This is a genomic window from Sphingopyxis sp. GW821-FHT10B01 (genome assembly GCF_059415685.1).
The window spans coordinates 400,726-444,497 of sequence record NZ_JBWKNS010000005.1 but is presented as its reverse complement, the minus strand read 5'-3'; the positions used below and the strand labels follow the sequence as shown (position 1 = coordinate 444,497).

Annotated in this window: 42 protein-coding genes, 1 tRNA gene and 1 pseudogene (1 of these 44 running past the window's edge); 23 read left to right on the top strand and 21 right to left on the bottom strand. The window is 64.6% G+C overall.

The genetic code is table 11. From position 1 onward, the window contains the following. Positions 1-192: 192 nt before the first annotated feature. The gene (locus AC07NV_RS17450) at positions 193-594 is read right to left on the bottom strand and encodes a MerR family DNA-binding protein (protein ID WP_495167649.1); all 402 of its coding nucleotides are present in this window, start codon (positions 592-594) and stop codon (positions 193-195) included. A gap of 41 nt (positions 595-635) precedes the next feature. On the opposite strand from AC07NV_RS17450, the gene AC07NV_RS17445 reads away from it, so the two are divergent. The 3 genes from AC07NV_RS17445 (at position 636) to AC07NV_RS17435 (ending at position 4,463) form a co-directional block, all read left to right on the top strand. Further along, positions 636-1,382: a MauE/DoxX family redox-associated membrane protein gene (locus AC07NV_RS17445; RefSeq protein WP_495167648.1), complete on the top strand. Its 747-nt coding sequence runs from the start codon at positions 636-638 to the stop codon at positions 1,380-1,382. A gap of 275 nt (positions 1,383-1,657) precedes the next feature. Continuing rightward, positions 1,658-3,223 (top strand): alkaline phosphatase D family protein, encoded by a 1,566-nt coding sequence (locus AC07NV_RS17440; RefSeq protein ID WP_495167647.1) that lies wholly within the window; start codon positions 1,658-1,660, stop codon positions 3,221-3,223. 43 nt (positions 3,224-3,266) lie between these two features. After that, entirely contained in the window at positions 3,267-4,463 is a 1,197-nt protein-coding gene (locus AC07NV_RS17435; RefSeq protein WP_495167646.1) for an alkaline phosphatase family protein, read from the top strand. Here AC07NV_RS17435 and AC07NV_RS17430 read toward each other — a convergent pair whose 3' ends face one another. Both AC07NV_RS17430 and mutL read right to left on the bottom strand, forming a co-directional pair. Next, positions 4,464-4,994 carry a homogentisate 1,2-dioxygenase gene (locus tag AC07NV_RS17430; RefSeq protein ID WP_495167645.1) on the bottom strand — a complete coding sequence of 177 codons (531 nt, stop codon included), beginning with the start codon at positions 4,992-4,994 and terminating at the stop codon, positions 4,464-4,466. Position 4,995: 1 nt separating this feature from the next. Beyond that, a complete protein-coding gene (gene mutL / locus AC07NV_RS17425; protein WP_495167644.1) occupies positions 4,996-6,807 on the bottom strand; it encodes a DNA mismatch repair endonuclease MutL in 1,812 nt (603 codons plus the stop codon). 193 nt (positions 6,808-7,000) lie between these two features. On the opposite strand from mutL, the gene AC07NV_RS17420 reads away from it, so the two are divergent. The 6 genes from AC07NV_RS17420 to AC07NV_RS17395 all read left to right on the top strand — a co-directional run bounded on the left by AC07NV_RS17420 (position 7,001) and on the right by AC07NV_RS17395 (position 12,703). Next, the gene (locus AC07NV_RS17420) at positions 7,001-8,047 is read left to right on the top strand and encodes a rod shape-determining protein (protein ID WP_495167643.1); all 1,047 of its coding nucleotides are present in this window, start codon (positions 7,001-7,003) and stop codon (positions 8,045-8,047) included. A gap of 17 nt (positions 8,048-8,064) precedes the next feature. After that, positions 8,065-8,964, top strand: a complete 900-nt coding sequence (mreC, locus tag AC07NV_RS17415) for a rod shape-determining protein MreC (RefSeq protein ID WP_495167642.1) — start codon at positions 8,065-8,067, stop codon at positions 8,962-8,964. Then, a complete protein-coding gene (locus AC07NV_RS17410; protein ID WP_495167641.1) occupies positions 8,961-9,485 on the top strand; it encodes a rod shape-determining protein MreD in 525 nt (174 codons plus the stop codon). The genes mreC and AC07NV_RS17410 overlap by 4 nt, the downstream gene beginning before the upstream one ends. Before the next feature lie 6 nt (positions 9,486-9,491). Continuing rightward, positions 9,492-11,402, top strand: a complete 1,911-nt coding sequence (mrdA, locus tag AC07NV_RS17405) for a penicillin-binding protein 2 (RefSeq protein WP_495167640.1) — start codon at positions 9,492-9,494, stop codon at positions 11,400-11,402. Next, on the top strand, positions 11,399-12,505 hold the full coding sequence (gene rodA / locus AC07NV_RS17400) for a rod shape-determining protein RodA (RefSeq protein WP_495167639.1): 1,107 nt from the start codon (positions 11,399-11,401) through the stop codon (positions 12,503-12,505). Before mrdA ends, rodA begins: the two co-directional genes overlap by 4 nt. A 122-nt stretch (positions 12,506-12,627) precedes the next feature. Further along, positions 12,628-12,703: transfer RNA gene (locus tag AC07NV_RS17395), tRNA-Lys, on the top strand. A 382-nt stretch (positions 12,704-13,085) separates the two neighbouring features. On the opposite strand, the gene AC07NV_RS17390 is transcribed toward AC07NV_RS17395, so the two are convergent. Both AC07NV_RS17390 and AC07NV_RS17385 read right to left on the bottom strand, forming a co-directional pair. Next, a complete protein-coding gene (locus tag AC07NV_RS17390; RefSeq protein WP_495167638.1) occupies positions 13,086-13,328 on the bottom strand; it encodes a hypothetical protein in 243 nt (80 codons plus the stop codon). Between the two features lie 22 nt (positions 13,329-13,350). Continuing rightward, positions 13,351-14,107: pseudogene (locus AC07NV_RS17385) on the bottom strand (IS5 family transposase). Positions 14,108-14,393: 286 nt separating this feature from the next. Here AC07NV_RS17385 and fahA point away from each other — a divergent pair. Genes fahA through AC07NV_RS17370 form a run of 3 tightly spaced genes read left to right on the top strand, consistent with a single transcriptional unit; the run spans position 14,394 to position 16,513 of the window. Further along, positions 14,394-15,689, top strand: a complete 1,296-nt coding sequence (gene fahA / locus AC07NV_RS17380; RefSeq protein WP_495167637.1) for a fumarylacetoacetase — start codon at positions 14,394-14,396, stop codon at positions 15,687-15,689. A 42-nt stretch (positions 15,690-15,731) separates the two neighbouring features. Next, a complete protein-coding gene (locus AC07NV_RS17375; RefSeq protein ID WP_495167636.1) occupies positions 15,732-16,088 on the top strand; it encodes a Rieske (2Fe-2S) protein in 357 nt (118 codons plus the stop codon). After that, positions 16,085-16,513, top strand: a complete 429-nt coding sequence (locus tag AC07NV_RS17370) for a GlcG/HbpS family heme-binding protein (RefSeq protein ID WP_495167635.1) — start codon at positions 16,085-16,087, stop codon at positions 16,511-16,513. The genes AC07NV_RS17375 and AC07NV_RS17370 overlap by 4 nt, the downstream gene beginning before the upstream one ends. A 56-nt stretch (positions 16,514-16,569) precedes the next feature. Here AC07NV_RS17370 and AC07NV_RS17365 read toward each other — a convergent pair whose 3' ends face one another. Genes AC07NV_RS17365 through AC07NV_RS17355 form a run of 3 tightly spaced genes read right to left on the bottom strand, consistent with a single transcriptional unit; the run spans position 16,570 to position 19,548 of the window. Continuing rightward, positions 16,570-17,805: an MFS transporter gene (locus AC07NV_RS17365; protein WP_495167634.1), complete on the bottom strand. Its 1,236-nt coding sequence runs from the start codon at positions 17,803-17,805 to the stop codon at positions 16,570-16,572. Positions 17,806-17,818: 13 nt separating this feature from the next. After that, positions 17,819-18,700: an amidohydrolase family protein gene (locus tag AC07NV_RS17360; protein WP_495167633.1), complete on the bottom strand. Its 882-nt coding sequence runs from the start codon at positions 18,698-18,700 to the stop codon at positions 17,819-17,821. A 38-nt stretch (positions 18,701-18,738) separates the two neighbouring features. Then, positions 18,739-19,548, bottom strand: a complete 810-nt coding sequence (locus AC07NV_RS17355; RefSeq protein ID WP_495167632.1) for an HpcH/HpaI aldolase family protein — start codon at positions 19,546-19,548, stop codon at positions 18,739-18,741. Positions 19,549-19,721: 173 nt separating this feature from the next. On the opposite strand from AC07NV_RS17355, the gene AC07NV_RS17350 reads away from it, so the two are divergent. From AC07NV_RS17350 to AC07NV_RS17330, 5 genes are all read left to right on the top strand, one after another. Continuing rightward, positions 19,722-20,624, top strand: a complete 903-nt coding sequence (locus tag AC07NV_RS17350) for a LysR family transcriptional regulator (protein WP_495167631.1) — start codon at positions 19,722-19,724, stop codon at positions 20,622-20,624. Positions 20,625-20,794: 170 nt separating this feature from the next. Beyond that, positions 20,795-23,158: a TonB-dependent receptor gene (locus AC07NV_RS17345; RefSeq protein WP_495167630.1), complete on the top strand. Its 2,364-nt coding sequence runs from the start codon at positions 20,795-20,797 to the stop codon at positions 23,156-23,158. Between the two features lie 144 nt (positions 23,159-23,302). Then, the gene (locus tag AC07NV_RS17340; RefSeq protein ID WP_495167629.1) at positions 23,303-24,430 is read left to right on the top strand and encodes a hypothetical protein; all 1,128 of its coding nucleotides are present in this window, start codon (positions 23,303-23,305) and stop codon (positions 24,428-24,430) included. Positions 24,431-24,444: 14 nt separating this feature from the next. After that, positions 24,445-25,608 (top strand): DUF5624 domain-containing protein, encoded by a 1,164-nt coding sequence (locus tag AC07NV_RS17335; RefSeq protein WP_495167628.1) that lies wholly within the window; start codon positions 24,445-24,447, stop codon positions 25,606-25,608. 205 nt (positions 25,609-25,813) lie between these two features. Beyond that, entirely contained in the window at positions 25,814-27,991 is a 2,178-nt protein-coding gene (locus tag AC07NV_RS17330; RefSeq protein ID WP_495167627.1) for a TonB-dependent receptor, read from the top strand. Here the strand turns inward: AC07NV_RS17330 and AC07NV_RS17325 are convergent. After that, positions 27,988-28,179, bottom strand: coding sequence for a hypothetical protein (locus tag AC07NV_RS17325; RefSeq protein ID WP_495167626.1), 192 nt, complete (start codon positions 28,177-28,179; stop codon positions 27,988-27,990). The two genes, AC07NV_RS17330 and AC07NV_RS17325, sit on opposite strands and share 4 nt — an antisense overlap. On the opposite strand from AC07NV_RS17325, the gene AC07NV_RS17320 reads away from it, so the two are divergent. Together AC07NV_RS17320 and AC07NV_RS17315 are read left to right on the top strand one after the other, a co-directional pair. Further along, a complete protein-coding gene (locus tag AC07NV_RS17320) occupies positions 28,163-29,092 on the top strand; it encodes an alpha/beta hydrolase fold domain-containing protein (protein ID WP_495167625.1) in 930 nt (309 codons plus the stop codon). The two genes, AC07NV_RS17325 and AC07NV_RS17320, sit on opposite strands and share 17 nt — an antisense overlap. Next, a complete protein-coding gene (locus AC07NV_RS17315) occupies positions 28,992-29,534 on the top strand; it encodes a DoxX family protein (RefSeq protein ID WP_495167624.1) in 543 nt (180 codons plus the stop codon). Before AC07NV_RS17320 ends, AC07NV_RS17315 begins: the two co-directional genes overlap by 101 nt. Here AC07NV_RS17315 and AC07NV_RS17310 read toward each other — a convergent pair. The 8 genes from AC07NV_RS17310 to pobA are packed head-to-tail and all read right to left on the bottom strand — an operon-like array spanning position 29,519 to position 36,531. Then, positions 29,519-30,196, bottom strand: a complete 678-nt coding sequence (locus tag AC07NV_RS17310; RefSeq protein ID WP_495167623.1) for a TetR/AcrR family transcriptional regulator — start codon at positions 30,194-30,196, stop codon at positions 29,519-29,521. The two genes, AC07NV_RS17315 and AC07NV_RS17310, sit on opposite strands and share 16 nt — an antisense overlap. A gap of 54 nt (positions 30,197-30,250) precedes the next feature. Continuing rightward, positions 30,251-31,444 carry a bifunctional 3-oxoadipate enol-lactonase/4-carboxymuconolactone decarboxylase PcaDC gene (gene pcaDC, locus AC07NV_RS17305; RefSeq protein ID WP_495167622.1) on the bottom strand — a complete coding sequence of 398 codons (1,194 nt, stop codon included), beginning with the start codon at positions 31,442-31,444 and terminating at the stop codon, positions 30,251-30,253. 2 nt (positions 31,445-31,446) lie between these two features. Next, positions 31,447-32,592, bottom strand: coding sequence for a lyase family protein (locus AC07NV_RS17300; RefSeq protein ID WP_495167621.1), 1,146 nt, complete (start codon positions 32,590-32,592; stop codon positions 31,447-31,449). Continuing rightward, positions 32,589-33,287 carry a protocatechuate 3,4-dioxygenase subunit alpha gene (gene pcaG, locus AC07NV_RS17295; protein ID WP_495167620.1) on the bottom strand — a complete coding sequence of 233 codons (699 nt, stop codon included), beginning with the start codon at positions 33,285-33,287 and terminating at the stop codon, positions 32,589-32,591. Before pcaG ends, AC07NV_RS17300 begins: the two co-directional genes overlap by 4 nt. Then, complete coding sequence (pcaH, locus tag AC07NV_RS17290; RefSeq protein WP_495167619.1) at positions 33,277-33,990, bottom strand: protocatechuate 3,4-dioxygenase subunit beta; 714 nt, start codon at positions 33,988-33,990, stop codon at positions 33,277-33,279. Before pcaH ends, pcaG begins: the two co-directional genes overlap by 11 nt. After that, on the bottom strand, positions 33,987-34,643 hold the full coding sequence (locus tag AC07NV_RS17285) for a 3-oxoacid CoA-transferase subunit B (RefSeq protein ID WP_495167618.1): 657 nt from the start codon (positions 34,641-34,643) through the stop codon (positions 33,987-33,989). The genes pcaH and AC07NV_RS17285 overlap by 4 nt, the downstream gene beginning before the upstream one ends. Next, complete coding sequence (locus AC07NV_RS17280) at positions 34,643-35,353, bottom strand: CoA transferase subunit A (protein WP_495167617.1); 711 nt, start codon at positions 35,351-35,353, stop codon at positions 34,643-34,645. The genes AC07NV_RS17285 and AC07NV_RS17280 overlap by 1 nt, the downstream gene beginning before the upstream one ends. Next, positions 35,350-36,531, bottom strand: a complete 1,182-nt coding sequence (gene pobA, locus AC07NV_RS17275) for a 4-hydroxybenzoate 3-monooxygenase (RefSeq protein WP_495167616.1) — start codon at positions 36,529-36,531, stop codon at positions 35,350-35,352. The genes AC07NV_RS17280 and pobA overlap by 4 nt, the downstream gene beginning before the upstream one ends. Before the next feature lie 104 nt (positions 36,532-36,635). On the opposite strand from pobA, the gene AC07NV_RS17270 reads away from it, so the two are divergent. Beyond that, positions 36,636-37,514, top strand: a complete 879-nt coding sequence (locus AC07NV_RS17270) for a helix-turn-helix domain-containing protein (RefSeq protein ID WP_495167615.1) — start codon at positions 36,636-36,638, stop codon at positions 37,512-37,514. Here AC07NV_RS17270 and AC07NV_RS17265 read toward each other — a convergent pair. Genes AC07NV_RS17265 through paaG form a run of 4 tightly spaced genes read right to left on the bottom strand, consistent with a single transcriptional unit; the run spans position 37,511 to position 41,921 of the window. Next, on the bottom strand, positions 37,511-37,813 hold the full coding sequence (locus tag AC07NV_RS17265; protein WP_495167614.1) for an EthD family reductase: 303 nt from the start codon (positions 37,811-37,813) through the stop codon (positions 37,511-37,513). The genes AC07NV_RS17270 and AC07NV_RS17265 overlap by 4 nt on opposite strands. Continuing rightward, positions 37,810-39,096, bottom strand: a complete 1,287-nt coding sequence (paaK, locus tag AC07NV_RS17260; protein ID WP_495167613.1) for a phenylacetate--CoA ligase PaaK — start codon at positions 39,094-39,096, stop codon at positions 37,810-37,812. Before paaK ends, AC07NV_RS17265 begins: the two co-directional genes overlap by 4 nt. Before the next feature lie 4 nt (positions 39,097-39,100). Then, positions 39,101-41,110, bottom strand: a complete 2,010-nt coding sequence (gene paaZ, locus AC07NV_RS17255) for a phenylacetic acid degradation bifunctional protein PaaZ (RefSeq protein ID WP_495167612.1) — start codon at positions 41,108-41,110, stop codon at positions 39,101-39,103. 19 nt (positions 41,111-41,129) lie between these two features. Further along, positions 41,130-41,921, bottom strand: a complete 792-nt coding sequence (paaG, locus tag AC07NV_RS17250) for a 2-(1,2-epoxy-1,2-dihydrophenyl)acetyl-CoA isomerase PaaG (protein ID WP_495167611.1) — start codon at positions 41,919-41,921, stop codon at positions 41,130-41,132. Positions 41,922-42,045: 124 nt separating this feature from the next. Between paaG and paaA the strand changes: the two genes are divergently transcribed. The 3 genes in view from paaA to paaC are tightly spaced (at most 2 nt apart) and all read left to right on the top strand, a layout consistent with a single transcriptional unit that may run on beyond the window. Beyond that, positions 42,046-43,032 (top strand): 1,2-phenylacetyl-CoA epoxidase subunit PaaA, encoded by a 987-nt coding sequence (gene paaA / locus AC07NV_RS17245; protein ID WP_495167610.1) that lies wholly within the window; start codon positions 42,046-42,048, stop codon positions 43,030-43,032. A gap of 2 nt (positions 43,033-43,034) precedes the next feature. Next, positions 43,035-43,334: a 1,2-phenylacetyl-CoA epoxidase subunit PaaB gene (gene paaB / locus AC07NV_RS17240; protein ID WP_495167609.1), complete on the top strand. Its 300-nt coding sequence runs from the start codon at positions 43,035-43,037 to the stop codon at positions 43,332-43,334. After that, positions 43,334-43,772, top strand: the 5' portion of a protein-coding gene (gene paaC / locus AC07NV_RS17235; protein ID WP_495167608.1) for a 1,2-phenylacetyl-CoA epoxidase subunit PaaC. 320 nt of this gene lie beyond the right edge of the window; the window shows 439 of its 759 coding nt (coding positions 1-439); it begins with the start codon at positions 43,334-43,336; its stop codon lies beyond the right edge, outside the window. The genes paaB and paaC overlap by 1 nt, the downstream gene beginning before the upstream one ends.

Sequence of the window (43,772 nt, the reverse complement as noted above, 5' to 3'; positions counted from 1 at the left end):
TTGCGCCCTGGACCCCGGCCTTCGCCGGGGAACAGCAACTCTTGGTCCCATTCAGACCTTCGTCATCCCGGACTTGATCCGGGATCCATAGCTGCGCCGTCGTCGTGGATCCCGGATCAAGTCCGGGATGACGATGAATGGAGGGCAACTATTGGTCGTTTCCGGCCGTTCCCGGAACAGCTGCGACCGCCCCTACGGCTCGAACGCCGCCAGAATCGGGCACGCCCCCTTGTCGCTGGCCGCGCATTGGTCGGCGAGGCGCGCGAGCGCGGCGCGCGTTGCGGTCATCTGCGCGATCTTTTCGTCGAGCACGTCGATCCGTTGGCGCGCTAGCGTGCGCACGCGGACGCGGTCGTCGCTCGCCTCGAGCGCGAGCAGTTCGGAAATTTCGTCGAGCGTGAAGCCAGATGCCTGCGCCGAGCGGATGAATTTGAGGCGCCGCAGATCGTCGCCGTCATAGCGGCGTACATCGCCACCCCATCCGTCGCCGCCGCTGCGCGCAGGCGTCCCCATCAGGCCGCGGCGCTGATAATAGCGAATGGTTTCGACGCCGACGTCGCCGGCATGCGCCAATTTGCCGATGGTGAATTGCATCGCTTGACTCCGTACTATGGTACGGAGGCTATATGGGGTGCATGACAAGCCAAGCAACCCTCCATCGCATGGTCATGCCCGGCCATACCTGCCCCTATGGCCTCAAATCGAAACATCTGCTCGAAAGCCGCGGCTTCGCGGTCGACGACCGCTGGCTGACGACGCGCGAGGAAACCGATGCGTTCAAAGCCGAGCATGGCGTCACGACGACGCCGCAGACCTTCATCGATGGCGTCCGCATCGGCGGTCATGACGACCTGCGCCGCCATTTCGGGTTGAAGGTCGCCGATCCCGACGCGACGAGCTACACGCCGGTGATTGCGCTATTCGCGATGACCGCGCTGATGGCGCTCGCGGCCAGCTTTGCGGTCGAAGGAAACGCCTTCACCCTTCGTGCCGCCGAATGGTTCATCTCGTTCAGCATGATCGTGCTTGCGCTACTCAAGCTGCAAGACGTCGACAAGTTCGCGACGATGTTCCTAAACTATGACCTGCTCGCCAAACGCTGGGTGCCCTACGCCACAATCTATCCCTTTGCCGAGGGGCTGGCCGGGGTGCTGATGACCGCCCATGCCCTGCCGTGGCTATCCATTCCCATTGCGCTGTTCATCGGCGGCATTGGCGCGGTGTCGGTGTTCAAGGCGGTCTATATCGACAAGCGCGACATCAAATGCGCGTGCGTCGGCGGCAGCAGCAAGGTCCCGCTCGGCTTCGTTTCGCTCACCGAAAATGTGATGATGATCGCGATGGCGCTGTGGATGTCGTGGATGCTGTGGCAGCCGATGTGACAATGCCGACCGAAACGCTTCGGCAACGCATCAAAAGCGGCGCGCCCTGACGAACCCCGCTGAATTACCAGCCCCCCGCGCGGGCAATCCCCTCCCCGCCCGCGCCGCGCGTCGGCGCCGCAGACAAGATCTTCGGCGCCGACGCGATGGTGGACCTACGCACGGCATCCTGCGCGCCATCGCCGCGACGCCGTCCCCGATGCGTCTGCCGCATTGATGTAACCTGCCGCTCGTCTATCGAGGGTCCATCGATTCGCGCCCGCACGGAGCCAGCCATGTACAATCGCCGCCATTTCATCGCCGGGGCGACCCTCGCCGGCCTCGCCGCGCCGGCGATCGTCCGGTCGCAGGGCATCTTGCGCGATTTCCCGTTCAAGCTTGGCGTCGCAGCCGGCGACCCGGCAAGCGACGGCTTCGTCATCTGGACGCGGCTTGCCCCCGAGCCGATGGAGCGCCACGGCGGTATGCCGCTGACCAATGTCCCGGTCGAATGGGAAGTCGCGAGCGACAGCGGCTTTCGCGATGTCGTGGCCAAGGGCACCGAGCTTGCGCGTCCTGAACTCGCACACAGCGTCCATGTCGAGGTCGCGGGGCTGCAGGCAGACCGGCCCTATTATTACCGCTTTACCGCGGGCGGCGAGCGCAGCCTGCGCGGACGCGCGCGCACCCTGCCCGCGCCGGGCGCGAAACCCGACGGTCTGAAATTCGGGGTCGCCGGATGCCAGCATTTCGAGGCGGGCTTTTTCGGCGCCTATCGCCATCTCGCGCGCGAGGACCTCGCCTTCGTCTATCATTATGGCGACTTCATCTATGAATATAGCGAGGAATATCTGTTCAACACCGGGCTGCCGACGCGCCCGGTGCGCAAGCATGCTTTCCGCGCGCTCATCGATCTCGACGATTTCCGTACCGCCTATTCGCAGCAGCTCGGCGATATCGATCTGCAGGCGGCGCGCTCGGTCCACGCCTTTCTGTCGAGCTTCGACGATCATGAAATCCGCAACGACTGGGTGTCGGATATCGACAATTGGAAGATGGGGCTCGACGTCAACGATCCCGACGCGGCGCCACCCGAAGTCTTCATGCTGAAGAAACAGGCCGCGATGCAGGCGTGGTACGAGCATATGCCGGTGCGCAAGGCGTTGCTGCCGCGCGGCGGCATGGTCGCGATGAACCGCGAGTTTCGGTACGGCGACCTGATGGCGATGCAATTGCTCGACACGCGGCAATATCGCGACGACCAGCCGTGCGACGACGGGTTCAAGCCCGCCTGCCCCGGTGTGTTCGACAAAAATGCCCAGGTGCTGGGCAAGGCGCAGGAAGACTGGCTGGGCCGCAACCTGTCGAAGGGCGGCGCGACTTGGAACGCCTTTGCGCAGCAGATCACGATGATGTCGCTCGACCGGCGGCGCAAGCTCGACGAGCCGAACAAGATCCTGAACCTCGACAGCTGGGCGGGCTATGAAGCCCCGCGCGAACGCATATTGTCGCGTATGGCCGGGCTGAAGAACAATGTCGTGCTGACCGGCGACGAGCATCAGAATTTCTGTGGCGACCTGGTGTTGAAGGACAAGGTCGTCGGCGCCGAATTCGTCGCGACCTCGATTTCGAGCGGCGGCGACGGGAGCGACAAGCGCAACGGCACCGACGAGTTTTTGAAGCTGAATCCCGAACTTAAATTCGCCAACGACCAGCGCGGCTATATCGTGTGCGACGTCAATCGCGAAGCATGGCAGACGCATTTCATGGTCGTCGACAAGGTGACGACGCCGGTGAACACGCTGTCGAAACGCGCGACGGGGGTTGTCGAGCGCGACGTCGCGGGGATCAGGATGGCGTGATCCTGTCGCGGGGCGGTCACATAAACGCCATAGCGGAGCGCGCATGAACCGCCTCTTCTCGCTGCTGCTTGCCCTCATTCTTCCCCTTGCCGCGCAAGCGCAGGACAGAAGCGACCGCAAGCCCGTGACGATCCTGATCTCGATCGACGGCTTTCGCGCCGATTATCTCGACCGCGGCATCACGCCCAATCTGTCGCGCCTCGCCGCCGGGGGCGCGCGCGGCAAGCTGCGGCCGTCCTTTCCGACCAAGACCTTTCCCAATCATTATGCGATCGTCACGGGCAAGCGGCCCGACACCAACGGCATCGTGGGCAACAATATGATCGATCCGCGGCGCCCCGATGTGCGGTTCAGCCTCGGCGATCCCAAGCAGTCGCTCGACCCGTTCTGGTGGGACGAGGCCGAGCCCGTGTGGGTCACCGCCGGCAAGGCGGGCGTTCGCAGCGCGACGATGTTCTGGCCGGGCAGCGAGGTCGCGATTCACGAGAGCCGACCACCCGACTGGCTGCGCTATGATGCGAATGTCGGCTATGCGCAGCGCGCCAACACCATCCTCGACTGGATGCGCCGGCCCGCCGAGATCCGTCCCGCCTTCGTCACCCTTTATTTCGAGGCCGTCGACGATGCCGGGCATAAATTCGGCCCCGACAGCGCCGAAGTGAATGCCGCCATCACCGATGTCGATGCGCGGGTCGGTGAACTGGTCGCGGGTCTTGCGGCGATGGGACAGCCCGCGCAGATGATCGTCGTCGCCGACCATGGTATGCGCGCGATCGACGAAAGCCGCGTCGTCCAGCTCGCCGACCTGATCGACCTCCCGAGCATCATTGCGGTCGAGACCGGTCCCTATGCTGCAATCGAACCCGCGGCCGGGACCGACAACCGTGTGTACGAGGCGTTGCTGAAACCGCACGACCATATGGCGTGCAACCGCCGCGAAGACCTGCCGAAACGGCTCCACTACGGCCAGAACCCGCGCGTCGCCGCAATCATCTGTATCGCCGATCCCGGCTGGTCGATCATCGCGGGCACACCCAATTGGCCCATCAAGGGCGGCGCCCACGGCTATGACAATCAGGACCCCGAGATGCTCGCGCTGTTCGTTGCGAGCGGTACGGGTCTGAAAGGCGATATTGGCATCGTCGACAATATCGAAGTCTATCCGCTGCTGATGCGGCTGATCGGCGTTGCGCCGCTGCCGAGCGACGCGACCGGGGTGCTGGCGAAGCGCCTGCCTTGATCAGTCGCGCAGCACCGCCATCGCGTGGATCGATGCCGTCGGCGCGTTGACGATCTGCAGCAGATAGCGCCCCTGCGTCGCGTCGAACTCGACCATCTTGCGAATGCCCGAACAGGCGGGGCCGTGGCCATGCGTGACCGATTTCACGACCTTACCGTCGCGGACGAGGTCGATCCATGCGCCCGCGTCGAGCGCGACGACCAGCCGCCCCGGCTTTTTTACGTCGATCGGGATCATGCCGCCGAACTTGTAGACGTCGGGCTTGCGGTCGGGCGCGATCCCGTAGCGCAGACTTTCGAACTTGTGCAGCGGCAACAAGGTGCGCGCGGCGCCGAGCGGTGACCAGTCGGCGCCGAGGTCGTCGCCATAGGCGTAGATCGTCTTGCTTGTCGCACCCCGCGCCCAGTCCGCAAGTTCGGACGGCAGGACGGGGGCCGCGGGACAGGATGCCGTATCCTTCCCCGGGGGAGCCGCGGCAGCGGCCGCAGGGACGGCCGCGGCCAGCAACATGGCGATGATCCGAAATTCCATCCTATTTCCTCCCGAACAATTTCTCGACATCGTCCATCGCGAGCTTCACCCAGGTCGGACGACCGTGGTTGCACTGGCCCGAATGCGGCGTCACTTCCATCGTGCGGAGCAACGCATTCATCTCGGCAACACTCAGTGTGCGCCCGGCGCGGACCGAGCCGTGACAGGCCATCGTCGCCGCGACCAGTTCGAGACGTTCGCTGAGCCCCAGCGCGGCGTCATAACCCGCCAGATCGTCGGCGATGTCGGTGACGAGTTTCCGGCAATCGATCGCACCGAGCATCGCCGGCGTCGAACGAACCATGACTGCGGCGGGGCCGAAGCGTTCGAGCTCGACGCCGAGTGCCGCAAGCTGCGGTGCTGCAGCTTCCAGCCGGTCGCACGCTGGTTCGTCGAGTTCGACCACCTCGGGCAACAGCAGCCCTTGCGAGGGCACCGTCTGCCCGCTCATGCCGCGGCGCAATTGTTCGAGCACCAGGCGTTCGTGCGCCGCATGCTGGTCGACGATGACCAGGCCGTCCTCGGCTTCAGCGACGATATATGTTTTTGCAATCTGACCCCGCGCGATGCCGAGCGGGTGCGCCTCGACCTCGGGCGGCGGCGCAAACGCAACCTCGGCGCGGCCGGCGATCGGCGCGGCCGACGCGAAGGGCGTGATACGGTCATAGACTCGCGCGACATCCTCGCCCGCCGGCGTGATGTCGGCGCCGAACAGGTGCACTGCAGGTTCGGTGCGGTGGCCGAACAGGAAACCCGTCGCCGGTTGCGGGACAACCGGTTCCTGCTGCCACGCAGCAAGCGCGGCTTCTGCGGGACGCTGGACGCTGCGGAAGCCATGCTCGTCGAGCGCGCGGCGCAGCCCGCCGACAATCATCCCGCGAATAAGCTGCGGGTCGCGAAAGCGCACCTCGGTCTTGGCCGGATGGACGTTCACATCGACTTCGCTCGTCGGCACGTCGAGGAACAGCGCCACAACCGGATGCCGGTCGCGCGCGAGCAGATCGGCATAGGCACCACGCAAGGCGCCGACGAGCAACCGGTCCTTCACCGGGCGGCCGTTGACGAACAGATATTGATGATCGGCGATGCCGCGATTGTAGGTCGGCAGGCTAATCACGCCGCCCAGATGCACGTCAGCGCGGTCGATATCGACCCCGATGCTGTTCGCGGCCAGATCGCGCTGGGTCAGCGCCGCCACGCGCGTGAGTTGGTCCTGATCGCCCTGCACGTCGAGCACGCGGCGTCCGTCATGCTCGACGGTGAAACCGATATCGGGCCGCGCCATCGCGAGCCGTTTCACAACATCGATGCAGGCCGCATATTCGCTGCGCCCGCTGCGCAGAAACTTGCGCCGCGCGGGAACGCGCGCGAACAGATCCTCGACGACAACGCGCGTGCCCTTCGCGAGCGCCGCAGGCCCTTCGGCGGCCACCGTGCCATTGTCGACGACGCGCTTCCAGCCGTCGCCGCCCGCGACCCGGCTTTCGAGCGTCAGCCGCGCAACGCTGGCGATCGAGGGCAGCGCCTCGCCGCGGAAACCGAGCGTCGTCACATCCTCGATCGCGTCGTCGGGCAGTTTCGACGTGGCATGGCGTTCGAGGGCAAGCGCCATGTCGGACGCGGTCATTCCGCAGCCGTCATCCTCGACCTCGAGCCGCGAAATCCCGCCCTCGGCGATTCGCACCGAAATGCGAGTCGCACCGGCGTCTATGGCGTTTTCAACCAGTTCCTTGAGCGCTGCGGCGGGTCTTTCGACCACTTCACCGGCTGCGATCCGATTTACGAGCTTTTCCGGCAGGCGACGTATTGACATGGGGCCTCTCCTAGCGCAGTCGAACGCAAATCGCGACCCACCCGCACAGCCTGATCGTTTTGTCCAGCCAGCCCTTTACGGACGAGCCGGAATTTCCCCCTGATTGGTCCTGTTGCCGGCCGGGCACGCGGGTATAATCACGACAGGGGCGCGCCCATCAGGGGCGCGGCTTCGATGACAGGAAGCAGTATCGATGTCCTTCTTTTCCCGTTGGTTCAAATTCAATTCCCAAGACATGGCTATCGACCTCGGCACCGCCAACACGGTCGTCTATGTGCGTGGCAAGGGCATCGTGCTCAACGAACCTTCGGTGGTCGCAGTCGAGACACTGAACGGCATCAAGCGGGTGAAGGCCGTCGGCGACGACGCAAAGCTGATGATGGGCAAGACCCCCGACAGCATTGAGGCGATCCGCCCGCTGCGTGACGGTGTGATCGCCGACATCGACGTCGCCGAACAGATGATCAAGCATTTCATCACCAAGGTGCATGGCGGCAAGCCCAACGCGTTCCGCAGCCCCGAAATCGTGATCTGCGTGCCCTCGGGATCGACCAGCGTCGAACGCCGCGCGATCCGCGATGCCGCATCGAACGCCGGCGCGAGCGAAGTGTGGCTGATCGAGGAGCCGATGGCGGCGGCAATCGGCGCCGACATGCCCGTCACCGAACCGATCGGCTCGATGGTCGTCGACATCGGCGGCGGCACGACCGAAGTCGCGGTGCTTTCGCTCCGCGGCCTTGCCTACACCACTTCGGTCCGTGCCGGCGGCGACAAGATGGACGAAGCGATCGTCTCCTATGTCCGCCGACACCATAATCTTCTGATCGGCGAAGCGACCGCCGAGCGGATCAAGAAAGATTTCGGAATTGCGCGCATTCCCGCCGACGGCGTCGGGCTGACGATCCACATCAAGGGCCGCGATCTTGTGAACGGCGTGCCCAAGGAAATCTCGATCAATCAGGCACAGATCGCCGAAGCGCTGTCCGAACCGATCGGCACGATCGTCGAGGGTGTGCGAATCGCGCTGGAAAACACCGCCCCCGAACTCGCAGCCGATATCGTCGATCAGGGCATCGTCCTGACCGGCGGTGGCGCGCTGATCGCCGAGCTCGACGAACTGCTCAAGGACGCGACGGGCCTGCCGGTCACGGTGGCCGAAGATCCGCTGACCTGCGTCGCGATCGGCACCGGCCGCGCGATGGAAGACCCCGCCTTCCGCGGCGTGCTGCAGCAAGCCTGATCGCGGGCTTCTGAACCATGGTCCGCCCGGCACATCGACGTCCGGGGCAATCCCGAAAGGCCCAGTACAGCCTGTTCGTTGCCTATGTCATTGCGGTGACCGGGGCAGTGGCGGGTCTGTTGCTGGCAATCCTGTCGGTCGTTGACCCCATCGGCTTTGCCCAATTGCGTGTGGCAAGCCACGAAATCACTGCGCCCGTCGCACGCGTGTCCCGGTCGGTCATCGGGTCGATCTCGGGAATCGACGACACGGTGGGGGCCTATGTCAGCGCCGGGACGCAGAACCGGCGGCTGCGCAAAGAACTCGCCGACACGCGCCGCCAGCTCGTCGCGACAAGTTCGTTGCAGGAAGAAAACCGTCAGTTGAAGGCGCTGCTTAAGCTGCAGGAAACCGACAAGACGGCGCTCGCCAACGGCTATCTCCTGACTTCGACGTCGACGAGCAGCAAGCGCATTGCGCTTCTCAGCATCGGCCGCAAACTCGGCGTGACCGCGGGCCAGCCGGTGCGGGGCGCCGACGGATTGATCGGTCGCGTACTCAGCGCGGGCCCTTCGGTATCGCAGGTGCTGTTGCTCACCGATGTCGACAATATCGTTCCCGTCCGGCGCGCGCGCGACGGGCTGCCCGCGCTCGCCAATGGCCGCGGCAACGGCGACCTCGACATCCGCACGCTGAACATCGCCAACAACCCGTTCAAGCCGGGCGATATCCTTGTGACCTCGGGCACCGGAGGCCTTTATCCGCCCAATATTCCGGTGGCGATCGTGGTGCGGCGGCAGGATGATGGCGCGCTCGCGCGCCCGCTCGCCGACCCGGCAAAGGTTGACGCAGTATCGGTGCTGCGCCCCTATACCCCCGACAATATCGAGGCCCAAGGCCTGCCGGGCCCCGCACCCGCGCCGGGCGGAGCCCCATGAACAAGGCCGCAGGTGCGCGCCTCGGCGAGCCGGCGTCGCTTTGGCGGATGCGGATCGTGCCGATCGCAACGGTAATGCTGGCGTCCGCGCTGCCGCTGATGCTGCCGCTGGTCGCCAATTCGCCCGTGCTGCCGCCGCTCGGCCTGCTCTTTTTCCTGTGCTGGCAATTGCTCCGCACCGAAATGTGGCCGGTATGGATCGGGCTGCCGCTGGGATTGTGGGACGATCTGTTCAGCGGACAGCCGATCGGCACCGCCGTCGGGCTGTGGACGCTCGCCAGCATCGCGATCCATTATTCATCGCAGCGCATCTATTGGCGCGGCTTCTTTCACGACTGGGCGATCGCTGCGCTGCTGATCGCGATCATCCAGTCGCTCGCGGCGCTGATCGTCCACCCCCACGCCGCAACCGGACGGGTGCTCGGGCTGGTGGTTCCGCAGATCGTCATTTCGGCGCTGCTGGTTCCACTGTTCATGCGCCTGACTGGTACGTTTGACAATTTCCGACTGAGACGCCGATAATCCCCCATGTCGCGCAAAAAGCTCCCCCCGATTACCGAGGCCTTCAGAGGAATTGTCTTCACCCGCCGCGCCCTTGTCGTCGCCGGGGCGCAAGCGGCTGTCGGCGCCGCGCTGGCGGCGCGCATGGCCTATATCTCGGTTGTCGACAACGACCGCTATGTTCTTGAATCGGAAAGCAACCGCGTCAATCTGACGCTGGTTCCGCCGCGCCGCGGCTGGATCGTCGACCGCCATGGCAAGGCGCTTGCCAACAATCGCGTGTCGCTCCGCATCGACCTGATTCCCGACCGCCTGCACAACAAGGAACTGGTACTCGGGCAGCTCCAGACCTTGCTGCGGCTCGACGGCGACGCGATGGAGCGGATCAATCGCGACCTGAATGCGGCATCGGGATTCCAGCCCGTCGCGGTCAAGGAAGACATGACAGAGGCCGAGTATAGCTCGATCCTCGTCCGCCTGCCCGAACTGCCCGGGATCGCGCCGCAACGCGGCTTCGCGCGCAATTATCCGACCGGGGCCGCGGTTGGCCACCTCATCGGCTATGTCGGCGCGCCGACTGCCGAGGAATATCAGAAGGTCAAAGACCCGCTCTACATCACGCCGGGCTTCCGGACCGGCAAGGACGGGCTGGAGAAATATTTCCAGCCGATGCTGCGCGGCGAGCCCGGCGCAAAGCGGGTCGAGGTCACCGCGCGCGGCAAGGTCGTGCGCGAACTGGGCGTGAAGCCCGATGTCCAGGGAAAGACCGTCCACCTGACGATCGACGCCGACCTGCAGGATTATGTCGCGCGGCGCATGGGACGCGAGTCGGGGGCAGCGATCGTCATCGACTGCCAGAATGGCGACATTCTCTCTTTCGTATCGATGCCGAGCTTCGATCCCAACAGCTTTTCCGACGGCATCAGCAGCAATGAATATGCCTGGCTGCGCGCCGACGATCACCAGCCGCTGATCAACAAGGCGACCCGCGGCCTCTATCCGCCGGGTTCGACGCTGAAACCGATGGCCGCGATTGCTGCCGTCGACCATGGCGTCGACCCCAGTGAACGCCACACCTGCATCGGCGGTTATCGCCTCGGCAGCCGTTTCTTCCGCTGCCTTGGCACCCATGGCAGCGTCGATATGACGACCGCGATCATGAAAAGCTGTAACAGCTATTTTTACTGGCTCGCTCACCGTCTGGGTTATGACGCGATGGCACCGACCGCCCGGCTGCTGGGCCTCGGCGAGGAATTCCAGCTTGCCGGCAGCAACCAGCGTTACGGCACCATCCCCGACAGCGCGTGGAAGATGAAGAAATACGACCAGCAATGGTCGGCCTCGGACTCGCTCAATGCCGTCATCGGCCAGGGCTATGTCAGCGTGAACCCGCTCCAGCTTGCAGTGATGGCCGCACGCATCGCATCGGGGCGCCGGCTTTATCCGCGCCTGATCAACCGTGAATTCAAGAACGAGCCCCTGCCCTTCTCGCCCGAAGCACTCGCGGCAGCGCGCCAGGGGATGAACCTCGTCGTCAATGGACCGGGGGGTACCGCCGGACGCAGTCGCCTGCCGCTCGACGGCATCACGATGGCGGGCAAGACCGGTACGGCACAGGTGCGCGGGCTCGGCACGGGGAACGGTAAAAGCGGGACGTGGAAATTTCGCGACCATGGCCTGTTCATCGGCTTCGCACCGGTCGACAATCCGCGTTACGCAACAGCCGTGGTGATCGAGCATGGCATGGGCGGGTCGCGCGCCGCGGCCCCTGTGGCCAAGGATTTCATGACCTTCCTCTTCGACCGCGAAAAGGCGATGGAAGCGCTCGAGACCTTTGAGGCCGGCTGGGGGGGCACGATCAAGGAACGGATGGACCGCGACTATGCCGCGTGGAAATCGGGCGCGTCGAGCGATCCCGAACCGGGGGTCCCGCAATGATCCCCGTCCCGCCAGCCATCCAGCGCATTCCGTGGAAACTGATTGCCATCCTCGCCGGGATCACCGGGTTCGGCTTGCTTGTCCTCTATTCGGCAGCCGGCGGCAACTGGTCGCCCTGGGCGTGGCAGCAGGGCGTACGTTTTCTGGTTTTCCTCGCCGCAGCGCTGGTGATCGGACGTTTCCCGATCCGCATCTTCGAGGATTTTTCCTATATCGCCTATATCGGCGTGCTGGTCCTGCTGATCGCGGTCGAGCTTTTGGGTTTCGTCGGCGGAGGCAGCCAGCGATGGCTGAATCTCGGTTTCATGAACCTCCAGCCATCCGAGCTGATGAAGGTTGCGATCGTTGTCGCGCTGGCGCGCTTCTATGCGCAGCTTCCGCCCGGCAATACCCGCACCTTCACCGCGCTCTGGCCGGCGCTGGTGATGATCGGCCTGCCCGCCGCGCTCGTCATGCTGCAACCCGATCTCGGCACCGCGCTCGCGATCTGCATCGGCGGCGTGGTCGTGATGTTCGCCGCCGGCCTGCCCTTCTGGTGGTTCGGAAGCGCCGCGGCCGCCGGTGCGGCAGCGCTGCCGGTGCTATTCTCTTTCCTCCACGATTATCAGCAAAAGCGCGTGCTGATCTTCCTCGACCCCGAAAGCGATCCGCTCGGTGCCGGCTATCATATCAGCCAGTCGAAGATCGCGATCGGATCGGGCGGCATCGGCGGCAAGGGTTTCCTCAACGGGTCGCAGAGCCACCTCGATTATCTGCCCGAAGGCCATACCGACTTCATCTTCGCCACCATGGCCGAGGAATGGGGGCTGATCGGCGGGCTCGCGCTGCTCTTCGGCTTTTTCCTGCTGCTGCGCTGGTCGACGCGCGTGGCGCTCAAGGCGCGAACCCGTTTTGGCCAGCTCACCGCAGCGGGCCTGACGATGACGATCTTCTTCTACATCGCGATCAACCTGATGATGGTGATGGGTCTTGCGCCGGTCGTCGGCATTCCGCTTCCGCTCTTCTCCTACGGCGGTTCTTCGATGCTCACGATCATGACCTGCGTCGGCATCATCCTCGCCATCGAAAATGACAGCAAAACGGGCACCCGGCGGTTTCATTGAGAAAAAACTTCGGCAAAAAGACATCGGGGCATTGCCATCCCCACAGAGCCATGATAGCGGGCCGCTCTCTTCGCAGCAAAGAGGCTTTTCTCCTCGCTGCAAAGATGCCGAAAACCGGCAGTGGACGCATAGCTCAGTTGGTAGAGCAGCTGACTCTTAATCAGCGGGTCCTAGGTTCGAGCCCTAGTGCGTCCACCAAAAATTTCTCAATGAAATCAGACAGTTAGGATAAGCCTGGAGAGGCAATGCTTCTCGCCGGCTTGCCAGAAGCGCATCTTGGCAGGGCCATGGCAACAGCATGGCAACATCCGCTCCGAGTTTCCATGAAATGACGTGCAACGGCTTGAGACGAATTTTCCGAAGGTTTCTCGGCGGACCCGCTGATTCTAAAGTGCGGCATTGAAGCTCAAGCCCAATTCGGTCCGTCAGCAGCGCCAGAGTCCGTGAGTGGCCGGTTGCGGACAGACCGCTCTTTTGCACGAATTCCAAACAGCGGACATTCTTCGTCTGCTCAAATCAAATGACAGCAAGCCAACCGATTGCCGACGCAAATGCAGATATTTGCACTATTCTGGTCGAATTACGCGTAGACCGTCAAGATGAAGCCGTCGGCCAGAGCGCCAGAGAATAGCCATATGGCATTCATAAAGGCGTTGCGACTGCGCGACGCACTTGGCCGAAGCTTTTTCCAAAATAGAGCGCCAACCAGCGCGGGGGGAATTGCACCGGCGAGCAAAAATGTGACGATCTGCGGCAGCGCCAAATTCCATAAAATTCCAAATACTATGAGGTATAGAAGCGCGGACGGCGGAACGAACAGCATCCATAGGGTCAGGACTCATTGATCAGAGCCAGAAGATGACGGTCGCGGCGAGAGCGACGGCGGAGAAGAATGCCTTCGGGCACCGATCATAGCGGGTTGCGACCCGTCTCCAGTCCTTGAGGCGACCGAACATGATCTCGATGCGGTTGCGGCGTTTGTAGCGACGCTTGTCATATTTGACGGTCTTGTTCCGTATTTTCCGGCCCGGGATGCAGGGAGTGATACCCTTTTCCTGCAAGGCGTCGCGGAACCAGTCGGCATCATAGCCCCGGTCGGCGAGCATCCATTGCGCTTTGGGCAAACTGTCGAGCAAAGCGGCCGCGCCCGTGTAATCGCTGACCTGCCCGGCGGTCATGAAGAAGCTGATCGGGCGGCCATTTGCATCGGTTACGGCATGAAGCTTGGTGTTCATACCGCCCTTCGTGCGGCCGATCAGGCGTCCCGGCCCCCCTTTTTTACCCCAAGGCTCGACGCCGTGCGGTGGGCCTTCAAATAGGTCGCGTCGATCATGATCGTCTTGCGCTCTGGCGCCTGCGGTGTCGCCAAGCCCTCCATCATGCGGATGAAGATGCCTTTGTCGCTCCACCGCTTCCAGCGATTATAGAGTGTCTTCGCCGGGCAATACTCCCTCGGCGCATCGCGCCACAGCCCATTGCGGTTGACGAAGATAATGCCGCTCAAACCCGCCGGTCATCGACACGCTTGCGGCCATGGCTCTTCGGAAAATAGGGCTGAAGACGCGCCATCTGCTCGTCCGTCAGCCAGAATAAATCGCTCAAATTCAGGCTCCTTCGTGGTCGCCTGAATCACAGCCATCTCCTCAAATTAATGGGTCCTGACCCTAGAAGCAATGCTGCCGACGAGCGGCCGGGTACCGCGGTCGAACAGGAGCACGGTCCCCGCCTTGAAAAGAGCATATGATTGCACACGGCTTTTGCCGATAAAATGACCTTCTTTTTTTGATGGCCTAGACAAATCAATCATGCGGTTGATGATTGGCCCGCAGCCATGCTGTGGGCTTGTCTTCCGTTGAATAAATCCGTTCGGCGGCGAGGCAGGGAAATCATGCAAATCGACGAAACGCACGACCCAAGCCGCACGAGTTGGGTTTCCGACGCCAACGACCATGCCGACTTTCCGGTCCAGAATCTTCCATTCGGCATATTTTCGCGTCGTGGCGAGATTCCGCGACCGGGCGTAGCGATCGGCGATCATATCCTCGATTTGCGGGCTATCGCGGCACTGTTTCCGGCCGAAGTGGGCTTGCTGCTCGATGAGCCCAAGCTCAATCGGCTGTTCGGTGCGCCCGCTTCAACGCGGCAAGACTTGCGACGGCGGCTATCGGAAATATTGTCAGACGAAAGCTTCCGACCGGCGACCGGACCTGCACTGCATGACGCCGCTGGCTGCGAGCTGCATCTGCCTGCAACGATCGGCGACTATAGCGACTTCTATGTCGGCATCCACCACGCAACCAATGTCGGCCAGCTCTTCCGGCCCGACAATCCACTGCTGCCCAACTATAAACATGTCCCGATCGGCTATCATGGCCGCGCCTCCTCGGTGCGCCCGTCGGGAATACCGGTGGTGCGGCCCTTGGGTCAGTCGAAGAGCACAGAAGACCCCGCGCCACATTTCGGGCCGTCCGGGCGGCTCGACTATGAGCTAGAGATCGGCGTCTGGATCGGCGTAGGGAACAGGCTCGGCCGGCCGATCCCGATCAGCGACGCGGCCGAGCATATCGCCGGCTTTTGCCTGCTCAACGATTGGTCGGCACGAGATTTCCAAGCGTGGGAATATGTGCCGCTCGGGCCGTTCCTCGCCAAGAATTTCCACACGAGCATCTCGCCGTGGGTGATCACTCCCGAGGCGCTTGCTCCGTTTCGCGTCGCGCAGCCGGCGCGTCCTCCCGGCGATCCCGCCCCGCTCGCCTATCTGCAAGATGAGGACGATCAGGCGCAGGGCGCGCTCGCTATTTCACTCTCGGTTCACCTTTCGACGCCGCGCATGCGCGACGAAGGACTTGCGCCCTTCGCGCTTAGCGAAGGGCCGGCGACGAACATGTATTGGACGGCCGCGCAGATCGTCGCCCATCACGCCTCGAACGGCTGCAACCTCAATCCCGGCGACCTTCTCGGGACGGGAACAATCTCGGCGCCCGATCGCCCGGGCTACGGGAGTTTGTTGGAAATCACGCGCAGCGGTGCCGATCCGATCCAGCTGCCGTCAGGCGAGGAGCGCTACTTCCTCGAAGATGGCGACGAGATCATCCTGTCCGCGCGCGCTGCGGCTCCGGGCCGCATCCCGATCGGCTTCGGCGAATGCCGCGGGCGCATTTTGCCCGCCTTGCACCCGGCGTGACCGCTTCTGCGGGCCCTGACACGGTACCGCACGGCATCGTGCTTGTGCCCGCTTGCGCTGCTCCCGATCGGCGGCGCGCAGGGGTTTGCACTCGAGCTCAAGGCTGGCCGCTTCGAGGGCTTCGTCGTGCACACCGCCGCGGGCGTGCATGGCTACGTCGATCGCTGCCCGCATATGGGCTTGCCGCTCGCCCGCCTGCCGGGTCAATATCTGGCGCCCAGCGGCGCCTACATCGCCTGCCGCTGGCACGGCGCGCTCTTCGACCCCGAGACCGGCGCCTGCCTCGGCGGCCCCTGCCCGGGGGCCGCGCTTCATCCCTGGCCGGTGCATGTGGCGGACGCACACATCGTCTCCGGTCCCGCGCCGCATCACATCCACCGCAAGGAACTAGACCAATGAACCAGATCAGTCTCGAACAGGCGCGCGTTATCGTCGCGGCGGCTTTCGCCGAGGGCGAGCGGCTGGGGCTCAAGCCCCTGAGCGTCGCCGTCCTCGATCCCGGCGGGCATCTGCTTGCATTCGAGCGCCAGGACGGGAGTTCGACGCTCTGCCCCCGCATCGCGGCGGGCAAGGCATCGGGTGCGCTCGCGCTTGGTGTGTCGAGCCGCCAGATCGCGACGATGGCCGACGAGCGCCCCACCTTCATCGCCGCGCTGTGCGCGATACCCGGCCAGGATATGGTGCCTGCCGCCGGCGGGCTGATCGTCGTCGATGCGGACAACCACGCTCTCGGTGCCGTCGGCGTCACCGGCGACACGTCCGACAATGACGAGCTGTGCGCGATCGCCGGGATCCGAGCCGCACGCCTCGACCATCGCGCCTGATATACGAAGATCGCCGTGGGGGCGCCCCCCCCCCCCCCCCCCACGGCGAGAGTCCATTATGCCGCTTCGATCGGGGCCACCGCGGCTTCGACGATGCGACGCCGCCGAATCGCGGCATTGAAGACCGCAAGCGCGGCGATGACCGCCGGGATCGCAGCGAACAGGAAGAGCTGCGACTGCGGGATCTGCGCCGCGAGCAGCACCCCGCCGATCAGCGGTCCAATGATCGACCCGAGGCGTCCGATACTCATTCCAAGCCCCGATCCCGCACCGCGCACCGGCGGCGGGAAGAGATCGACCATCATCGCCGGAAAATTGATCTGGCCGCCCATCACGAGGAAGCCCGCCGCGAACAGGAGCGCAAAGGTCATAGCTTGCGACCCGACCGGAGCGCCGATCATTGCGACCAGAGCGGAACCGAGCAGGATCATCGTCGCGATCGGGAAATAGGGCCCGAAGCGATTGATGAGGGGGATGCTGAACAGCGCGCCCGCGATGCCGCCGAGGTTGATCGCGACACTGGCGAAGGCCGCCGTTTGCGGGGATGCGCCACGCGACACGAGCAAGGTCGGCGTCCAGCTGACCAGCGCATAGGTCAGCATGAGCAGGCAAAAGAGCGCGAACCAGAGGCTGAGCGCGGGCCAGAGGCGCCCTTCTGAAAGCGGCGCCTTCACCACGTTCACCAGGCCCTTCGCAGGTGCATGCCCCGCCGCGGATGGACGCATCGATTCGGGGATAGCGAGCGCGGCGCAGGTGGCGGCAAAACAGGCACCGCTCGCGAAGAGGAAGACGGTCGACCAGCCGAGGTGCAGGATCGCCGCGGTCAGCGCGCCGCCGACGACGGCACCGAGCGGAAAGCCGATATACATCAGCGTCACTGTGCCGCTGCGCCGCTCCGGCCCCGCATGCTCCGCGGTCAGCGAGATGACGGCAGGCAAGGCGCCGCCCAAGCCGATGCCTGCGAAGAAGCGCAACAGCGCGAGCTGCTCGAACGAGCCCGCGAAGGCGCAGCTGAAGGTCATGAGCGATGCAAGCGCGAGCGCGCCGACCAGCATCGGCTTGCGTCCGACCCGGTCCGAAAGCGGCCCCATCGACACCGCGCCGACGATCGCGCCGCAATAGCCAGCGGCAAATAATTGTCCGATGTTGGTATGCGCGAGCCCCCATTCGTCGGCGAGCAACGGCGCGATGAAGGCGATCATCAGCGTGTCGTAGCCATCGACCATGACGATGAGGAAAGACAGGGCAACGACCCGGGCGAGCGTTCGGCTCTCGGCAGCGTCAGTCATCATCGTTCCTCCCCCATCAGTCGGCAAAACCGAGAAGCTTTTTCGGATTGTCGGTCAATATCTGTTTCCGCGTCGCCGGATCGGGTGCCCAGATGGCGAGCAGGTTCAGGAGCTCGCCGGTGTCGCGGCCGCCTTCGGGAATATGCGGCCAGTCCGATCCCCAGATCGCGCGTTCGGGGGCGGCTGCCACGATCGCCTTGGCGATCTCGTTGACGGCGTCCATACCGCGCTTTTTGGCGAGCCGGTACGGCGCCGACAGCTTGAGCCAGCAGCGCCCCTCTTTCATCAGTGCGAGCAGCCGGTCGAAATCGGCCTCGGTCAGCCCGTCTTCTTCGAGCATGTAACCCATATGATCGATCACGAAATCGATCTCGAGCGTCGCAAGATAGTCGATCAGGTCGCGAACGATATATCCCGGCGCGTAGAATTGCAGATGCCAGCCGAGCGGCGCAACCTTCGCGGCCATCGCATCGATATAGGCCTGGATTTCGGCGAGCGGCAGCGCGGCCCGCTTGAACAGGTCGAGCCGTACCCCGCGCACGCCGACCGCCTGATAGTCGCGGAGAACCTCATTGCTCGTGTCGAGCTCGATCATCACAACACCGCGTGCCGCTTTACCCGCCGCCTTCAGATTGTCGATCAGGCACCGGTTGTCGGTGCCGTAGAAGCTCGGCTGGACAATCACGAAACGCCGCAGCCCGAGAACGCGCATCACATCCTGGAACTGATCGAGCGTTGCGTCGGGCAGCGTGTAATGTGGGTGTTCAACGCACGGATAAAGATCGAGCGGGCCGAAGATGTGCATATGGGAGTCGATGGCATCCTCGGGCATCGCAAAGCCCGGGCGTTCGAGCGTTTCGGCCGGCCGCATCGGCTGCGAGACAAGCGGTTCTTCCATATCAGTCCTGTTCCTTCGATATTTGTCGTTGACCGGCCTCAGCCGAATTTCTCGCGCCAGGCGTCGGCACGCGCAGCAAGGCCGTCGGCCATCACGTCGGTGTCGATGCCGGCGAAGATGAAGGGCGCGAATCCAAGCGCTTGAAGGGCGCCGAAATGATCGGCGTCGGCGACGCCGCCGATGATTGCGACCTTGCCGTGGCGCATCGCGGCGTCGGCAACGGCGGCGCACGCATCCATGACCGCTGGATCCTTGACCTGCCCCGGACAGCCCATGTCCGCCGTGAGATCGTTCGTCCCGACGGCAAGAATATCGACGCCTGGCGTCGCGGCGATCGCGTCGGCATTTTCGATCCCGAGCGACGATTCGATCAGCGCCTGAACCACGACCTCGGCATTGGCCTCCGCAACGAAGGCTTCGACCGGCATGCGGGCAAAGCCCGATTGCGGAAGGCGGGCGATCATCGACCGCTGGCCTTGCGGCGGAAAGCGGCATGCCGCGGCGAGCAGCTCGGCTTCCTCGCGGGTTTCGATCTTGGGGCCGATGATGCCGGTGGCCCCGCCGTCGAGCAGGCGGCCGATCACGCCATAGTCGCGCTCGGGCACGCGAACCCACGAGCCCAGTCCGAGATCGTGGGCCGAAGCCGCAATCGCCGCGGCTACGTCGATCGACATGCTGCTGTGCTCGAGGTCGATCCAGACGAGGTCGTAGCCCGCGCCCGATGCCATGCGGACGATGTCGGCAGTCCGGCTGAAGCGGATGCCAAGGGAGAGGAAAGGTTCGCCGGCGCGCAGCCGCTCGATCAAACGGCCCGGCCGCTCGACGGAGTTTGGCTGTCGATAGCGCATGTCTCTTTCCTCCCCCCGCGGCGGCGGCTGTTCCGGGACTTGAGCCGGGCACCGAGCGGAAACTTGCTTGTCGGAGCAGCATCTTGCGTCGGCTGCATGAGAGCCCGTTTGCCGCGCGCCATCGATTTATGCTAATTTATTGAAGAGCAGGGATTGATGGGAGAATTATATCAATGGATATTCGCCAGCTGCGCTATTTCTCGGTGCTTTGCGAAGAACTGCATTTCCGACGTGCCGCCGAACGGCTCAATATCACGCAGGCTCCCCTCTCGCTTGCGATCCAGTCACTCGAACGCGAACTCGGCGCCCAGCTCTTCCATCGCACCCAGCGCCGCGTGTCGCTGACGGCGGTCGGCGATGCCTTCCGGATCCACGCCAACGCGATCCTCGGACAGATCGAGCGCGCCGTCGACGATGTGCAGGAGATGGTCAGCGGCGAGGCGGGGCAGCTTCGGATCGGTTTCACGGCCGCGTCGGCCTTGCTCTTTTTCTTTCCGCAGATCGTCCGCAAGTTCCGTACGCGCTTCCCGCGCGTGAAGCTGACGCTCCACGAACTTACCTCGCAGGAGCAGGTCGCGGCCCTCGCCGACCGCACGATCGACATCGGCTTGCTGCGGACCCACAGCTTTCCGAACCGCTCGGACATCAGCTTCACCCATCTGGTGGAGGACCCGCTGGTCGTCGCGATGCACGCCGACCATGGCCTCAACCACATCGAGCCGCTCACCATCGAGGCACTCGGCGACACGCCGCTGATCTTCTATCCCAAAAAATCGGGGGTCGGCATCTACGACCAGGTCGTGCAGCTTTTCGCGCAGCGAGGGCTCACGCCCAATATCGTCCAGGAAGCCCAGGAATCCTCGACGATCATCAGCCTCGCCGCATCGGGCCTCGGCGTCGCGATCGTTCCCGCCGAACTGCAATGCATCAAGGTGCCCAATATCAGCTTTAAACCGCTCGCCGACGACGGGGCCGTGACCCATCTCCTCCTCGGCTGCCGCGCTGGCGAGGAAAGCGCGCTCGTCGCCAATTTCCGCCGCCTCGCGCAGGCGGCTGTCGCCGCAGCCGCGCGATAGCGGTTTGATCGGCTCCAATCGATTTGATTTATAAATCAATCGGGTCCTCAAATTGAATTGGCGTAGATCAACGGCTCTTCTCTATCCAGAGGCCGGGAAACGCCGTGGCGCCTTCGGAGCGGCTGGCCGCCCCCGCAAAAACAGATAAAATATTCTGGGGAGGATGAAAGATGCGCAAGCTTCAGCATGTGAGGATCCGGCCGTTCGCCAAGTCGCTCGCCCTGCTTCTGGCGGGCTGCGCGCTACCGGCGGTCGCGCAGGCACAGACCACCGACAAGCCATCGGCCGAGGCCGACGCGCAGCAGACGGGCATCGCCGATATCGTGGTTACCGCCGAGCGCCGCGAAAGCTCGGTGCAGGACACGCCGATCGCGATCAGCGCCTTCGGGGGCGATACGATCGCGGCCCAGGGCATCACCAATGTCGAAGGGCTGGCCCAGATCGCGCCGAGCCTCCAAATCTATTCCGAACAGATCAACAACGAAGAATATATCATTCGCGGTATCGGCAAGTCGAACGAAGATCTCACGACCGATAGCGGCGTCGCGGTCAACATCAACGACGCCTATATCGCGCAGTCGGGCGAGGCCAATGCGGCGCTGTTCGACATCGAACGCGTCGAGGTCCTGCGCGGCCCGCAGGGCACGCTATATGGCAAGAATGCCGTCGGCGGCGTGGTCAATATCATCACCCGCAAGCCGGGCGACGAGCTTGACGGTTATGTCACCGCCGAGCTCGGCGGGCTCGGACGGCGCCAGTTCGAGGCCGCGGTCAGCGCGCCGATCGTCGAGGACAAGCTCTCGGCGCGCATCGCGGGCTTCTCGCTCCATACCGATGGCGCCTATCGCAACCTCACGACCGGCAACCGTGCGAACGGCGTCGACACGCAGGCACTGCGCGGCTCGCTTCGCTTCACTCCCAGCGACGACTGGGAAATCAACCTCGTCGTCGACTATTCGAAGGTCGACCAGGACGGCGTGCTCAAGAGCGCGATCGTCGATGTCCCCGGCACGCCGCTCATCCTCAAGGATTTCTTCCAAGCGCCCTATCCGACGCAGGAAGAGAATATCCGCAGCGGCCGCAGCAACGTCGAGGGCGAGCAAGGCATTCGCCAGTGGGGCGGCGTGCTGCGCATCGACCGCTTCACCGGCGCGGGCACGATCTCGCTGCTTTCGGCTTATCGCGGCGAGCGCAGCTATAATGTCGAGGATGTCGACCGCACCGCCGCCGAACAGAACAACTTCGTCGCGACGCAGAAGACTTGGGCAACGAGCCAGGAACTGCGCTTCGTTTCCGACGACGCCGGGCCGTTATCGATGGGCGGACGGCTGCACTGGTCGGCGGGTCTTTACTGGTTCCACGAGGAGGGCTGGCGCGACCAGCAGATCTTCCTCTTCGGCTGCACGCCCGGCAGCCAGCCGTGCGATGCGAACACCCCCGACAACCCCGACGACGGGTTGATCGGCCCCGGCTCGCCCGATTATCAGAACAGCACCGCGAGCTTCCTCCAGCGCATCAACACCGACAGCTTCGCGGCGTTCAGCGAGGTCAAGTTCGACATCACCGACCAGCTCAGCCTGACCGGGGGCCTGCGCTATACCAATGAGACCAAGAAGTTCGGGCTCGATGCGACGTCGGTCGCCGCGGTGCCGGGTGGCGACCCCTTCTCGCTCTTCCTGCCCGAAGGTGATTTCCAGACGGTCCGGAAAAAGACGTGGACGAGTTTCACGCCCAAAGTCGTGATCGCCTATGAACCGACCCCAGATATTCACGCCTACGCAAGCTATGCGCGCGGTTTCAAAAGCGGCGGCTTCAACGGACAGGCCAGCGTTATTGCCGATACCGAGCCCTTCGAACCCGAAGTAGCCGACAATTTCGAGCTCGGTCTCAAGACCGATTTCTTCGATCGCCGGCTGCGGATCAATCTCGCCGCCTTCTATATCAAGTTCAACGATCTGCAGGTGACGGGCGTCAGCGAAGCGGGCACGATCATCACCAACAATGCCGCCGACGCACGGATCAAGGGTATCGAAATCGAGACGGTAATCCAGCCGTTCGAGGGGCTGACACTCAACGGCAGCCTGTCGCTGCTCGACCCGACCTTCCGCGATTATGCGATCGAAGTGTTCGACCCCTCGATCACCGACGGACCGCCCTTCTTCATCCTCAATCTCAACGGCGAGCGGCTGCCCAATATCCCCAAATATTCGGCGACCATCGGTGCCAATTACCAATATGAGATGGGCAACGGATCGAAAATCTATCTCGGTGCCGACGCGGCGTTCAAGGGCAATACGCTCACCAACGAACTGACACTCCGCGCGAATTCGCACACCGTCGTCAACGCGCGGGTCGGCTGGGCATCGGCCAATGGCCATTGGGACATCTCTGGCTGGGTTCGCAACCTGACGAACGAAACCTATTATGTCGGCGGCGGTGCGATCCCCGACTTCAACAAGACGATGACGCGCGTCGGGCTCGTCTCCGATCCGCGCAGTGCCGGGGTCACGGTGAAATTGTCCTTCGGCGGCTGACGCGGAAGGCGGCGGTCCCATCGCTTTCCCTGGGGAGGGAAGTGCGGGTGGCTCCGGTCCCGGCCGGCGCGGCTCTTCACTGCGACGGGACCGCCGATCCGCCTCGCGCCGCGCTCGCCGCGACGATATGAAAGAGAAATGACGATGCAGCCCGACACGGATTTTCTGCCAGCCGACCCGAAGCTGCTAAGGCTTCACCAGCGCCTCGCCACCTCGGGCGCGCGCGCGGCGCATGTCTTTGCGCTGGATGGCGGACTCTACCTCGCGGTTCCCGAGCTTTCGGAGGATGTCGAGGGGCAGGCGCCACACATGAACGCCGGCAATTCGGATATCGAGGCGCCGATCTATCGCTGGGCCGACGGAAGGTTCGTCGAAGATGTGCGGCTCCCCTGCCCCGCGGGCGAGGACGCGCAAATCTTCCATATGAACGGCGAAGCCTATCTCGCCTTCGCCAATCTGCGCACGGGAAGCGGCCCCTATGAAGCAAACACCAATTCGCTCATCTATCGCCGCGACGCCGGCGTCTGGGCGCTCGCGCACGAAATTCCGACTTATGGCGCCAAGCAATGGCATCACTTCGGCTTCGACGGACGGCATTTCCTTGCGCTCGCGCAGGGCCTCACGGTCCCGCACTATCAGCCGCTGGGGCATGGGCGCTCGGCGATCCTTGAATGGAAGAACGGCACGTGGGAGGAGATTCAGGTCCTCGGCGGGCGCTGGGGCTATAATTGGCAATATTTCGAGCTCGGCGGCCATCGCTTCCTCGCCTACGCCGACCATGTCTCCCCCAGCCTGATCTACCGCTGGGACGGTGCGGCCTTCGTTCCTTACCAGAGCTTCGCAGAAACGTCGGGACGCAGCTTCCTGCACTTTACCTACGAGGGAGAGGATTGGCTTGCCTTCGCGGCGATCGACGGCGCTTCGGCGCTCTTTCGCTGGAACGGCGAGCTGTTCTTGCAGCACCAGTCGCTCGGCGGCGCGGGCGGCCGCGAGTTCGAGCTGATCGATAGCCCGCACGGTCTGTTCCTCGTGCGCATCTGTTTCATCGAAGGCAGGCCCGCCGCGCCGAAGACCGATCTCACATCGCAGATCTTCGCTTGGCGGGAGGGCAAGTTCGAACTCGCCGAAGAATTTCCGACCTTCGGCGGCACCGACGCGTCCTTTTTCCGCGCCGACGGCAAGGATTATCTCGCGGTATCGAACAGCCTGACGCCCGATGTCCGGTTCCGGCAGGATATGGTGATATACCAACTGCAGCTCGACCGCGCCTGACCCGAGGACCGGACATGACTTACAAACCCCATCCCGACTTCCAGATGCTCTACGAACTGTTCACTTCGGCCGAGCACAGCATCGGGACGCATCTGCAGAAACAGCTCGGCGCGGTCCACGCCGATGATCCGCTGCTGGTGGTGACCGGAAGCGACCTCGTGCTCTTTCCCGGCTCGGGCCGCGCGCCGGTGACTGAAAGCTTCCGCCTCTCGACGCGCGGCTTCTTCGAACTGACCGGCATCTCGCACCTCGGGATCGCCATCCCCTATATCGCGCGGCTCAAGGCGACGGGCTTCGCCGGCTGGGAGGCCGATGCCCGCGCGCTGATCGACCAATGTCGCATTGTCCGCGCCGCGAACAGCGCCAGCTATTGGCGCGACGAAGTCGCGGTCGAGGCATGGCAAGGCCTCGAGCCGAAGATCGCCGATCTCGTCGACTATAGTTGCGCGGTCACCATCGATTATCTCGAGCGCGCATTCGATGATCCCAGGCTGCTCGAGTTCGATTATCTCGGCGCCAATCTGCTCGACGGCGACGGCCCCGACGCGCCGCCGGTGCCGATGAACGACATGATGGCGGCGACCTTCGCGCTCGTGTTTCTCGATACCGGCTTCCGGATCATGCGCTGGCTCGGCACTCAGGCGATCGACTGGGAGCGGCTGATGGTGATGATCAGCGGACGTGCCGGGCGGCCGACTGCGGGAGTGACCTGGCAGTCGAACAGCATGTGCCATCTTCTCTACAAGGCGTCGGACAAAAGACTCGATCCCCAGCGGCTGCTGATCGCGCCGCACGCGCCGCCGCTCGCGCTCGGCGATCTCGAAACCAGAGCCGATGCCGTCGAGGCCGAATATCGGCGCATCTGGTATCACAGCCGCTCGTCGGTCGAGATGAGCCGCCTGATGTGGCCCGACTATCCGGCGTTCGAAAAATCGGTAGAGCACCCGCCCGTCGTCGACCCCGGGACGCGGACGGTGAGCGAGATTCCAATGGTGCGTTCGGTGGACGACCGGCGCGCGATTATAACCCGGCTGCGCTATGTGATGGAGGATCCGTCGCAGCAGATCGCGATGGCCGGATCGCAGTTCATGATCGATCAGCTTTGCGCCAACGGGAACCGTCCCGAGCGCGTCGAAATCCCTGGTTTCACCCACGTCGACTATCCGCGCCTCTCCTGAGGAGGCCGGTCGCGATCGGGCTGCAGCCCTTTTCCCTTCCCCTCGCGTTGCCACGCGGGGCTCTTTTCGCGTCTCCGAAACGGGCGCAAAAACCGCAGAAAAAAGCCAAAAACGGCACATAATCATATTGACAATTGTTCATTATGACATCATTCCACTCCTATAAATCGCGGCCGCCAAAAGGCCGATTCGGAGGAGGGTGGAGATGAAGAAGGCCTTGTTGGCGACTACGGTCGCCTTGAGCTGCCTCGGGCCGCATGTGGCGCTGGCGCAAGACGCTGGGACGCCCGGCGCATCAGGCGGCGTGGAAGACATCATTGTCACAGCTCAGCGCCGGACCGAGCGCATGCAGGACGTCCCGATCGCGATCACTGCGCTCTCCGATGAAAGGCTCGCCGCGGCAGGCGTCACCGATGTCACCAAGCTCAATACGATCACGCCGGGCCTTTATATCCAGGCCTCGACCGGCTTCGTGCTGCCGCGCATCCGCGGGATCGGCACCTCGGCGGCGGGCGCCGGCCTCGAGAACTCGGTCGCGGTCTATATAGACGGCGTCTATCTCGCCTCGGGTTCGGGCTCGCTGATGTCGCTCAACAATGTCGAGCGCGTCGAAGTGCTCAAAGGACCGCAAGGCACGCTCTTTGGCCGCAATGCGACAGGCGGCCTGATCCACATCGTCACGCGCGAACCGACGCAGGATTTCGAAGCGCGCTTCTCGGCAGGCTATGGCAATTACGACACCTTCACCGGCGGCGCCTATATCGCGGGCGGCATCGGACCGAATCTTGCCGCCGACATCGCGGCGCAGGTGACCGCGCAGGGTGATGGCTATGGCGTCAATGTCGCGACCGGCAACGATGCCAACCGCAACAAATTCGACCTCGCGCTGCGTTCGAAATGGGTGTTCACGCCGACCGACGCGACCAAGGTTCAGCTCGCGCTCGACTATAACCGGCGGATCGGCAACGCCTCGATCAGCTCGTCGCAGGTGCCGGGGATCAAGCCGCTGTTCGGCCCCGCCTACGATATCGACACATGGGACATCAACGCCGACTTCGATCCTTATCAGCGCCTGACCGGTGGCGGCGTCAGCCTGAACATCGAGCAGGACCTTGGCGGCGTCCAGCTGCAGTCGATCACGGCGTACCGCAAGTCGCGCTACGACATCGGCTTCGACACTGACCTGACGCCGACACCCGCGCAGACGCTGACCTTCTCACGGCTCAACGACCGTCAGATAAGTCAGGAACTGAAGCTGCAATCGGATCCGGCCGCATCGATCCAATGGGTCGCCGGCGTCTATTATTTCAATGCGCACGCCGAACTCGATCCCAATATTCTCACGCTGTCGGGTCCGGCGATTCCGCCGCCGCCCGCGCCGCCGATCACGACGATCACCGGATACAGCAAGCTGACGACGCGCGCGTGGGCCGGCTATGCACAGGCCACCGTCCCGCTCGGCGAGCGGACCAAGCTCACCGGCGGATTTCGCTACAGCAGCGAGCGGCGAACGATCCATTCGACCGCGGCGGCGACATTGATCAACGGGTTCGTGATCGACCCCTTCGGCCCCGATGTCGACCAGAAGGAAAGCTTCTCGGCGCCGACCTGGCGGGTGTCGCTCGACCACAAGCTTGGTGACGATGCCCTCGTCTATCTGTCGTACAATCGCGGCTTCAAGAGCGGCGGCTATAACGCGCGCCTGCCCGGCTCTCCGGCGTTCAAGCAGGAAAAACTCGACGCCTATGAACTCGGCATCAAGTCCGACCTTATCGACCGGACCCTCCGTCTGAATGCCGCGGTCTTCTATTACGACTATCGCAACATCCAGGTCAGCCGTTTCGAACTCAATAACATCATCATCTACAATGGCGCTGCCGCCGAAATATACGGCATCGACATGGATCTCGAGCTGCGTCCCGCGCGCGGACTGGCGATCACCGCGGGGGTGAGCTTGCTTCACGACCGCTTCACCGACTTCCCCGACGCCGACCGCTACACGCCCAACCCGGCCGGCGGATCAATCCGCTCGACGGTGCCGGCCGACGGCAATCGCCTGCCGAGCACGCCCGATGCGACGGTCAACCTCAACCTTCATTACGACCATGAAACGAAGAGCGGAACCTTCGCCTTCGACCTTGGCGGCTACTACAACAGCGGCTTCTACGGGCAGCCCGACAATGTGCTCAAGCAGGACAAGTTCGTCACGATCGACGCGTCGATCGGCTGGCGCACCTCCGACGATCGTTACGGCGTTCGGCTGTGGGGGAAGAATCTGACCAATCAGGCGGTCGCGACCGCGCTCGGCCAGTCCGATACGTCGGCAATCATCCAGTATGACGCACCGCGGACCTACGGGGTCACGCTCAGCGCCAATTTTTAGACTTTGGAGATTTTCATGACGCGATATGGAAAGGGTTTGATCGTGGCAGGAATGTTGCTGGGAATGGGAACGGCATCATGCGCTGGCGGCAGCGAAGGCGCTAAGGTGGCCGAGATCGCCTGTCCCCCGACGCCCTTGCCACCCGGCATGCCGAGCATGCCGCCGATCCCGATGGCGACTTCGATCAAGCCGAGCGACACGAGCAGCAGTAATGTGATTAGGCCCGATCCTGCCGACCAGATCAAATGCGGCCGTACCGAGGTCACGAGCACCGACAATGTAGTGTTCGCCGAGGTTGCGGCGGCGGGAGGCGGCAACCGACCATTGGCACTCGATATCATCAAACCGGCGAAGCCCGGCCGCTATCCGCTCGTCGTCTATGTGACAGGCGGCGGCTTTGTCATCGCGCCGAAGGAGAACGGACTGAACCTGCGCCGCTATGTTGCAGAGCAGGGCTTCGTCGTCGCAAGCGTCCAGTATCGCACCGCGATGGACGGCGCCAATTATCGCGACGGGATCGCCGACGTGAAGGGCGCGATCCGCTATCTGCGCGCGCATGCCGCCGAATATGGCTTCGACCCCGACCATGTCGCGATATGGGGCGAGTCCGCCGGCGGCTATCTCGCGGCGATGGTCGGGTTGACCAATGGCGACAAGAGTTTCGAGCGCGGCAATAATCTCGATCAGAGCAGCGCCGTAGAGGCGGTGGTCGACAAATTCGGCACGTCGGACACGTCGGGCGTCGCCGAGGACTTCAATCCCGAAATGGCGATGTTCGCCGCGCCGGGCTCGCCGATCGCACGCTATCTGACCGAAGGCGGACAGACTTTCCCGCCCGCGTCGAACGCGCTCAACCATGTCGGAGCGGACAGCCCGCGCTTCCTCATCTTCCACGGTAGCCAGGATCGCATCGTCTCGCCGAGTCAGACGCTGAAGCTGCACGAGGCCCTGCGCGCCGCCGGACGACAGAGCACACGCTATGTGCTCGACGGCGCAGGGCATGGCGACCTCGCCTTCGCGGGCGATGCGGCGGCGGGACTGCCCTGGTCGACGAACGAGGCGATGGACATCATCGTCCGGTTCCTGCGTGATTCCAGATAGCAACGGCTCCCCGGCACGGCGTTCGGCCGTCCGACACTTCGCGGCAGGCGGGTTCGATCTTGCCTGCCGCGCCCTGTTGTCGGTGCTGTTTCTTGCCACCGGCATCGAAGGAGCCGCCGCACCGCTCGGCTTCGCGCACGGGCTCGAACAGATGGGCGTGCCCTTACCCGGCCTCGCGGCGGCCGCGAGTATCGCAGTCAACCTCGTCGCGCCGCTCGTGCTGATTTTCGATTTCAGGGGCTTCGGATGGGTCGCGGCGCTCTTGCTCGCCCTCTTCACCGCGATCACCATCCCCTATGGTCATCCCTTCTGGCTTTTCGACGAGCCCCGGCGCAGCGAAAGTTTTCACATCGCCGCCGAGCATCTCTCACTCATCGGCGGGCTTTTGCTGGCCAGCCTGACACTGCGCCGCGCGCGGCCGCGTATCTATCCGTCCGTCTGAACGCCGAGCACCGCGTCGCGAAGCTGCCCCGCGGGTGGCACCGGCAGGCGTATCTTGGCCAGCCGCTCGGCTTCGCCATCCTCGATGCCGAAAGAACGCATCAACATCTGCGCGCCGGCATTGATGTCCTTCGAGGTGATGCCGCTGTTCATACCACGCTGAACCAGCGCCGTTACGAGACCGTAGCCGAGTTCGAGCGCGACCTCGAGCGAGGGAACGCGAACGAGCCCCCTTTTCTGCGCCTGCTCGATATTGGCGCCGGCATGCTTGCGCATCGCCTCGGTCGGCGGGCCGATCAGCGGCAGGACGCGCAGCAGCACCTCGGCGCCGACACGGTCCGACGCGATACGCCCGATCGAGTAGCGGATGTTGCAGCAGATGCGCTCGATCGGGCTGTCGAGTCCGTCGAAATATGCCGATTGCTCGGCGTTGAGCTGGATGACCATGTGCGCCGCCATATCGCGTAGCATTGCGTCGAAAGTGGGGAAATAATTGTAGATCGACCCACGCGACAGACCGGCCTCGATCCGGACATCGTCGATCGTCGTCGCGTCGATCCCCCTCGCCTCGAATAGGCCGAAGGCGGCGGTCAGGATGCGGGCGCGCGTTTTTGCCCGCTTGAGGCGTGCGTTACGGGTTCGGAAATTTTCTTCGGTTTCCATCGGCTGCTTCGCAAGAGGCTGGGCCGATGCCTATCCCGTCAAAATGACAAAACGTCAACCTGAAGCATCGGCGGTGCTATCAATCTCCGCGATGATCGCGCCCGCTTCGGCAAAGGCGTGATTTGCGGCGGGAACGCCCGCATAGATCGCGGTCTGCATCAGCGCTTCCTTGAGTTCGTCGCGGGTGAAGCCGTTCCGCTCGAGACCGGCGCGAACGTGCAGCGCGAACTCCTCCCAGCGCCCGAGGCTCGCCGTTATCGCGATCACCAGCAGGCGGCGCGTGCGATCGTCGAGGCCGGGGCGTCCCCATATCTCGGCCCAGGCGATGCGCGTGATCATCGCTTGGAAATCGGCGTTGAACGGCGTGCGCGTAGCGAGCGCGCGGTCGACCCATTGGTCGCCAAGGACGCGTCGGCGATTGATCAGCCCTTCCTCGAACAGGAGGTCGGCAGCACCGGCGGCTTCGGGCCGCGCGGCATAAAAGGAGGTCAGCGCCGCAGCGAGCGCCGCCGGCGCCTCGATCGGCGGCAAATGTGCACTCTCCAGCGACCGGTGCCTGGCCCCCGCGATGTTCTCGGCAAGGCGGTCGCCATGGCCGGCGTAGGGCGTCGAGATATCGGCCGCACCCGTCACGACCAGCGTCGGCGCGGCGATGTCACCAAGGCGATCGATCAGCTCCATGTCGCGGATCGCCGCCCCCGCCGCGGCATAACCGGCGTCCGCCTGCGTAATGATCGCGCGCCTCAGGCCATCGGCGACTTCGGGATGATGGCGCGCAAAGGACGGCGACAGAAAGCGACCGATCGCGGCGTCGGCGATGGCGCCCGTACCTTCGCTGCGAACGGTCTCGATCCGCGCATCCCAGCCCGCACGATCCATGGCGGCCGAGGTGCAGATCAGCGCCAACGCCGCGACGCGCTCCGGATGGTCAAGCGCGAGCTGCATTGCGACCATTCCGCCGAGCGATACGCCCGCCACCGCGGCGCGGTCGATCCCGGCGTCGCCCATGATCGCTGCAACGTCGCTTGCGAGCATCGAGAGGACATAGTCGCCCGGGGGCACATCGGATGCGCCGTGACCGCGCAGATCGATGCGCAGCAGCCGGAAGGCCGGGAGAAGCAGCGGAACCATGGCATCCCACAATGTCATGTCGGTGCCGATAGAATGGAGTAGCACGAGCACCGGACGATCATCGGCCCCTTCCAGTCGCCAATAGAGCCGCACGCCGTTCCGGTTAGCAAAAGGCATTGTCAGCTCCGCCCGATATGCGCGACGAGCGCGGCCACGATCGCCTCGCTCTCGCCAATGTCCGCATCCTGCTCGCCCGCCGCGAGGTTGCGCGCAATCGCATTGGTGTCGATCTCGAGTCCCTCCGCAACGACGATCATCGCGGCAAGGCTTGCCGCGGCGAGCTGGAACAAGTCAGCAAGTACCGGCGCCTCGGCCTGCCAGCCGCCGAGCCCGCGCTCGGCTTCCTGCGGCAGGCCGCCGATTGCCGATGCGGCGAGGCCCGGCGCCCGGATCGCCGCCGACAGGGCGACCTGGCATCCCGTCGGATTGCGTTTGTGCGGCATCGCCGACGAGCCGCCGCGACCCGCGATCTCCGGTTCGCGCGCTTCGCCGATCCGGTCCTGCGACAGCAAGGCGATGTCGCGCGCGAGCTTGCCGATCGTCCCGGTCAGGATGGCGAGCGCGCCCGCAACACCGGCGACACCGGCGCGGCGGGCGTGCCAAGGCGCTCCGGCCGCAAGACCGAGGTCTGCCGCCATACGCGCCGCGATGGCGGCCCCCTTCGCACCAAGCCCGGCGCGTGTTCCCGCCGCTCCGCCCAGTTGCAGAACGGCGGCCGCCTTTACCTCGTACAGGAGGCGACGGCGGGCATCGTCGATCCCGGCGGCGGCTTGCGCGAAGCGAAGGCCGAAACCGATCGGGAATGCATCCTGCAGCAAGGTTCGGCCGAGCGCCGGCGTCGCGGCATGGTGGGCTGCGTGATCGCAGAGCGCGGCGCAGAGGCGCGCGGCATCGCGGTCCAAAATTTGTGCGGCCGCCTTCACCTGGAGCATGAGAACGGTATCGGCGACGTCCTGGCTGGTCGCACCGAGGTGCACCTTGGCAGCAATATCGTCAGGCAATTTTTCGCGGAGCCGACGCACCAGCGGGATAGCAAGCGTGCCCGCATGTGCAGCCTCCTCGGCGAGCGCCGCGGGATCGACGGTGAGCGCACTCGCGGCCTTGACGATCGTGTCCGCGACCGCGCGCACGATCAGCCCTTCGTCGGCCTCGGCGCGCGCGAGCGTTGCCTCGAAGGCGAGCGCATGGCCGATCGTCGCTGCGTCGGAGAAAATGCCGGCGATTTCGGGCGTGCTGCCCGGGCGGGTGCGCAGCAGGTCACTCACAGGTCGAAGAACACCGTTTCGCGGGCACCGCCAAGGTGGATGTCGAGCCACCATGCGCCGTCGGAGCCTTGCCTGGCGATCAGGCCATGACGGCGACTCTCGATGACCAGCGCAAGGACCGGATCGGTCGCATTGGCGGGATCGCCGTCGAAATAGAGGCGCGTCGGCAGCCGCTTGAGCAAACCGCGGCCGAATATCGAAAGCGCGACATGCGGTGCCTGCAGGCTGCCGTCCGGCCCCGGCACTCGCCCCGGCCGGATCGTGCGGAACCGCCAGATGCCGTCCTCATCGGTCGAGGAGCGCCCGAAACCGATGAAGCCCGGATCGAGCGGCACGTCGTCGCGCCGGTCGTCCGGGCTCGCATAGCGGCCTGCGGCATTGGCTTGCCAGAGTTCGACCATCGCGTCGGGAACCGGATTTCCCTCGGCGTCGAGCACATGGCCGGCGAGTTCCACAACATCGCCGCGCGGGGCATCGCGCGAAACCGGTTCGGCGAGCACATAATGATTTGGCGGAAAAAGTTCGGCGCGCGCGCCAAGGCCCGATACGCCGACAAGGTCCGCGCCGCCCTTCCACGGCAGGCCATAATGGAAGAAGGGGCCAACGGTTTGCGACGGCGTCTGTCCGAACAGCGCGGCATTGCGATTATCCTGCCGCGGCGCGGGTTCACGCGTCTCGAGGTCGTCAGTCACCATGGTCCTCCTCAAAGACGGTCGCGTCGCGTCCCTTGAGGATGATATCGAAAAGATAGCCAAGCGCCCAGCCCGGCTCGGTCGTCGCCATGTCGAGGCGGCTGACCATGCGCTGGCGATAGGGCATCGGCACCGCGTTGGCGATCGGGTCGATCTCGATCAGGGGATCGTCGGGAAAATACATCTGGGTCACGAGCCGGGTTGCGAACGCCGGGCCGAGCAACGACAGATGGATGTGCGACGGACGCCACGCATTTCGGTGATTGCCCCACGGATAGGCGCCCGGCCGCACGGTAACGAAGCGATAGCGCCCCTCGGCATCGGTGACGACCCGGCCCGCGCCGGTAAAATTGGGATCGATCGGCGCGTCCCAGCTGTCCTTGGCGTGGATATAGCGCCCTGCGGCATTCGCCTGCCATATCTCGATGACGCTGTTCGGCACCGGCCGCTTGTTCTCGTCGAGCACTTGCCCCGACACGACGATGCGCTGGCCGATCGGGGAGCCCGGCTTTCCTGCCGTGAGATCGGCGAGCGCCTCGCCCATTAACCGGTCCCAGCAGTCCGCAGGCCCGGTCGTCTCGGTCAGGGTGGGAGGGATCCGGACCGGCGGCAGCGTGGGCGAACGCAGGTGCGTCGAGCGATAGTCGGGAAAGAGCGACGGCGGTGCTCCCGCATCGTCGCCGCGATAGCCGGCGACGTCGGTCATGCGTCCGCCTCCAGCCGTTCGGTACTGAACGGGGCGCCCGTCAGGCGCCGGACCTCTTCGACCGTGACGCCCGGCGCGAGTTCGATCAGGACGAGCCGGCCCCGCGCCTTGTCGCAGGCGAAGACCGCAAGATCGGTGATGATCAGGTCGACGACGCCGGTTCCTGTCAGCGGCAAGGTGCAGCGTTCGAGGATCTTGGGCTCGCCTGCCCTCGTCACATGGTCCATGACCACGACGACGCGCTGGACCCCGGCGACAAGATCCATCGCTCCGCCCATGCCCTTGACCATCTTCCCCGGCACCGTCCAGTTTGCGAGATCGCCGTTCGTGGCGACCTCCATCGCGCCGAGCACCGCCATGTCGATATGGCCGCCGCGGATCATCGCGAAGCTGTCGGCCGACGAAAAGAAGCTCGATGTCGGCAGCGCGGTGATCGTCTGCTTGCCCGCGTTGATCAGGTCGGGGTCGGCCTCGCCCTCATAAGGAAAAGGCCCGATGCCGAGCATGCCATTTTCGGACTGGAGTGTCACCTCGAGCCCTGTGGGAACATGGTTGGCAACGAGCGTCGGAATGCCGATGCCGAGATTGACGTAGAAACCGTCTTGGAGTTCACGCGCCGCGCGCGCCGCCATTTCATCGCGGGTCCAGGGCATCAGGCGGCCTCCCTCGCGCGGGTCGTCAGCTTCTCGATCCGCTTTTCGTTGATCGTCGACAGGACGATCCGGTCCACATAGATGCCGGGCGTGTGAATGCAGTCGGGATCGAAACTCCCTTCGGGCACGATCTCCTCGACCTCGACGACGGTGACCTTCGCGGCGGTTGCCATGTTCGGATTGAAGTTCCGGGCGGTCTTGCGGAACATCAGGTTGCCGGCGGGATCGGCGCGCCACGCCTTGATGATCGCAAGATCGGCGCGCAGCCAGGTTTCGCGGACATACATCCGGCCTTCGAATTCCTCGACCGGCTTGCCCTCGGCGACAACGGTGCCGAAACCCGTTCGCGTGTAAAAGGCGGGAATGCCCGCGCCCCCGGCGCGGATCCGCTCGGCGAGCGTGCCCTGCGGATTAAGCTCGAGCTCGAGCTCACCCGAGAGATATTGGCTCTCGAACAGCTTGTTCTCACCCACATAGGAGGAGATCATCTTCTTCACCTGGCGGGTTTCGAGCAGCATCCAGAGGCCGAAGCCATCGGCGCCCGCATTGTTCGAGATCACCGTCAGGTCCCTCACGCCCGCCGCTCGGATTTCGGGGATCAGGCTTTCGGGATTGCCCGACAGGCCGAAGCCGCCCGACATGATCGTCATCCCGTCGAAGAGCAGCCCCACAAGGGCGGCTCCGGGGCCCGGATAGATTTTCCTGCTCATGCGTCCTCCAGCGGTAATCCGACATAATTTTCGGCAAGGCTGCGCTGCGCGGCGACCGATCCGCGCAGATAGGCGATCTCCGCTTGCTGGATCCGGCGTGCGAAGGGATCCAGGTCGGGAAAGCGGTGCGTGATAGATGTGAACCACCAGGAGAAGCGCTCGGCCTTCCACACACGCGCCAGTGCACGCGCCGAATAGCTATCGATTCCAGCTCCTGATCCCGTGCGGTAATAATCCAGAAGCGCTCCGGCGAGCATCGACACGTCCGACGCGGCAAGGTTCATGCCCTTCGCGCCCGTCGGCGGAACGATATGCGCGGCGTCACCGGCGAGGAAGAGGCGTCCCCAGCGCATTGGCTCGGACACGAAAGAGCGAAGCGGCGCGATCGATTTTTCGAAGCTCGGGCCGCGCATCACCTGCTGTCCGACCTCGGTGCCGAGACGCACGCACAACTCGTCCCAGAAGCGTTCGTCGGACCAGTCGGCGATATCCTCGTCAAGCCCGCACTGGATATAATATCGGCTCCGCGTCGGCGACCGCATCGAAGCGAGCGCGAATCCGCGTTCGTGGTTGGCGTAGATCAACTCGTGATCGACCGGCGTCACATCGGCCAAGATCCCGAGCCAGCCGAACGGATAGATGCGCTCGAAGGTCCGGCGGACGCGCTCGGGGATGCTGGTACGGCTGATGCCGTGATAGCCGTCGCAGCCAGCAACGAAGTCGCATTCGAGGCGGCGTTCAACACCGCTTTCCCGCCAGCGTACGGCCGGGCGCTTGCCGTCAATCCCTTCGAGTACGGCCTCCTCGGCATTCCAGACGATCTCGACGCCGCGGCCCTCGGCCGCGTCGAACAGGTCGCGCATCACTTCCTGCTGGCCATAGACGGTGACGGTCCGGCCGCCGGTCAGCGCCGCGAAATCGATGCGGAACATGTCGCCGTCGAGCGCGATGCGGGTGCCGTCGTGAACGAGGCCGTCGCGGTCGAGCCGGGCGGCGAGGCCAAGGCGGCGGAGGAGGTCGGCGGTCCCTTGTTCGAGCACGCCGGCGCGCACACGGCCTTCGACATAGGCGCGATCGCGGCGTTCGATGACGGTGGCTGCGATGCCTTCGGCGGCGAGCAGATGCGCGAGGAGCATGCCGGCTGGGCCGGCGCCGATGATGGCGACTTGCGTGCGCATGTGATCCTCTCTTCGACCTTTGCGGTTTCGGATCGGATGTTGGCGAAAGTGCCGCGTAGCGGCCATGGGGCAATTGCGCAAAAACTTGGATTATTCGAACATATTTGCTATTCGCTCCGGCGATGATGCAACAGGCGATCCCGAGCTTTTACCTCTATGGCGAGCCAAGCCGATCGGTCGATCCCGAGCTGATCCATGTCGAAACGCTCGACGACCGGTCGCGGCCGAACGAATGGACAATTCGCCCGCATTCGCATGCCGAACTGAATCATGTCTTCCTGATCATGGGCGGCGGCGGGACGATGCAGGTCGACGGGCGCGAGCTGGCGTTCGATGCGCCCGCGCTGCTGCTCGTTCCCGCAACGCTGGTGCACGGTTTCGGCTGGAAGCATGAATCGCACGGCTGGGTCGCGACGCTCGCCGATGCCGAGCGCGAGCGGCTGTTGGCAGGCAATCCCGAGCTTTCCGGCCTGTTCGCGGCAGCGCGCGCGATCCCGTTGTCGCAAGAGGATGCGTCGCGTGCCGAACAGCATATGGCGATGATGGCGCGCGAGCTTGGCTGGTCGCTGCCGGGACAGCGCACGGCGCTGCGCGCCGCGGTGCTCGACCTGCTCGTTCTGGCGCTGCGGGGGATCGCGGCCGCGCCGATGTTGTCGCCGCGCCCGCAGGCGGCGCTCGTCGCGCGTTTCCGGGACAGGGTCGAGCAACGCTTCCGGCTGCGCGAAGCGGTGCGCGACTATGCTGCGGCGCTCGGCGTCGGCGAGAACCGGCTGCGGACGGCGTGCACGCAAATCGCGGGGCTGCCGCCCGCGGCGATCATCGACCAGCGCAGCCTGCTCGAGGCCCAGCGCGCTTTGCTCTATTCGACGCTGCCGGTCAGCGAGATCGGCTATTCGCTCGGCTTTGCCGACCCCGCCTATTTCTCGCGCTTCTTCACCAAGAATATCGGTCGCTCGCCGCGCGCTTTTCGCGAGAGGCGTTAGCCCAGCGTTTCGCCCGCCATCACCGTGACCCGCTCGCCCGCGAAGTTGGCAAGATCGGCGCCGACCGCCGCATTTTCCGGACTCTTCATCGCGGCCTTGAAGCTGTCGGCGTCGGCGAAAGCCATCTCGACGAGGAGGTAGTTGCTAGGCTCGCCTACGAAAGTACGGTCGATCCGCGTCACCGTGGTGCTGACCAGACCGGGGATCTTTTCGACAAGCGGGAGGTGGACGCCGCGATAATGCGCCATGAAGGCGTCGACGTCCTCGGGCATCGTGTAGAGTGCTATCAACTTCTTCATCGAACGGTCTCCTCGAGTTTGCGGCGATCGAGTACACGCACCGCCTTGCCCGCCGAACGCGGGATCGCGCCGGGCGCGACGATTTCGGTTTGCGCCGAAATGCCGATCGCATCCTTGATGAACTGGCACAGCATCCGGTCTTGCCCGGCACTGTCGCCATCACCCCGCGCCTCGACGCGTACGCACATCTCGTCCATGCGGTCGGGGCGGCTGATTTCGATCTGGAAATGCGGCGCAAGACCGGGGCATTTCAATATCTGTTCCTCGATCTGGGTGGGGAAGACATTGACCCCGCGGATGATGAGCATGTCGTCGGAGCGGCCGGTAATCTTGGCCATCCGCCGCATCACCGTCTTGTCGCCCGGCAGCAGCCGCGTCAGGTCGCGGCTGCGATAGCGGATGATCGGCAACGCCTGTTTGGTCAGCGAGGTAAAGACGAGCTCGCCTTCCTCGCCGTCGGGAAGCACCTCGCCGGTCTCGGGATCGATCACCTCGGGATAGAAATGATCCTCCCAGATCGTCGGCCCCGAGGCCGATCCGACGAATTCCTGCGCGACGCCCGGTCCCATCACTTCGGACAGGCCGTAGATGTCGCTCGCCTCGATGCCGAATGCGCTCTCGATCTCGGTCCGCATCGCGTCGGTCCAAGGTTCGGCGCCGAAGATGCCGTAGCGGAGCGAGGTCGCGCGCGGATCGAGCCCCTGGCGGCGGAATTCGTCGAGGATCGCGAGCATATAGCTCGGCGTCACCATGATGACCTCGGGCGCGAAGTCGCGGATCAGCTGCACCTGCTTTTCGGTCTGGCCGCCCGACATCGGGATGACCGTACAGCCCAGTGCCTCGGCGCCATAATGCGCGCCGAGCCCGCCGGTGAACAGGCCGTAGCCGTAGGCGACATGCACCTTCATCCCCGGCCGGCCGCCGCCGGCATGGATCGAGCGCGCGACGAGGTTGCTCCAGGTGCGAATATCGTCGGCGGTGTAGCCGACGACGGTCGGCTGGCCGGTCGTTCCCGACGAAGCATGGATGCGCGAGACCTGTTCGGTCGGCACCGCGAACATGCCGAACGGATAATTGGCGCGCAGGTCGGCCTTGGTCGTGAAGGGCAGCTTCGCGATATCGGCGAGCGAGGCGATATCGCGTGGCGCCACTCCGGCGCGGTCGAAGGCGGCGCGGTAGTGCGGCGAATTGGCATAGGCATGCTGGACGGTCGATTGCAGACGATCGAGCTGCAGCGCCCGAAGCACCTTCGCGTCCACCGGCCCGAAGTCGATGCCCGCCATCGTATCAGACCGCGTTCATCGTCAAGAGGTCGTAGGTCGCGACCAGATCTTCGTCCTGATTGGTGATCGCTACGCCCCAGCGCACTTCGCCCATCTCGGCCGAGCGCCGCGTCTTCGCCTTGACCGTCAGCGCGACCTTGATCGCCTCGCCGGGCTTCACCGGCTTCACGAAGCGCAGCCCCTCGAGCCCGTAATTGGCAAGCACCGGCCCTTCCTCGGGCGAGACGAACAGCCCCGCGGCGAAGGAGAGCAGAAGATAGCCGTGCGCGACGCGGCCGCCGAAGATCGGGCTGCGCGCCGCGGCTTCCTCGTCCATATGCGCATAGAAAGTGTCGCCGGTGAAATGCGCGAAATGCTCGATATCGTCGAGGGTGACGGTGCGGGCATCGGTGTGAAGCGTGTAGCCCGGGTCGAGCTCGCCGAACCGCAGGCGGAAGGGGTGCGTGTCGCCCGTCGGCTGCGGCGCGCCGGGAAGATGGCGGCCGACGACCGCCGACAGCATCGCAGGCGAGCCCTGCAGCGCGCTGCGCTGCATATAATGTTTGACGCCTCTGAGGCCGCCCATTTCCTCGCCGCCGCCCGCGCGGCCGGGACCACCGTGGATCAGCATCGGGAGCGGCGATCCGTGCCCGGTCGACTCGCGCGCGCTGTCGCGGTCGATAAAGACCATCCGTCCATGGAAGGCGCCGGCGCCGACCACCATTGCGCGCACCACCGCCGGATCGTGGGTGAAGCAGGACAGGACGAGTGCGCCCTTGCCGCGGTTGGCGAGCGCGATCGCGTCGGCAAGATCACGATAGGGCATGAGCGTCGCGACCGGGCCGAACGCCTCGACATCGTGGACGACGTCGCTCGCCCACGGGTCGTCGGCGCGGAAGAGCAAAGGCGTCACGAAGGCGCCCGGTGTTTCCTCGTCGTCGATCGCGCCATGGACCAGCACGGCGGCCTCGCCGATCTGGCGCGCCTTGGCGCGCACATCGCCCTGCTGCGCGGCGCTGGCGAGCGCCCCCATCGTCACGCCCTCCTCTGCCGGATCGCCGACGACGATTTTGGCGAGCGCCGCGGCGAGCGCGGCCTGCGCGGCGTCGAGCTGCGCCGCGGGCACGATCGCGCGCCGGATCGCGGTGCATTTCTGCCCTGCCTTGACGGTCATTTCCTTGACCACCTCGGCGACGAACAGGTCGAATTCGGGCGAGCCCGCCACGGCATCGGGTCCGAGAATCGCGGCGTTGAGGCTGTCGCGTTCGGCGATGAAACGCACTGCCTCGCGCGCAATCACCGGATGGCCGGCGAGCTTTGTCGCGGTATCGGCCGAGCCGGTGAAGGAGACCACATCCTGCCCGGTCAGATGGTCGAACAGGTCGCCGACGGGGCCAACGATCAGTTGCGCCGCGCCCGGCGGAAGTGCGCCGGTTTCGATCAGGATCCGGAACGCCGCCTCGGCGACCTGTGCCGTCGCGGTCGCGGGCTTGACGATCACCGGGACGCCCGCGAGCAAAGCCGGGCCGAGCTTTTCGAGCATCCCCCAGACGGGAAAGTTGAAGGCGTTGATCTGCACCGCCGCGCCCTGCAGCGAGGTGTAGACATGCTGGCCCGCAAAGGTGCCGCGCTTGCCGATCGGCTCGAAATCGCCGTCGATCAGAACGACGTCGTCGGGCAATTCCTTGCGGCCGCGCGAGGCGAGCGCGAGCAAAGTCCCTGCCCCGCCCTCGATATCGATCCAGCTATCCTGCCGCGTCGCGCCGGTCGCCGCCGACAGCGCGTACAGCTCTTCCTTGCGCTCGATGATCGCAGCGCCGAGCAGCTTCAGCATCGCGGCGCGTTTCTGGAAGCTCAGCGCGCGGAGTGCGGCGCCGCCGACGCTGCGCGCGTGCCCCAGCATCGCGGCGAAATCGAGCCCTTCGCTGCCCGTGCGTGCGACCGTCTCGCCGGTCAGCGCCGAGCGGATGTCAGCGAGCTTGCCGTCCGCCTCGCGCCAGTTATCCGCCACATAGTTGCTCAGCAATCGCGTCATTGTCAGTCCTTCGTTTGAATCAGCGGCCGGTGAAGACCGGCGGGCGTTTCGCCATGAAGGCGGCGACGCCTTCCTGATAATCGGCGCTGTTGCCGAGGCTGCGCATGGCATCGCGCTCGAGGTCTAGTTCGTCCGCGAGCGAGTGCAGCGCGCTCTGGCGGATCAGCCGCTTGGTTTCGGCCAGCCCGCGCGTCGGGCCGGCGGCGAAGCGCGCCGCGAGCGCCGTGGCTTCCGCCATCAGCGCCTCGTCGTCGACGACCTTCCAGATCAGCCCCCAGCTTTCGGCTTTCTCGGCCGACAGCGGCTCGCCGGTGAGCCCGAGGCCGAGTGCGCGCGCCTGTCCGACCAACCGCGGCAGCACCCAGGTGCCGCCCGAATCGGGAATGAGGCCGATCGCGGCGAAAGACTGGATGAAACGCGCCGAGCGCGCCGCGATCACGATGTCGCAGGCGAGCGCGATATTGGCGCCCGCGCCCGCGGCGACGCCGTTGACCGCGCACACGACAGGCTTCGGCATGTCGGCGAGGCGGCGGATCAGCGGTGCATAATATCTTTCGACCGAGGCACCGAGGTCGACCGCGTCGCCCCCCGGCGCGACAGCGCGATCCGACAAATCCTGCCCGGCGCAGAAGCCGCGCCCGGCGCCGGTCAGCAATATGGCGCGAACACCGTCGTCGGCCTCGGCGAGCGCGAGCGCGTCGGCGAGTTCCTCGTGCATCGCAGCGGTGAAGGCGTTCAGCCGGTCGGGGCGCGACAGCGTGACCAGCGCGATGCCGTCGGTGCGATCAAATCCTATCGACTCATAGCTCATGGGGCATCCCCTCCATTAATAGGATGACCGGTCGGCTAATTATTTTCAAGCCCAATTTTTGAGTGCAATAATTCATTGACCGAATGGTCGGCTAATGATAGCCGGAGAGCCAAGGAGCTGGACGATGTACACAACCGAACTGCAGAAGGGCGCCGCCGCCGCTGTTATCGCTGACGAACCGCGCGAACTGGTCGCCGCCTTCGAGGCGCGGATCGCCGAGGACGCGTTCATCGAACCCAAGGACTGGATGCCCGAGGCGTATCGGCGAACGCTGATCCGTCAAATCTCGCAGCACGCGCACAGCGAAGTCGTCGGCATGTTGCCCGAAGGCAACTGGATCACGCGCGCGCCCTCGCTGCGCCGCAAGGCGGTGCTGCTCGCCAAGGTCCAGGACGAGGGCGGGCACGGACTCTATCTTTATTGCGCCGCCGAAACCCTGGGCGCAAGCCGCGGCGAGATGATCGACGCGCTGCATTCGGGGCGCGCGAAATACAGCACGATCTTCAACTATCCGACGCTGACTTGGGCCGACATCGGCGCGATCGGCTGGCTGGTCGACGGTGCCGCGATCATGAACCAGGTTCCGCTGCAGCGCGCGAGCTATGGCCCCTATGCGCGCGCGATGGTGCGCGTGTGCAAGGAGGAAAGCTTTCACCAGCGGCAGGGTTACGAGATCATGATGGTGCTGGCACAGGGCACCGACGAGCAGCGCGCGATGGCGCAGGATGCGCTCGACCGCTGGTGGTGGCCGGCGTTGATGATGTTCGGGCCGCCCGACGACAATTCGCCGAACAGTGAGCAGTCGATGCGCTGGCGGATCAAGCGCGACAGCAACGACGCGCTGCGCCAGAAATTCGTCGATGTGAGCGTGCCGCAGGCCGAATATCTGGGCCTTACCATTCCCGACCCCGATCTCCGGTGGAACGGGGACCGCGGCCAATATGATTTCGGCGCGATCGACTGGGAGGAATTCTACGCCGTGGTGCGCGGCGAAGGCCCCGTCGCGAAGGAGCGGATCGAGGCGCGCCGGAAGGCGTGGGACGACAATGCCTGGGTGCGCGAGGCGGCAGCGGCGCATGAGGCGCGCCGCGCGGCGCGAAAGGCGGCGTGAGCATGACAGGCGGGACGATGACGGGCGACTGGCCGCTCTGGGAAATCTTCATTCGCGCGCGCGGCGGGCTGTCGCACCGCCATGTGGGCAGTGTGCAGGCACCCGACGCCGAGATGGCGTTGCGCCACGCGCGCGACACCTATACGCGGCGCATGGAGGGCGTGAGCATCTGGGCGGCGCGCTCGGCCGATATCGCCGCGAGCGATCCCGCGAGCGAGGGGCCGCTGTTCGAACCCGCCGAGAGCAAGATCTACCGCCACCCGACCTTCTATCCGATTCCCGACGAAGTGAAGAATATCTGATGGCCTGCGCCGATCCACGCTTCGACTATCTGCTCCGCCTCGGCGACGATGCGCTGGTGCTCGGGCAACGCCTGTCCGAATGGTGCGGGCACGCGCCGACACTCGAGGTCGACCTCAGCCTCGCCAATGTCGCGCTCGACCTGATCGGGCAGGCGACCTTGTTCCTCGGGCTCGCGGGCGAGGCCGAGGGCGCGGGGCGCGATGCCGACGCGCTCGCGTTCCGGCGCGATGTGCTCGCCTATCGCAACTGCCTGATGGTGGAGCAGCCGAATGGCGACTTCGGACGGACGATCGCGCGGCAATTCCTTTTTTCGAACCATCACGAGTTGCTGCTCGCCGAGCTGGCGGGGTCGGCCGATTCACGCCTCGCCGAAATCGCGGCGAAGGCGGTCAAGGAAGTGCGCTATCATTTCGAGCTCGCCAGCGACTGGGTGATCC

Bases quoted from the DNA above. Each gene is read 5' to 3' on its own strand.
- AC07NV_RS17450 (WP_495167649.1), bottom strand. From the start codon at position 594: ATGCAATTCACCATCGGCAAATTGGCGCATGCCGGCGACGTCGGCGTC.
- AC07NV_RS17445 (WP_495167648.1), top strand. From the start codon at position 636: ATGACAAGCCAAGCAACCCTCCATCGCATGGTCATGCCCGGCCATACC.
- AC07NV_RS17440 (WP_495167647.1), top strand. From the start codon at position 1,658: ATGTACAATCGCCGCCATTTCATCGCCGGGGCGACCCTCGCCGGCCTC.
- AC07NV_RS17435 (WP_495167646.1), top strand. From the start codon at position 3,267: ATGAACCGCCTCTTCTCGCTGCTGCTTGCCCTCATTCTTCCCCTTGCC.
- AC07NV_RS17430 (WP_495167645.1), bottom strand. From the start codon at position 4,994: ATGGAATTTCGGATCATCGCCATGTTGCTGGCCGCGGCCGTCCCTGCG.
- mutL (WP_495167644.1), bottom strand. From the start codon at position 6,807: ATGTCAATACGTCGCCTGCCGGAAAAGCTCGTAAATCGGATCGCAGCC.
- AC07NV_RS17420 (WP_495167643.1), top strand. From the start codon at position 7,001: ATGTCCTTCTTTTCCCGTTGGTTCAAATTCAATTCCCAAGACATGGCT.
- mreC (WP_495167642.1), top strand. From the start codon at position 8,065: ATGGTCCGCCCGGCACATCGACGTCCGGGGCAATCCCGAAAGGCCCAG.
- AC07NV_RS17410 (WP_495167641.1), top strand. From the start codon at position 8,961: ATGAACAAGGCCGCAGGTGCGCGCCTCGGCGAGCCGGCGTCGCTTTGG.
- mrdA (WP_495167640.1), top strand. From the start codon at position 9,492: ATGTCGCGCAAAAAGCTCCCCCCGATTACCGAGGCCTTCAGAGGAATT.
- rodA (WP_495167639.1), top strand. From the start codon at position 11,399: ATGATCCCCGTCCCGCCAGCCATCCAGCGCATTCCGTGGAAACTGATT.
- AC07NV_RS17390 (WP_495167638.1), bottom strand. From the start codon at position 13,328: ATGCTGTTCGTTCCGCCGTCCGCGCTTCTATACCTCATAGTATTTGGA.
- fahA (WP_495167637.1), top strand. From the start codon at position 14,394: ATGCAAATCGACGAAACGCACGACCCAAGCCGCACGAGTTGGGTTTCC.
- AC07NV_RS17370 (WP_495167635.1), top strand. From the start codon at position 16,085: ATGAACCAGATCAGTCTCGAACAGGCGCGCGTTATCGTCGCGGCGGCT.
- AC07NV_RS17365 (WP_495167634.1), bottom strand. From the start codon at position 17,805: ATGATGACTGACGCTGCCGAGAGCCGAACGCTCGCCCGGGTCGTTGCC.
- AC07NV_RS17360 (WP_495167633.1), bottom strand. From the start codon at position 18,700: ATGGAAGAACCGCTTGTCTCGCAGCCGATGCGGCCGGCCGAAACGCTC.
- AC07NV_RS17355 (WP_495167632.1), bottom strand. From the start codon at position 19,548: ATGCGCTATCGACAGCCAAACTCCGTCGAGCGGCCGGGCCGTTTGATC.
- AC07NV_RS17350 (WP_495167631.1), top strand. From the start codon at position 19,722: ATGGATATTCGCCAGCTGCGCTATTTCTCGGTGCTTTGCGAAGAACTG.
- AC07NV_RS17345 (WP_495167630.1), top strand. From the start codon at position 20,795: ATGCGCAAGCTTCAGCATGTGAGGATCCGGCCGTTCGCCAAGTCGCTC.
- AC07NV_RS17340 (WP_495167629.1), top strand. From the start codon at position 23,303: ATGCAGCCCGACACGGATTTTCTGCCAGCCGACCCGAAGCTGCTAAGG.
- AC07NV_RS17335 (WP_495167628.1), top strand. From the start codon at position 24,445: ATGACTTACAAACCCCATCCCGACTTCCAGATGCTCTACGAACTGTTC.
- AC07NV_RS17330 (WP_495167627.1), top strand. From the start codon at position 25,814: ATGAAGAAGGCCTTGTTGGCGACTACGGTCGCCTTGAGCTGCCTCGGG.
- AC07NV_RS17320 (WP_495167625.1), top strand. From the start codon at position 28,163: ATGGCGACTTCGATCAAGCCGAGCGACACGAGCAGCAGTAATGTGATT.
- AC07NV_RS17315 (WP_495167624.1), top strand. From the start codon at position 28,992: ATGGCGACCTCGCCTTCGCGGGCGATGCGGCGGCGGGACTGCCCTGGT.
- AC07NV_RS17310 (WP_495167623.1), bottom strand. From the start codon at position 30,196: ATGGAAACCGAAGAAAATTTCCGAACCCGTAACGCACGCCTCAAGCGG.
- pcaDC (WP_495167622.1), bottom strand. From the start codon at position 31,444: ATGCCTTTTGCTAACCGGAACGGCGTGCGGCTCTATTGGCGACTGGAA.
- pcaG (WP_495167620.1), bottom strand. From the start codon at position 33,287: ATGGTGACTGACGACCTCGAGACGCGTGAACCCGCGCCGCGGCAGGAT.
- pcaH (WP_495167619.1), bottom strand. From the start codon at position 33,990: ATGACCGACGTCGCCGGCTATCGCGGCGACGATGCGGGAGCACCGCCG.
- AC07NV_RS17285 (WP_495167618.1), bottom strand. From the start codon at position 34,643: ATGCCCTGGACCCGCGATGAAATGGCGGCGCGCGCGGCGCGTGAACTC.
- AC07NV_RS17280 (WP_495167617.1), bottom strand. From the start codon at position 35,353: ATGAGCAGGAAAATCTATCCGGGCCCCGGAGCCGCCCTTGTGGGGCTG.
- pobA (WP_495167616.1), bottom strand. From the start codon at position 36,531: ATGCGCACGCAAGTCGCCATCATCGGCGCCGGCCCAGCCGGCATGCTC.
- AC07NV_RS17265 (WP_495167614.1), bottom strand. From the start codon at position 37,813: ATGAAGAAGTTGATAGCACTCTACACGATGCCCGAGGACGTCGACGCC.
- paaK (WP_495167613.1), bottom strand. From the start codon at position 39,096: ATGGCGGGCATCGACTTCGGGCCGGTGGACGCGAAGGTGCTTCGGGCG.
- paaZ (WP_495167612.1), bottom strand. From the start codon at position 41,110: ATGACGCGATTGCTGAGCAACTATGTGGCGGATAACTGGCGCGAGGCG.
- paaG (WP_495167611.1), bottom strand. From the start codon at position 41,921: ATGAGCTATGAGTCGATAGGATTTGATCGCACCGACGGCATCGCGCTG.
- paaA (WP_495167610.1), top strand. From the start codon at position 42,046: ATGTACACAACCGAACTGCAGAAGGGCGCCGCCGCCGCTGTTATCGCT.
- paaB (WP_495167609.1), top strand. From the start codon at position 43,035: ATGACAGGCGGGACGATGACGGGCGACTGGCCGCTCTGGGAAATCTTC.